Below are 55,310 nucleotides of genomic sequence, written 5' to 3' on the forward strand. Positions count from 1 at the left end.
AATTCGTGGCTTCCCATGTCCTGGAAGGCTTCCAGCACCTCAGCGAGTTCGGCTTCGACGAGCGTGAACTCGGAAGCGACGGCTACCCCGGCCAGGATGGCGACGACCTCGTCGAGGTCCGCTGGAGTCCACGTCGCCGCAAGGCAGTTGGACCGTGCCGACACCAGCGCGGCTCGCAGGTTCAGGCGAGCGGGAAACTCGGCTGCCAGCGCCTTCAGCTGGTCGACCGCCTCCGGAGTGCCGCGGCGGCTCAGCGTCCCGGGCAACGCCTCGCGCCAGTCCAGCGCCTCCATCTCGGGAGTCATGCTGTATACCCCGAGCGGTCGGCTGTTCCGGTCCTGAGGGAAGAGTGCGTCGAGCCACCGATAGAGCGCGCTCAGCCCCTCTTCATCGGCGTGTACCTCGACATGCCCACGCTCGGAGCGCCCGGCGCATTTCAGAGCGAGATCCCGGCTGAAGCGGTCCGATGCGTCGATCAGTTCCCTGAGACTGGTCCAGGCCTCGAAGCCGTCGACCCCAAACAGAACGCAGGCGACGAGCACCGGCAACTCGAGATCCACGGCTTCGCCGTCCCGCTCCACAGCCATGAGGGCGAACTCGGCCACAGACCGTGCAAGAGGGTTCTCAACAGTGAGAAGACCGGCGAGGAGACCGGACCACGTACGAACCAGCCCTGCCCGACCCTCGTCTCCCTTCTCGAATGCCTCTGCGGACACCGACCACACACCCGCCGGGCGCGTCGCGCGGAAGTCGGGCAGTAGGGCAGCGGACAGCGCCGCCAGGAAGTCTTCCCACATCTCGGTGACGACCGAGGACCAGGTCGCCTCGACTCGTTCCAGAACTAACGGTTATACGCCGCTGGCCAGTTGCACCCTGGCAGCCGTCCCGATCGCACGAGCAAGACCCTGGGGGTCATTGACGACCGCCCTCCGGAGCAGTAGCGCCCACGTCGTGGACGAGAGGACGTACCACGGGTCGGCGATCGCGCCCACCCAGGCACTCCACCGGTCTGGTTCGAGGTCGTCCAGCCGACCCGCGTCGTCGAGCAGCGACAGCGACAGGACGCCGGCCCAGGCGCGCTTGTCCTGCTTCTCCAGTCCCAGCCATTCATCGGCGTGGTCGTTCTCACGGCGCAGGAATTCCAGGGCGCAGCCGGGCAAGTCGGCGAGTTCCTCTGCGTTGAACATGGAGCATCCCGGCCAGTCGCTGATCTTGTCGTCGAAGCGGAGCTGTCCCTCTCCGGTGTTCGGATCGCACTGCAGGTTCCAGAGCAGAGTCCAGAAACTGTCGGTGTCATGCTGACGCGCCCTCTGGAGGCGCTCCCGCTGTTGTGCGATGAACTTCGCGCTCTCGGGCCAGGTTGCCGGGGAGGTGGCACGGTGGTTCCTGCGCCAGTTGTCAGCGAGATCACCACGGATCTCGATCGGCTCGTAGAGCCATCGCAGATACGGCCAGGCAGGATTGTCCTGGCTCTGGTAAGCGAGTTCGAAGTGTTCTTGGCTCCGCTGATCGAAGAGGATCTCCGCGAGCCGCGCATACGCGTCTGCCTGCTCGGTCTTCTCGGCGCAGTCAGCGGCGGTTTGCAGCGCCCAGGCGAAGTCACCTGAGTCGAGCAGGGTGTGCCGGTCGCCGTGCGATCCTTCGGGCTCCCCGAACAACGTGCGGTGGGACTGCCATTCGCGCACGATGAGCCACGCGAAATACCTCATGGCCTGTCCCGCCACAATTCCCCGGGCGAGCAGGGCGTCGGCGAGCTTGCGTCGCAGATCACGTACCTGGGCCGGCTCCAGCCCATCGGGCGTGACCGGGTTCAGCGCGTGGGGGAACTCCGCCTTCTCATGGCCCAGCATGCGAGCCGTCAGGATCCGGGCGATGTCGGGCAACAGCGACTCTGCACCCGGAATGCTCAACGCCCTGTCGACTGTGCCGGAAACAAGCCTGTCTTCCGCGAACCGCTTCCTATGACCGTCGGGTACCGCTGTCTGGTCCTCCACGTCCTGCGCCAGCCATGACACGATGCGGTGCACATCCTCCGCGGGGCACTTGGCGGGCATATCGGCGAGAAAGTACTCGTACGTCCCGTAGCGGTTGTCGCTCGGTGCCTCGCTCAGCGCGTCGAGCATCATCTTCGTGTCGAGGAAGCGAGGCCAGAGCAGGGACAGCAGAGCACCCCGGAGACTCAGGCCCGGATCTGTCTCCCTCCCCGGTCCGAGCGTGGCCAACACTTCCTTGAGGGCAGGTACGGCTACTGCCTCGTCGCCCGCGAAGGCGGCCCTGGCGGCGTCCGCACGGTTGTCGGCCGGCCACCGAGGATCTGCCGCCACCTTCAGAAGCAGCGGTGCAAGACCTGGCGACGGGCACTGCTTCGCCAATTGAATGGCCACTTGGGCCCGAGCCCGAATCTCCCAGACGCCGAAGTCCGCGGGGTCGAGGGCGAGAGCCGGAGCGAGTTGGCCGGCCAGACCGGAATGTCCGAGCGCCCAACGGGTCTGATGCCATCTGGCTTCGCCGAGTTCCACATCACCGGTCGGGCGTTGAAGCCTTCGGGTGTCTCTTTGCCCGGATGCAGATAGTGAACCTTCGTCGACACCACAACGTCACCGAGTCGGGCCTCTGGCTTCAGCCCACCCGCAACGCCGACGAACAGCAAAGCCTGCGGGCGCAGCCACTGGCGGACACGCTCAGCCATGACGGCCGACGTCAGATTGCCGGCTCCGATTCTTGAGATGGCTACGGTCCCCGCAACTCCAGGCAGCGCCCCGTGCACGAAGCGCGTGCCTTCCGGATGAACGAGGTCGACTGGTCGCGCAACAGCAGCAACACGGCCTGGAACTCAACTGGTAGTGCGGTGAGAACTACTACGTCTGCACTCGGCTCCACGTACCCTGCCCTTGGCCTCCGCCGACAATCTCACGCAACATTAGCGCGGACGGGTCATGCGCCGTAGGCCGAAAACCCGGCCTTCCAGTGCACCACCCCGTTCGCATTGGTCCTCGGATCCCGGAAGTACTCAGTACGTACTCCCACCACCGGTTCGTACCAGTAGTGGGAAACGCACCGGTACCCCACCAACCCGCTCACCGCTCACCGCTCACCGCTCACCGCTCACCGCTCACCGCTCACCGCTCACCGCTCACCGCTCACCGCTCACCGCTCACCGGCATGTCAGGTACTCCGGATATCTTTGTAGGTAACTGTCGGCACGAAGTCCCTGAAAAGTCCCTGACGTGACGCCAGTCGGACCTGCCCGAGCCAAATCCGCAGGTCACACTCGTGATCAAAAGCGGCCGACATGAGCGTCAAGTACAAGGAGACGGCCCGGGGCGGGCTCGCGGTGAACATCATCGAGTGCTGAGGGGGGCGAGCCCTGACCCAGGTGGGCGGGCGGCGTGCACAGTGTTGACCATGTGCCGCGAAGCCGCAGGTCAGGAGCCCCTTCCATGGGGACTTCCCGGGGTCCCGCGGAACAGGCTGCGGGACACAGGTCTCCTCGGGGGCAGGGTGCCTCAGGAGTGGAGGCGCCTCGCGGGTCGTGCCGCGTCAGTAGTAGTGGCGCATGATCTCGGTGGCCCAGTCGGGCTGGGTGGCGGTGCCGCCCTGGGGGCCGAACTCGCTCATGTAGGGCTTGATGTCGAGGACGGGGGTGCCGTCGACGGCGTCCAGGCCCTGGACGTACAGGTCGAGTCCGTCGGTGCGCAGCAGACGGCAGCGGGAGACCCCGATGCGGTTGGGGCGGTTCTTGCCGCGCTGGGCGAAGATGCCGATCAGGGGCCAGTCGCTGTTGCCGCGCGGGTGGCGGGCACCGGTCTCGATCTTCGCGACGGGGACGCGGTCGAAGTGGTAGACGATCTCCAGGTGGGAGAAGGCGTCCAGCCCGGCCAGCGCGTCCGCGCCGAACTGCTCGGCGTCCAGGCGGATGACGGCCTCGACCGTGCCCCAGTCGTCGTCCTTGACCTCCTGCCGACCGCCGACCACTCGGCCCACCGGAATCGAGACCACTTCGGCCAAGGCGCTCTTCTCGGACATCTGCCGTGCCTTTCATCGGAGTTCTTGTGTCACTCGGCGCCCGAGCGTACTTCAGGGGCGGTCGCGGAACCGGGCCGGAAGATCTCCCCGCGTCCACAACTCCCTTAGGCATGCGGCCAGTTGGTGGCGGTCACCGGCGGTTCCGTAGATCACGCCGAGCCGGCACCACTGACCACGGGACAGCGGGACGGCGGTGGTGCCGGCCGGGCCGACACCAGTCGCGGTCACCTCATCAGCCCACCGCTCGCTCCCGGGCTGTCGGATCCAGGACCGGCCTTCGGAGACGGGTCGTGGTCTCGGACATAGACGGTGACGCGCGCCCCGTTGACGGGGGTTGTTCCGTACTCGCGGAAGTGGCGCCGCAGGGTGCTTGTTTTCGCTTCCTCCTGCGGGCTGGTCGGCGAGTGCGCACCCGCCGGGTCGCGGACCGCGATGATCCGGTCGAATTCCAGCATGCGTGCCGCTATTTCCCGGGCGGGAAGCTCGACACCTGCAAGTGTGTTCGACGAAACGGGGTCCTGTGCCAGGGCGAGATCCGTCAGGAAACGGGTGTCCTCGGGGTAGGCCGCAGTCAAGATCCGGTGCCGGCCGGAGAGATAGAGCAGCCCGTCGCCGGGACGGCCTTCCCTGCGTACGGTGGCGCCGATGGCGGTGACGTCGTTGCTTCGGCTCTGGGGCGTCCTCAGCGAAAGGCTTGGCGGGACGAGCGCGGCCAGTACGGCAACCGCCGCGATCCACGCGTTGCCAGAAGACTGCTGCCGCCGGTGGAAGTAATCCATCCAGGCGCCCAGCAGCAAGGCGATTCCGATATTGCTGTAGAGCACATACCGGTCGACGAAAAGGGGCTTGACCAGCGAGGCGATCAGCAGCAGCAGACCCGGAAGCACAAGAATCGGCACAGCCAGCGCGGCAAGCGGCACGGGCCCCCTCACCCCCAGAGGCGCTCGGGCACACGCCACGCCCACCACCGCCACGACCAGGAGATAACGAAGCCGCACCGGCCCGCCGATCCAGGACACCTGTCCCGACTGCCCCGCACTGCGGATCGCCAGCGGCAACAGCCCGGCCACAACGCCCGCGGCGGCCACACTCCACGCCCTCAGCACCGCTCGTGGAGCACGGGAGACGATCAGTGTGACGCCGTGTGCAACCAGGGCGAGGACCGCGAACTCATGGAACAGACAGGCCAGCAGCATGGTGGAGCCATAGACCGCCCACCGCCACCGGACGCGATGCGGGACGCTGGCCACGAGCGCATAGGTGCCCCAGGTGACCAGGGCACAGACCATGGCATACGAGCGGCCTTCCTGCGCGTACTTCTGTACCTGGGGAAGGAGCGGAAACACCAGCCCGGCCAGCAGCCCGGCACGGGGTCCCGCCAGGCGTAGCGCCAGAAGCCCGACGCCGCTCGCCGCCACGGACATTGCCAGCACAGACGGCAGCCGCAACGTCAGCAGCCCTCCGCCGAAGAGGCCGAAGATCTCATGCATCACGGCGTAGTAGAGGGCGTGGACCAGATCAACATGCTGGGCGGTGAGCCATATCTGCGAAAGGTCGCGGTGCGCGAGCTGATAGGTGACGGACTCGTCCCCCCACATGGTGTTCTTCCTGCGGATACCCCAGAGCCCCAGAGCGATGGTCAGCGACAAGGGCGCGATCACGACAACGGCTTCGGCCGGGCTCGGTGATGGTCGACGGGCGGGTACGGGAGGGGAAACCGTCCTGGTCACGGCGGGGGCACGTTCATCAACGGACATCGGCGACAGGGCCTTTCAGCAGCGGCGAAGACACTCCGCCACGGTGCCCGGACCTCGTTGACCGGCTGCTGACCCAACCTGACCGGCCGATCAGGAAGGCGGGCCGGCGCTGTGCGAGGCTGCACCCCATGCGCATCCTGGTGGTCGAAGACGAGGTGGACCTTGCCCACACCCTGCACACCGGTCTGACCGCCGAGGGCTACAGCGTCGACCTCGCCCATGACGGCCGGCAGGGACTGTGGATGGCCCGGACCGGCGAATACGCCCTTGTCGTGCTGGACTTGATGCTGCCCGGACTCAACGGCTACAAGGTCTGCGCCCAACTGCGTCGGGAGGGCAACGCGACACCCATCCTGGTACTCACCGCCAAGGACGGGGACTGGGATCAGGCAGAGGCCCTGGACACGGGGGCCGATGACTACCTGGCCAAACCCTTCTCCTACATGGTGCTGGTCGCACGGCTGCGGGCCCTGGTCAGACGAGCCGCCACGGTCGCCCCGCCCGTCCTTGCCGTGGGCGACCTCTCGTTGGATGTCGCCGGCCGGGTCTGCCGCCGGGCCGGGGCCCGGGTGGAACTCACCCCCCGGGAGTTCGCCGTGCTGGAGCTGCTGGCCCGCCGGGCGGGCCAGGCGGTCTCCAAATCGGATCTGCTCTATCACGCGTGGCCCGACGATGCCCGGGATCCCAACCTGGTGGAGGCGCGCGTCAGCGCACTGCGCAAGAAGGTGGACTCCGCGTTCGGCCGACGGTCCCTGCAGACCGTACGAGGTACCGGCTACCGGCTGGTGGACGACCGTGAACGCGACTGAGCCGCGACGCCGCTGGTGGCCGCGTTCCGTACGAGCCCGCACGGCCCTGGCCGCCGCCTCGACCGCCGCCGTCATCCTGGTCGGCGTCGGCTGGTGGGTACACCGCGACGTCTACGGCCAGAGCACGCAGATCGCCGAGGAACAAGCCCAGGAACAGCTCTGGGCTCTCGTCGACCAGCTGAACGAGGGTGTGGTTCCCGTTCGCAGAAGCACCGTGCCGTACGAGGTCGTCGCGACCGGCCGGCGCTCCGCTGTCGCCTACGGCGGAGGCATGGGCGACTTCGCTCCCGGCACCCGCCATGTGCTGCCCGCCCCGTCGGACGCCAAGGAGTCCGGGGTCCTGACGATCCGTCCCATCCGCATACCGATGAGCCGCGACCACAACCCCACGGACAGATACCACATGGTCGGCGGGACCTACCTGGTCATGTCCGCCGATATCGGCGCCGATGAACTGAGCAGCGACAAAGTCGCCGCTCTGGGCGTCGCCGCCGACGCCAAGCTGCGGGCCTATGTGGTGGTGCTCCCGCACACGGCCGAGTCAATCACCAGGACCACCGACCTCCTGCTGCTGCGGGCCGGGCTCGTCAGCCTCGTACTGATCGCCGCGGTCGCCTACTTCGCCGTCCGAATCGCGCTGCGGCCGGTCGAAGCCATCCGCGTCCTCACCGCCTCGGTCACCGCGAGCGACCCCCGCGAACGCGTCACCGTCCCCGCCACGGGACACGAGATCACCGCCCTGGCCACCACCATCAACACCACCCTCCAACGCCTCGACAACGCCGCCGCCCAGCAACGCCGCTTCGTCGCGGACGCCGCCCACGAACTGCGCAGCCCCCTCACCACGCTGCTGGCCAGCCTGGAAGTCGCGCTCGCCTACCCGGAACGCACCGACTGGCCCGCCGCGGCGACTACCGCCGCACGACAGACCCGCCGCCTCCAGGCCCTCGCCGAAGACCTGCTGCTCCTCGCCCGTCTCGACACCCACACCCCCATGACCGGCCTCGACACCGTCGACCTGACAGCCCTCGCCTCCCGGCTGACCGAGCAATACCCCCTCACCGAACGACCGTTGACCCTGACCTGCGACAGCACCGCCCCCGCACACGCACGCGGAAACCCGGACGAGTACGAACGGCTGCTGCGCAACCTCATCGACAACGCCGCCCGCCACGCCGCACACCGCATCCAGATCACCGTCCGGAACCAGGACGCCTGGGTCGTCCTCTCGGTGCACGACGACGGACCGGGCGTGCCCACGGAGGACGCCGAGCGCGTCTTCGAACGCTTCGTCCGGCTCGACGACGCCCGCTCCCGCGACCACGGCGGCACCGGCCTGGGCCTCGCCATCGCCCGCGACCTGGCCCACCGCTACCGAGGCACCCTCACTCTCACCCCCCGGACCCTCGGAGCGTGCTTCCAGCTACGCCTTCCCCGAGCCCCCGCCCCGGCCGAGGAATGACGCGCCTCACCGCGGCAGCCCTTCGGAACCGGAGGACCACCAGACGTCCGCTGGCCCGAGGGCCGTCTGCACGGACACGGCAGAGTGGACGCGTGGGGCAACCGCCACCACGATGAGCGGTCCTGAACCGTACGGCGTCCAGGCTCCGGCAGTCGGGGGCTCGCCAGGTCGTTGCGGCGGAGTCCGGAACACCGGAGTCTGGGTGAAGGTGTCGTGTGGGAAGGGCGGGCGATGGCGGAGAACGAGGGCGGGGCGGACGCCGAACGGCTGCGGCTGGCGGAGGCCGACGCGGGTCGGGCCGCGTGGCGGCGCTGGGGGCCGTATCTCAGTGAACGGCAGTGGGGGACCGTCCGGGAGGACTACAGCCCCGGCGGTGACGCCTGGTCGTACTTCACCCATGACCAGGCCCGCTCCCGTGCGTACCGCTGGGGCGAGGACGGCATCGCGGGCGTCAGCGACGACAAGCAGCGGCTGTGCTTCGCGCTCGCCCTGTGGAACGGCCGCGACCCGATCCTCAAGGAGCGGATGTTCGGCCTGACCAACGCCGAGGGCAACCACGGCGAGGACGTCAAGGAGTACTACTTCCACCTCGACTCGACGCCCACCCACTCGTACATGAAGTACCTCTACAAGTACCCGCAGGGCGCGTATCCGTACGAGGACCTGGTGGCCGTCAACCAGGCCCGTGGGCGCCACGATCCCGAGTACGAACTCCTCGACACCGGCGTCTTCGACGAGAACCGCTACTTCGACGTGGTCGTCGAGTACGCCAAGGCCGGACCCGAGGACCTGCTCGTCGAGATCACCGCGCACAACCGCGGCCCCGACGAGGCGGTGCTGCACCTGCTGCCCACGCTGTGGTTCCGGCACACCTGGTCGTGGGCCGGCGGCACGGCCGTGCCGAGCCTGCGGCGGGTCCCGGGCGCGATCCGCGCCGACCACGAGGAACTCGGCACCCGGTGGCTGTGCTTCACCGGTGACGCGCAGACCCTGTTCACCGAGAACGACACCGACAACGAGCGGATCTTCGGCAGCCCGAACGCCGGCCCGTACGTCAAGGACGGCATCGGCCGGTACGTCGTCCAGGGCGAGACCGGTGCCGTCAACCCGGCGCAGACGGGGACGAAGGCCTCCGTACTCCAAGTCCTCACCGTGCCGGGCGGCGACAGCGCGACCGTCCGGCTGCGGCTGAGCGACACCCGGCCGGACGACCCGTGGGCGGAGTTCGAGCCGGTCCTGGAGGCACGACGGGCGGAGGCGGACGTCTTCTTCGAGGGCGTCGTCCCGGACGGTCTCGGCGAGGACGAACGCCGGGTGGTGCGGCAGGCGCTCGCGGGGATGCTGTGGAGCAAGCAGTACTACCACCTCGACGTCGAGCGCTGGCTCGCCGAACACGGCGTCGATCCGCTGGCCGCCGACCCGCGCGTGCGCAACAGCGGCTGGTTCCACATGGTCAACGACGAGATCATGTCGATGCCGGACACCTGGGAGTACCCGTGGTTCGCGGCCTGGGACCTCGCCTTCCACACCATCGCCCTGTCCATGGTCGACATCGGCTTCGCCAAGTCACAGCTGGAGCTGCTGCTGCGTCGTCTGTATCTGCATCCCAACGGCCAGATCCCGGCCTACGAATGGAATTTCGGCGACGTCAATCCCCCGGTGCACGCATGGGCCGTTCTCTTCGTCTACGAGCTGGAGAAGCACCGCACGGGCCGCGGGGACCGGGCCTTCCTGGAGAGCGCCTTCCAGAAGCTGACGAAGAACTTCACCTGGTGGCTGAACCGTAAGGACGTCGACGGCAACAACGTCTTCCAGGGCGGGTTCCTCGGCCTGGACAACATCGGGGTCTTCGACCGCAGTGCCCCGCTGCCCACCGGCGGCCACCTCGACCAGGCCGACGGCACCGCGTGGATGGCCCTGTACTGCCAGAACCTCCTGGAGATCGCCATCGAACTCGCCGAGGGCAACACCGTCTACGTGGAGCAGGCGCAGACCCTGTTCGAGCACTTCGCGTGGATCACGGTCGCCATGAACCGCATCGGCGACGACAACCAGAGTCTGTGGGACGAGGAGGACGGCTTCTTCTACGACGTCCTGCGGCTGCCCGACGGCACCGCGACCCGGCTGAAGGTGCGCTCCCTGGTAGGGCTGATCCCGCTCGCCGCGACCAGCGTGATCGGCGGATGGGCGGACCGGCGGTTCCCCGAACTCGCCGAGGAGGCGGCGGAGTTCGTACGCCGGCATCCGGCGGTCGAGGCGCTCGTGTCGTCCCGTCCTGTGCCCGGGGCCGACGCGGCCGGGCGTCATCTGTTCGCCCTGTTCGACGAGGACCGGCTGCGCCGCGTCCTGGCCCGGATGCTCGACGAGGAGGAGTTCCTGAGTCCGCACGGCATCCGCTCGCTGTCCCGCCACCACGCCGCGCATCCGTACACCTTCGAGGTGCACGGGGAGACCTACGGCGTCGGCTATCTGCCCGCCGAGTCCGACTCGGGCATGTTCGGAGGCAACTCCAACTGGCGCGGTCCCGTGTGGTTCCCGATCAACATCCTGCTCGTCCGCGCCCTGCTGAACCTGCACGCCTACCACGGTGCCGACTTCACCGTGGAGTGCCCCACCGGCTCCGGCCGGAGGATGAACCTCTACGAGGTGGCACAGGAGATCTCCGGCCGGCTCACCGGCGCCTTCCTGCGCGATGCCGAAGGCCGTCGCCCGGTGCACGGCGACCGTAAGGAATTCGCCACCGACCCCCACTGGCGCGACCTGATCCTGTTCTATGAGTACCTCCACGGGGACACCGGCGCGGGTCTCGGCGCCTCCCACCAGACCGGCTGGACCGGCCTGGTCGCCGTCACCGCCACCCTCTTCCGTCTCGTCGGCGCCGACGACTGGGGCGCGCTGCGTGAGGAGCCGCTGTCATGACCGTCGTCCACGAGATCAACACCCTGGTCTGGCTGGGTGAGCTGAGCGTGCGTCACGGGCGCCGGGTCACGCTCGGCGACGTTCCCGGATCGGCGTGGGACGAGGCCGTGCGACCGGGTGTCGACACCGTCTGGCTGATGGGCGTGTGGGAGCGCAGCCCGGCGGGACTGGGCATCGCCCTGCGCGACGAGAGGCTGCTCGCCTCGTTCCGCGAGGCGCTGCCCGACCTCGCCCGGGCGGACATCGCCGGATCCCCGTACTGCGTGCGGAACTACGTCGTCGACGCAGGTCTCGGCGGCCCCGAAGGGTTGGCCGCGGCACGGGCCGAACTCGCCGCGCGGGGAGTACGCCTGATCCTGGACTACGTCCCCAACCACGTGGCTCCCGATCACCCCTGGCTCGGCGAGCGCCCCGGCTGCCTGGTCCGGGGCACACCGGACGACCTGGCCCGCGCGCCCGAGGCCTATCTGGAGGCCGGCGGGCAGGTGTACGCCCGAGGCCGGGACCCGTACTTCGCGCCGTGGCCGGACGTGGTGCAGCTGAACGCGTTCAGCGAGGAACTGCGGGCGGCGGCGGTGGACACGCTGGTGGCCATCGGCGACCAGGCGGACGGGGTGCGCTGCGACATGGCGATGCTCCTCATGAACGACGTGTTCGCCAAGACCTGGGGGGACCGGCCGGGCCCGGTGCCGGCGGAGGACTTCTGGCCGTACGTGATCCCCCGGGTGCGGGCATGCCACCCCGGTCTCCTGTTCGTCGCGGAGGCGTACTGGGACCTCGAATGGCCCCTCCAGCAGCAGGGGTTCGACCACTGTTACGACAAACGGCTCTACGACCGACTGGTCCACGAGGACGCCGGATCCGTGCGCGCCCACCTCGGTGCCGACATCGCCTACCAGCGCAAGCTCGTCCGCTTCCTCGAGAACCACGACGAGCCCCGGGCCGCCGCCGTCCTGCCCGTCGAGCGGGAACGCGCGGCGGCCGTGGCCGTCGCCACGCTGCCGGGCGCGACGCTGTGGCACGAGGGCCAGTTCGAGGGACGGCGGGTACGGCTGCCCGTGTTCCTCTCACGCCGCCCGCGGGAACCGGCCGACGAGTCCCTGCGCGACTTCCACGACCGCCTGCTCGCCGCCGTGGCCCCCGTCCGCGAGGGTGACTGGCAGCTGCTGACCTGCACGGGCTGGCCGGACAACGACACCCATCGCGATCTGCTCGCCTGGTCCTGGACCAGGGGCCAGGAGCGGTACCTCGTCGTGATCAACTACTCCGACCGGCCCGCCCAGGGACGGATTCCACTGCCCTGGCCCGGTCTTCGCGGACGGTCGTGCGAACTGACCGGGCTGCTCGACGAGAGCACCTACGAACGGGACGGCGACGAACTGGCCGACCCGGGTCTGTTCGTCGCGCTCGACGCCTGGCACTGGCACCTGGTCTCACTGAGCCGGTAGCCGCCTGACCGCTCTGCCGGTCCGCCCTACTGCTCGGCCGTGCCGGGTTTCCCGCTGATGGACTCCTGATAGATGTCCGCGTAGGTGCGCGAATCCTTGACCAGGTCGTCGCAGAAGGCGGCGACGTCGTCGCCGATGAGTTCCAGGACTCCCTGGCCGGACGCGACGCCCTCTTCGAAGAAATCGACGATCCCTGGGAGCAGGGTCCCGTCGGACAGGCCGATCGGTCCGATCTTGAAGAAGTACTTCTGCATCTCCTTGTAGACGATCTGATAGTCCGCCGGGAGCGCCTTGACCCGCGCCAGGTGCGCCCGCCACTGCTTCTTGCCCTCGATGATGTCCTGGATGCTCACGTCAGCCTCCCAGCCGGCCCAGTTTCCTTGCGACGTTCCGGTTCAACTGCTCGCGCCAGCGGTCGCGATAGCCGCGAGCCCCCTCTCCGCCGGCCAGCGCCGCGCAGAAGCCCGCGACGTCGTCGCCCAGCACCTCGTGAGCGCTCTGCCCGTCCGCCGCCGTTTCCTCGAGCAGCCCCAGGGCGCCGTCGAGGATCGGCATCAGGTTGCGACCGGTGAAGTCCCCGTAGGGGAAGAGGTGGGCCTTGATCTGCTCCCACGCCGCCCGGTGGTCGGCCGGCAATGCCGCGGCCCGGACTTCGAACGCCTTCCATTCCCTGGTGAGGTCGCTGCCGGTAACGGTCTCCCAGAAGTTCATCGCCCGCCCTCCTTGAGCTTGTCGATCCGTGACGAGAGGTACTCCCATTTCGCCCAGAACTTCCCGAGCTCTTCGCGCCCCGCGTCGTTGAGTGCGTAGAACTTGCGCGGCGGCCCCATCCCGGACGGCCGTTTCGTCACCTGGACGAGCCCGTTCTTCTCCAGCCGCAGCAAGATGGTGTAGACCGTGCCCTCGATGACGTCGGCGAAGCCGAGTTCATTCAGCCGACGCGTGATGGCGTACCCGTAGGTCTCCTCCCTGCCGACGATCTCGAGCACGCAGCCCTCGAGGGTGCCCTTCAGCATCTCCGTCAGGTCGTCCACCACAGACCCTCCGTTCGATTCTGTCGGTACTACGTAGTACCGAGTACCACTATACGGTATCACCGAGTAGCCGGCGGGGGGGCGGCGCGCGAGGGGACCGACCCGTCCGCCGCCGCCGAACTGCGGTGCCCGGAGTTCCCCCTGGGGCTACCGCGCAGTAACCCCCTGCTTCTACGCTGCCGCCAACTCACCATCGAAACTAGGGAGTTGGGTCATGCGGATTCTCAGACGGCTGGCGGCGGTCGTCGCGGCCGGGGCGCTGTTCCTGGTGGTGCCCGGCACCGCGCACGCGGACACGGGTGCGACGAAGTTCTCCGGAACCACCGCCATCGGTACGCACAACGCGTACGAGAAGGACAAGTACACCTACTGGGCGCAGGCCTTGGACTCCGGGGCCTCCCTGCTGGAGCTGGACGTGTACGCGGACAGCCTCAGCAAGCGGTGGCGGGTCAGCCACAGCAACCCGCTCGGGAACGACAACAACTGCGAATACGCCGACACGCCCAGCGAGTTGTACAGCCAGAACCGGAACCAGGATCTGGGCAGCTGCCTCGACAACATGGCCGCCTGGGAGCAACTGCACCCGGACCACGCGCCCGTCGTCGTCAAGGTCGAGCTGAAGGTCGGGTTCAACAACAACGTGGGCCTCGGCCCCGACGAATTCGACACGCTCGTCTCGCAGAAGCTCGGCAGCAGCGTGTACAAGCCCGCCGACCTGCTCGGCTCCTCCTACTCCACGCTCGACGCGGCCGCCAGGGCCGACGCCTGGCCCACCCGGGACGCGCTCAAGGGCAAGTTCATCTTCGAGCTGATCCCGGGCACGGTGGAGCAGGCCAACCCGTTCGACCACTACTGGACGGACGAGGAGTACGGCGACCATCTGCGGGACCTGTACGCCGCCGGGCAGATCTCCGCGGCCCAGGCCTTCCCGGCCGTCCTGGGCGCCGAGAACGGTGACCCGCGCACCAGCCGGTACGACGCCGGTATCCGGCCCTGGTTCGTGTTCTTCGACGGCGACGCCGCGACCTACGTCAACAACGGCTACGACACGTCGTTCTACTCCACGAACCACTACATCCTGATCATGACGGACGCCTACAACGTCTCACCGGCGATCTCCTCGACCAGCCCGACGGACGCCGAGGTCGCGGCACGGCTCGCGCTGCTCGCGGCCGATCACGCCAGCATCATCACCTCGGACTGGTCGACCAAGTCGGCGGCCGTGCTCGGCGAGGTGGCCGCCCGGAGCTGACAAATCACGCTCCCACGTGGATCGCCGGTGTCGATCCGGGGAATACGGAATACGGAATACGCAGTTGCAATTCCCGGCCCCCACTCCTGTCCCTCTTCCCCACCACCGGTACCCAGGGAGTCCCCCCGCATGCTGCACGGAATCGACGTGAGCGCGTACCAGTCCTCCGCCTACGACACGGACGGCCTCTCCTTCGTCTTCATCAAGGCGACGGAGGGGCGTTCGTACGTCAATCCCAAGCTCGCCGCCCAGACCAAGACCGGCCGCGACGCCGGACTGGTCGTCGGCTACTACCACTTCCTCTGGCCCGGCAACCTCACCGCCCAGGCCGAGTACTTCGTCAAGCACGCCCCCGAGAAGGCGGGCGAGATCCTCGCCGTCGACTGGGAGACCACCGGCGAGGGCACCCATGCGAGCAACGCCGAGAAAGACAGTTTCATCCGCAAGGTGAAGGGGCTCCGGCCGAACAACCGAGTGATCCTCTATACGAACAGGAACTATTGGCTCACCGTGGATACAACCTCCTACGCGGGTGACGGGCTGTGGATCGCCGACTACGTCAGCGCCGGGCACCCGCGTATCAAGGCCAAGTGGCGTTTCCACCAGTACACCAGCGATCCGCACGACAAGAACGTGGCGGACTTCGCCGACAAGGCGGCGCTCAAGTCCTGGGCGAAGAAGGGGGATTGATCCGTCGCCCGCCACCCTCCGGCCCGGCGGCGGGTTTCGAGCCGCGGTCCTCGGGGCCACACTGTGAGTCGTGGTGACCAGCCCCGCCCCCTTCTGGGAGGCCCTCGACGCCGCCGACCGGACGGTGCTGCTGCGGGCGGCGACGCGGGTACCGCTCGCCGCCGACCGGCAGTTCCTCGCCCAGGGCGAGGGCTCCGACCATCTCGTCGTGCTGGTGCACGGCTGGGTCAAGGTCGTCGCCCAGTCGCACGCCGGCTACCGCGCCCTGCTCGCGCTGCGCGGCCCCGGCGAACTCCTCGGCGAGCAGGCCTCGGTGGAGAACGGCCGCCGTTCCGCCACGCTGGTCACGGCCACCGCCGCCGACCTGCTGCACCTGCCCGCCGACCGCTTCCACCTGCTGGCCCGGGCCCGCCCCGGCATCGCCGCCGCCTTCGAGCAGACGCTGGTACGACGGCTGCGCGAGGCCGACACCCAGCGCGCCGGCATCACCGAACCGGTCCCCGCCCGGCTCGCCGCGCTCCTCCTCGACCTGGTCGAACGCTGCGGCCTGCCGGAACCGGACGGCCCCGGCCGCCGTATAGCCCTCGCCCTCTCCCAGGACGACCTGGCGGGCCTCCTCCTCACCTCCCGGCGGACGGTGAGCCGCGTCCTGGAGCAATGGCGGTCCCGGGGCTGGATAGTGACGGGACGTCAGTGGCTGACGGTACGCGCGGTGGACCGGCTGAAGGAGCGGGCGTGCGACGGGTGACCGCCCCGGCGCCCGTCGCCGAATGCGGCACGGGCGGCGGAACCGGGCTCCCCAGATCGGTCCCGCCGCCGGCCACCCCCGTGGACCCGCCCGTGCCGGGAGCGTCCCCCGGTCTCGCTCTCGCACGTGACGGTTCCCCCGAGCCCACGGGGAGTCCGGGCGGCGCCGGGCGACCGGTACGGTGACCGGCCCCGGCACGGTGTGCCGTGTTCTGGATAGAACCTGCCGGCGGTGCTGTCTACGCCATGTGGCGCACAGCGCCCCGATCCCGGTAAGGGTGCACGGCGCCCCTGGTACGCCGGGGCCGGACGCGGCGCCACGCCCACGCCCACGCCACGCCACGCCACGCCACGCCACGCCACGCCACGCCACGCCACGGGCGAGCCTGCCGGGCAGAGCGCCGGAGCCGCCCTGCCCGCGGAAACCCGCCGCCGTCCCGCCGCGCTGTCCCCGGATGCCCTGCGGCCGCCCCGCCGCTCTATCCCCGGAAACCCTCCGGCCGTTCCGGAGAAGCCTCCGCCAGGGCCTTCCGTACGCCCTCGACGCCGGCCCGCAGGCCGTACACCGGGGTGCCCGGCTGCTGGCGCCAGGACTCGTCGATGCCGCCGTTGTCGACCGTGTCGAAGCCGAGTTCGTCGATCAGGGCGCGGACGACCCGCTTGGCCGCCTCGTCGTCGCCGGAGACCGGGACGGCCTGTCGGCCGGGGTCGCCGGCGGGGCGGTGACGGTCCAGGATGTCCTGGGCGAAGGTGCCGTTGAAGGCCTTGACCACGGGGTGCCCGATCTGCCGCTCGGTCCAGCGGCTCTCCGTGAGGCCCCGGTCCTCGATATCGTCGATACGGCCGTCCCGCTCCCGCGGGTAGTAGTTGCCGGTGTCGATCACGGCGACGTTCGCCGCCGCGCCGTCCAGCAGGTGCGCCGGCAGGTTCGGGACCGCCTTCACCGGGACCGTGACGACCACGACCTCGGCGCCGCGCGCGGCCTCTTCCGCCGGAACGGCCGTCGCTCCCGTCTCCTCGGCCAGTTCGCGGAGCGTCTCGGGGCCGCGCGAGTTCGCCACGGACACGTCGTGGCCGAGGGCGGTGAGCCGCCGGGTGAGATTGCCGCCGATGTTGCCCGCGCCGATGATGCCGATCTTCATGACACGCCCTTCGAGAGTCGATGCACCTGCGTACACACACTGCTGCGGGACATCAACCTCGGGCGCGCGTCCCCTGTTCCACGGCAACGCCGACCGGGTGAGATGCCGGTTCCGGCCCTCAGAGCCGTACGACGATCTTGCCCAGGTGGGCGTTGGACTCCATCAGACGGTGCGCGTCCCGGATGCGGTCCAGGCCCTCCAGCACCTCACCGACGACCGGGCGGAAGCCGCCGTCGGTGAGGCCCGCGTTGAGGAAGGCGGTGGAGCGGCGACGGCCCTCCGGGGTGGCGGTGAGGGTCTGGTTGGCGTACGTGTGGATGGTGAAGGGCCAGTTCCAGGGGATCTCGGCGGGCCGCCGGTCCAGCCAGCCGTAGACCACCAGGGAGCCGCCCGGCGCCAGTCCCTCCGCCAGCGGACGGAAGCCGGGCCCGCCGATCGCGTCGAACATCACCTCCGCGCCCCTGCCGCCGGTGAGCCGCCTGACCTCCTCGGCAACGGCCTGTGCCGTCGACTCCGCTGTGACGATCACCTCCGCCGCGCCCAGTTCCAGCAGCCGCTTCCGCTTGGCCTCGGTGCGGGTGGTGGCGATCGGGGTCGCGCCGATGCGGCGGGCGACCTGGATCGCGGCGGTGCCGACCCCGCTGGACGCCCCGGTGATCAGTACGTGGTCGCCGGGCCGCAGCCCCCCGGTCTCCAGCAGTCCGCCGTACGCCGTCGTGTACGTCAGCCAGGCCGCGGCGCCGGTGACCGGGTCCACGGTGGCGGGGCGCGGTACGACCGAGGCCGCGGGCAGCACCACCCGTTCCGCGTAGACGCCCTGCGCGCTCATCTCGATGCCGGGTCCGGTCGTCACCGGGTCGCCGACGGCGAGGTCGGTGACGCCCTCGCCGACCGCTTCGACGACCCCGGCGGCCTCGTAACCGAGCCGGGAGGCGGGCAGGGACGGCTGGTAGTAGTAAGTACCCGCCCGGAACAGGGCTTCCGCGCGGTTGAGGCCCAACGCCTCGACGCGTACGGCGACCTGGCCGGGGCCGGGGTCCGGGACGGGTACGTCCTCGACGGCCAGGACGTCGGGTCCGCCGAGTTCGTGGAAGAGCACGGTGCGTGCGGTGTTCGTCATGTGATCGACGCTAGGCGGCAGCCACGAGACGAACCATGTCCTGCTGACTCGCTTTCCTGTCCGTCCGTCTCGCCCGGCGCCCGTACGGCTACCGTTCGGGCATGGACGTACTGAGCGACGCGGTCGCCGCGATGCGCACCGGACGGCCGCACTCCTCCCGCCGGGACAAGCACGCGCCCTGGGGGATGCGGTTCGCGGCCTCGGAGGGCGCCGGGTTCCATGTGGTCCTTCGCGGGTCGGCCTGGCTCCTCCCTGCGACGGGCCGGCCGGTGGCGGTGGGACCGGGGGACGTGGTGTTCCTGGCCCACGGCCACGGGCACGCGCTGGCCAGCGGACCGGACGCACCGCTGGAGGACGTGCGGCCCGGCCCGGACGACCGCTGGCCCGAACCACCGCGCCCGGCCCGGGAGTCGGAACCGGACACGGTCCTGCTGTGCGGTGCCTACCGGCTGGACCGCTCCCGCTCCCACCGGCTGCTGTCGGAGCTGCCGGAGGTGGTCCACCTGCCCGCCCAGGTGGGCACCCACCGCTCGCTGCGGGCCGCGGTGGAACTGCTCGGCATGGAACTGGAGGACCGGCAGCCGGGCGCGGACGCGATCGTCACCTCACTGCTCGACACCCTGCTGCTCTACATCCTGCGGGCCTGGTGGCTTCGGGAGCGGGGCGCCGGCCAGGACCGGGGCTGGTCCGCCGCGCTGGCCGACCCCGCGGTCTCGGCGGCGCTGCGCGCCATCCACAGCGAGCCGGCGCGCCCCTGGACGGTGGCGGAGCTGGGCGCGCGGGGCGGCCTCTCCCGCGCGGCCTTCGCGCGCCGCTTCACCGCTCTGGTAGGTGAACCGCCGTCGGCCTATCTGACCTGGTGGCGGATGACCACGGCGGGCCGCATGCTGCGCGAGGACACCCTCCCGCTCCGGCAGGTGGCCGAACGCACCGGCTACACCTCGGAGTTCGCCTTCGCCAAGGCCTTCAAGCGGGAGTACGGCCTGGCACCGGGCCAGTACCGCAGGTCCGCCGGCCGACCCGCGAGCGGATCCGACGCGTCCGCCGACTCCACCCGGCCTACCGCCCAGCCGTAGTGACCCGCAGGGTTGTTGTCCCACAGGATGATGACGGCGCCTTCGCCGGGTGTGTCCGTGCGGACCCACGCCTGCTACGCGTCGCACCGGGTCTATGCGGCCCAGGCACGCTCCAGCAGGGCGCCGAAGGTGGCGGGCTCTCGCCCGATCAGCCCGGCGAGCGTCGGGTCGACGTCCATGAACTCGCCGTTGCGCGCCGCCGCGAAGATGCTCAGCATCAGGTCGGCGATCGGGGCGGGGGCGCCGTGCGCCAGGGCCTGCTCGTGGAAGGCGTCGTCGGGGACGACGGTGCGGGTGAAGGACCGTCCGGTGGCTTGGGACGCGATCTGGGCGATGGTGCCGAAGTCGAGCGCCGCCGGGCCGGTGAGCGGTGGGGTGGGCCCCTCGAAGCGGCCCTCCGCGGTGAGGATCGCGGCTGTGGCGTCGGCGAGGTCGTCGTGGCCGGTCCAGGCGACGGGGCCGTCGGCGGGGAGGGCGATGTCGCCGGTGTGGCGGGCGGACTCCAGGAACTGCAGGGCGCTGGCCGCGTAGAAGCCGTTGCGCAGCGCGGTCCAGGGCAGGCCGGTGGCGCGTAGCAGGTCCTCGGTCCGGGCGTGGTCGCGGCACGCCTGGAAGCGGGAGTCGTGGGCGGCGCCCATCTGGCTGGTGTAGAGGATGCGGCCGACGCCGGCCTTCACGGCGGCATCGATGGCGGTGCGATGGCCGGTGACGCACTCCTCGCCCGTGCGGTCGAGGGAGACGAGGAGCAGTTGCTCGGCCCCCTCGAAGGCATGCACGAGCGAGGCGGGATCGTCGAAGCTGCCCTGCCGGACACGGACGCCGCGGTCGGCGAGCTCCTGGGCCTTGCGGGGATCGCGGACGCTGACGCCGACACGGTCGGCGGGAACGTGTTCCAGGAGGCGTTCGACGGTACGACGGCCGAGCTTTCCGGTGGCTCCGGTCACGATGATCATGGGTTCCCCCAGCGCTGTTTCCAGTGGAATCACTTTGACGTTAACACCGGAATATCAGTGGAACCAAATCCTCGATATCATCGCTTCATGGCTACGCGCGACATCACCGACAGCCCCCGTCGCCGCATCGTGGAGGCGGCCGTCGAGCTACTGGAGAACGGCGGCCCGGACGCGGTGAGCACCCGCGCGGTCGCCGCCGCGGCCGGAATGCAGCCGCCGGCGATCTACCGCCTCTTCGGCGACAAGGAGGGGCTCCTCGAGGCCGTCGCGGAGCACGGCTACGCGCAGTTCCTGGAGAGCAAGCGCGCGCCGCTCGATCCCGCACCGCAGGACGCGGTGGAGGACCTGCGCCGCGGCTGGGACATGGTGGTGGAGTTCGGGATCTCCCGCCCCAACCTGTTCGCGGTGATGAACAGGGCCACCGGCCGGGGGGCGGACCTGGCACACCGCGCGGGCTTGGAGATCCTCCACGGCCGGGTGCGCCGGCTGGCAGCCGGGGGGTGGCTGCGGGTCGACGAGGAGCTGGCCGCCCAGATCATCCAGGCCACCGGCCGAGGCGCGGTCACCACCTGGCACTCCACCCCGGCGGAACGCCGCGATCCGGCGCTGCTGACCACCCTCCGCGAGGCCACGGTCGCCGCCATCACTCGCGCCGAACCGACGGTCCCCGCCGCGGAGACCGGCCCCGCCGCGGCGGCCCGCGCGCTACGCGCCGCTCTCCCCGACGATGCCGATGTCCTGAGCGACGCCGAGCAGCACCTGCTGCGCGAGTGGCTCACCCGCCTGGCGGCGGACGGTGGCGCTCCGCACGCCTGATCGCGCGCCATGAGCCCTCGTGGAGGTCAGGCCTTCCGAGGACAGATCGCTCGATGAAGCGGCGACCACCGAGAAGGGCCGCGGGCGCCCGCCCGGCTCCGGCCGGTTTCCCCGGTCCACAACGCCCGCCAACCTCGACCACGCCTCGACCGCCCACCGCTGACAACCCTCGTGGTCCACACGCCTGGCCCGCGAACGGATCCGTCAGCCCGACCCGCGGGTCAGGGCCTGGCGGCCGCCGGACCGTCCGCACCCGAGCCCGAGGCATGAGAGAGGGGGCCCGGATTCCGGGCCCCCCACACTCTTCGCTCCTGGCGCCTACTTGCTCAGGTGGGCCCAGAACTCGTCGAACGACAGGACCTTGTCGCCGTTCAGGTCGCGGCTGTTGATGATCGCCTGGGCGACCGTCTCGGTGACGTTCCAGTCGCCGCCCTGCGCGAGAGCGGTCTTGAACTCGACGGCGGTGATGAAACCGTCACCGTCCGCATCGATCCGCTGGAAGTGAATGCGCGCTTCTTCGATGTCCGCCACCGATCCGCCCCTTTTGTTCGTATTGCCTGTGCCGTGTCGGCGTACTGTCGCAGGTCAGATTAACGGTCCACGCGAGCCCGCAGAGCCGCGACCGCCCACGCGAACTCCTCCGCGTAGACGTTGAGGGGCTGGCCCTTCAGCACGGAGAGCAGTTCGCGGTAGCGGGCGAGCCGGTCGTTGAAGGCGGCGTCCAGCCGTTTCAGCACGGCGGCCGGGTCGGCGTCGCCCAGCAGCGCGCGCAGCACCTCGTCGGCCTCCGGCGCCTCGGGCGCGATGCCCCGCCGACGCGCCTCGCCCACCAGGTCGATGAGCCGTTTCATGAACCACAGGGAGGTCCCGGCGGGCACCTCTGGCCCCCGGTCGGCCGCGTTGAACTCGGTCGCCCTGCGCATCTCGGCCCGGAAGTCCGGGTCCTGGACCATCTCGGCCAGCTCCACCCACGCGTCGACCTGCTCGGGCGTCGGGTCCTCCGGCAGCTCCGCCACGGTGGCGAGCATCCGCTTGCGGATCTCCGGATCGACGGTGTCGAGCCCGTGCAGCGTCTCCTCGACGAACTCCTCCAGGATCCGCTTCCGCTCGGCCGCCGACAGCCGCGCCAGTTTGTTCATCAGGGTCGTCTCCTCCGCACTCGAATCGCGTCGCGCCACCGTCGACAGCACCGCCCGGGTCACCTTCAGCGAGCGGATCTGCGCGTCCAGCGCCGCCACGTGCGCCGCCGCGACCTCCGCCACGGTCTGCTCGCCGGAGAGCACCGCACGCACATGCGCGAGGCCGAGGCCCAGCTCGCGCAGGGTGCGGATCAGCTCCAGCCGGGCGAAGGACTCGGCGTCGTACAGCCGGTAGCCGCCCGCCGAGCGGCCCACCGGGGTGAGCACGCCCTCGTCGGACCAGTAGCGGATGGTGCGCACGGTCAGCCCGGTGGCGCGCGCCAGCTCGCCGATGGTGAAAAGTCCGGTGCTGTTGTCGATCACGTCTGCGAGTGTGGGCCTTCCAGTGGGTGGAGACTCAAGGAGCGGGCACGGCCATGGAGACCTTGCGGGACATTCTCGACGCGGCGGCCCACGGTGTCTTCCCACCGCCCGACGGCGGTACGACCGTGGTCCCGCAGCCGTCCGCCCGGGACGCGGGGGTGCTCTCCTTCACCGCGCACTCGGTCGTCTTCACCGACGAGGACCCGCGGTGGGTGTACGACACCCTGCGCGCGACCCCCTGCGATCCGCTGTGCGCGACCATGAACGCGCGTTTCCTGGTCTCCCTGATGGACCGCACGGGCCGCGAGCAGGAGACGATCGACGCGTTGCTGGTCGCGACCCCGCTCCCGGGCCGACCGGACCTCCCGCTGACCGAACTCACCGGCCCCGACCACTCCCGGGTCGCCTACGCCCGCGCCCGCCGTGACGAGGTGCGCGCCTGGGCGGCGGAGGGCGGGGTGGTCGTCCTGGGGCGCGGGGTCGCGGGACGCCTCGAGGTCTCGGTGGAGGTGGACGAGGGGGCACGGCGGCGGGGGCTGGGCCGGGCTCTGGTGACCGCCGCCCGGCAGCTGGCCGAGGAGCCCCTGTGGGCGCAGGTCGCCCCGGGGAACGTCCGCAGCGTCCGGGCGTTTGTGGCGGCCGGCTATCTGCCGGTCGGCGCCGAGGCACTGCTGCTCAGGGCGTGAGCCCCCGCCGTCCCCGGGCGGCCGACGGTCAGCGGCCGGCTGTCAGCCGTCAGCCGTCAGCCGTCAGCCGTCAGCCGTCAGCCGTCAGCGGAAGATGCCGGTGTGGCCGAGGGAGTAGCGACCCGGCTGCGGATAGACGGCGAGGCCGTGCGGGCCGCTGCCGACGTGGATGCGGGCCAGTTCCATGCCGGTGCGGGTGTCGATGGCGTACACCTCGGAGTTGTAACGGCCCGACAGCCACAGGACCTTGCCGTCCGCCGACACCCCGCCCATGTCCGGACTGCCGCCGCCCGGCAGCCGCCACTTCTTCGTCAGCCGGTTCTGGGCGAAGTCGAAGACGGAGATGGTGCCCTCGCCCCGGTTGGAGACGTACATCTCGCGGGAGTCCCGGCTGACGTAGAGGCCGTGGGCGCCCTTTCCGGTGGCCAGGAAGGCGGGCTTGGTGAAGCGGTCGCCGTCCAGGATCCACAGCCCGTCGGCCATCATGTCGGCGATGTAGAACAGCTTGCCGTCGGGCGAGACCTTGACGTCCTGCGGCATGGCGCCGTGGAACGGGAGTTTCTCCTGCCGGAGCACCTCCATCCGCTCGGTGTCCACCTTGAGCACCTCCCCGCTGAACTCGCAGGAGACGATGAAGTACCGGCCGTCCAGGGAGAAGTCGGCGTGGTTGACGCCGTAGCAGCTGACCGGGACGGTCTTGACCGTCTTCATGGTGTGCGCGTCCCGGAACACCAGCTGCCGGTCCGCGGAGGCCATCACGATCGCGTACCTGCCGTTGGGCGTGAAGTACAGGTTGTACGGGTCGTGCACGGCGACCGGCCGCCCGGCCCGGCCGGTCCGCGGGTCGATGGGGGTGAGGCTGTTGCCCAGGTCGTTGTTGACCCACAGGGTCTTCAGGTCCCAGGACGGCACGACGTGCTGGGGCTGGCGGCCGACCCGGATGGTCTCGGTCACCGTGTAGGTCTTCGGGTCGATGACGGAGACCGTGTCGGAGTTGGTGTTGGGGACGTAGATCCGGGACGGGAAGTCCTTGACGGCGGACGACAGGTGGCCGGGGCGGTCGGCGGCGTACACGTCGTTCGGGTCGAGGACCGGGGGCATGCCCGGCAGCACGTCGACGACCGGCTCCGCCTTCTTCGCCTGCGGCTGCACGGGAGCGGTGCTGTGGGCGGCCGGTGTCCCGGGGTCGGATCCGCCGCCGCACGCGGACAGCAGCGCCAGGGCGGCGAGGGCGGCGGACAGCCGGGCGGCTTTCGTGGTTCGCATCAGCTCAGCAGCTCCGTGGTGGTGACCGCGCGCAGTCCGCGGCGGTCGAGTTCTTGGAGTACGGCGGGAAGGGCGGCGGCCGTGTCCGGATACCCGAAGTGCATGCTCACCACCGAGCCGGCCGTGACCTCCGCGAGCACCTGGCGGGTGACGGCGGCCGCGCCGGGCCGGGTGTAGTCGAGCGAGTCGACGTCGTAGGACAGCACGTGCGGGTAGCCGGCCTCGGTGGCGAGCCGGGCGACGAGCGGCGAGGCGGTGGGTGCCCTGGAGGGGCGGAACCAGCTGCCGATCGACCCGGTGAGCCGTCTGAGGCGGTCCGCGCAGTCGGTGATCTCCGCGCGGGCGCCGGCCTCGGCCATGGCGTTGACGGAGATGTGCCGCTGGGTGTGGTTGCCGAGGTCGTGGCCGCCGTCGAGGATGCGGCGGGCCATGGCGGGGTGCGCGTCGAGCCAGCTGCCCACCGCGAGGACCGTGAGGTGGGCGCCGTGTTTCTCGGCGGTGGTGAGGAGCCGGGTGGCGAGGGTGGGGTCGCCCTGGCCGTGGAAGGTGAGCGCGACGGAGGCGCTCGTGCGGGGGCCGTGCGTGATCTGGAGCGGCTGTCCGGGGAAGGCACGGGGTGCGGGGGCGGGCGCGGCCGAGGTGGGGGTGGTCGATGCGAGGTTGGCGGCAGGGTGCGGGGGCGGTGCGTCGGTACCGGTGGTGCCGCAACCGGTGGCGAGTGTGCCTCCGGCGATGAGGCCGGCGCCTGCGCGGAGGACGTCGCGTCGGTTGGAGGTGGTCACCCGTCCTATTTAAGGGGGGTTGGGTAGGAAAATAGGTGATTGACCTGACAAGGGGCCCGTCAGGCGAGCCCTCACCGATCCGCCACCCGCATCTCGAACCACGTCGTCTTTCCTCGCGGCAGCAGATCGACGCCCCACCGGTCCGACAGCTTGTCCACCAGGAACAGGCCCCGCCCGCTGATGTCCAGCTCCTGAACCGGCATCAGACACGGCAGCCCCCGCGAGGGGTCCCGTACCTCCACCCGGATCCATCCCGGGCGGCGGCGCATCCGCAGCCCGAACACGCGAGCGCCGGTGTGCCGTACGGCGTTGCCCACGAGTTCGGAGACGAGTAAGACCGCGTCCTCCGTCATCTTGGGGCTGAGCCGCCACTGGCGCAGGACGACGACCTGGGCGAGCCGGCGGGCGGTCGCCGCGGACTCGGGGCGGGACGGCAGCGGAACCTCGGCTTCCGTCGGGTTGCCGAAGAGCTCGATCGCCTTGAGCGCCCGCTCGTCCTCGACCGCAGGCGACCACCGCGCCGCGGCCGCACGGCTGTGTCCCCGCGGCTGTTCGATGCCCTCCAGCCCCGCCATACCCCCATCATGGCCGCCCGGCGCGCCCTCCGGGGCCGTTCCGGAGGAATACGCCCCCGCGAAGCTCCCGCCCGACACCGGTCGAACGGCATATGCCATCGGCATTTCGGGGGCCCTGACAGCCCGTCCGACCTGCGGCGACCGCTCATCTCCGGGCAATCGACAGACTCCCTCGACAAGGCAGACTTAAGGGTGCCTTAAGGCTCCCATAAACCGCCCCATCGAGGGACCCTGGAATCAGACATCACGTCAATTGCAAGTGGTTCGGGGCTTTCCCAACCGGGCGAAGATCACAGGAACTTCGCCTTGCCCGGCCCCTCCTCCACGAAGCTGCGCATACCGCGCTCACGGTCCTCGGTCGCGAACAGCCCTGCGAACCAGTTCCGTTCGACGGCGAGACCCGTCTCCAGGTCGGTCTCGACGCCGGTGTCGATCGCCTCCTTAGCCGCCCGGAGCGCGATCGCGGGCCCCCGGGCGAGCCGGGCCGCCCAGGCGTGTGCCTCGGTGTAGACGTCGGCGGCGGGTACGACCCGGTCGACCAGGCCGATGGCGAGGGCTTCGTCCGCCTTGACCATACGGCCCGTGAAGATCAGGTCCTTGGCCTTGGAGGGCCCGACCAGACGGGGCAGCCGCTGCGTACCGCCGGCCCCCGGGATGAGACCGAGCAGAATCTCCGGCTGACCGAGCTTGGCGTTGTCGGCGGCGATCCGGTAGTCGGCACAGAGGGCGAGCTCGCAACCGCCGCCGAGGGCGTACCCGGTGACGGCGGCCACGACCGGCTTGGGAATCCGGGCGACGGCGCTGAAGGAGTCCTGGAGACCACGGGAACGCAGGATCATGGCCGCGTGGTCCATGTTCTGCATTTCCTTGATGTCGGCCCCGGCCGCGAAGACCTTCTCGCCGCCGTAGATGACGACGGCGCGAACGTCCTCGCGGCGGGTGGCCTCCTCCGCCAGTTCCTTGAGCCGGTCCTGGGTGGCGACGTCCAGGGCGTTCATCGGGGGCCGGTCGAGGCGGAGGGTCCCGACACCTTCGGCTACTTCGAGGGTCACGGTCATGAGGAGCAGGTTAGCGGGCGTTCACTTTCGGGTGTGGGCCCGGTGGGGCCGGTCGCGCCCACGCGGCGGTAGCCGCATGTCGATACGGCCCCGCGCCCCTTTCGGGGCGCGTCGACTCACGCGGTCCACTGCTTCCAGGACATGTTCCAGCCGTTGAGGCCGTTGTCCGGCGAAACCGTCTCGTCGTTCGAGTTCTTCACCGTCACCACGTCCCCGATGATCGAGTGGTCGTAGAACCAGGCGGCCGGCAGCCCCCGGTCACCCCCGCCCCGGATGTCCTGCAGCCCCACGCAGCCGTGGCTGGCGTTGTAGTTGCCGAAGGCGCCGCCACCCCAGTAGTTGCCGTGGATGAAGGTGCCGGACGTGGTCAGCCGCATCGCGTCCGGCACGTCCTTGATGTCGTACTCGCCGCCGTAGCCGACCGTCTCGCCGTTCATCCGGGTCACCCGCAGCTTCTCGCTGATGACCATCTGGCCGTTCCACGTGTCGTAACCCGGCTTGCCGGTCGTGACGGCGATGGTCTTCACGACCCTGCCGTCGTGCATGACCTTCATCGTGTGCTTCTTGGCGTCGACGACGGACACCTGGTTGCGGCCGATCGTGAACTTCACGGTCTTGGCCTGCTGGCCGTACACCCCGTCGCGGCCCTCGACGCCGTTGAGGTCGAGGGAGACGGAGACCTTCGTGCCGGACTTCCAGTAGTTCTCGGGGCGGAAGTCGAGGCGGTCGTTGCCGAACCAGTGACCCTGGACGTCGACCGCCGGCTCGGTCTTGACGGTGATCGCCTTCTCCACGGCGGCCGGGTCGGTGATGCCCCGGGTGAAACGTATGGAGAACGGCATCCCGACGCCGACCGTGGAGCCGTCCTCCGGCGTGAAGTAGCCGGTGAACGTGTTCTTCGGGGTGAGCGTGGTGAACGTGGAGTCCTCCGCCGACTCACGCCCCTCGGTGTCCTTCGCGACCGCGTGCACCGTGTACTTCGTGGAGTTGGCGAGGTGGCCGGCCGGCGTCCAGCTGGCGCCGCCCGCCGCGATCGCGCCGTCGACCTTGTTGCCCTTGGAGTCCTTGACCTCCACCTCGGTCAGCGTGCCCTTGGCCGCGCTGACCTTGAGCGCCCCGCTGGTGTCCACGTCGGTCGCCCCGGACTTGGGGCTGATGCTGACGGAGGCGACGGACTGCTTGCTCGCCTGCGTCGTGGAGTCCTTCGCCTTGCCGTCCCCGCTCCCCTTGTCGGCGGAGCCGCCGCCCCCGCACGCGGTGACTGCCATGAGCAGAACACCGGCCGCGACGGCCAGACCCCTTCTCCGAGCCTGGACCGCCGCCCCCGATATCGGCCGTACGTTCAAAGTCGTTCTCCCCTCCCAGGGCCTGGTCAGGCCCACCCCAGCGCGTTCCGCCCGCGCATTGGCGCATAGTAACCGGACGGTTTTGAGCTTGGTGTTGGGCGAATGTCACCGTTGCGTCGCAACTTCTGTCGCCGCGCACGGCGGCTTCCGCCCCGCACCGAACCGTCCCCCACCCGGTTACTTGACCGCGCCGCCCGCCTTCCACTCCTTCCAACCCATGTTCCATCCTCCGAGGCCATTGTCGGGAGCGACCGTTTTGTCGTTGCTGTGCACGACTTCGACCACGTCGCCGATGAGGGTGCGGTCGTAGAACCAGCCCGCGGGCGTGTCCGAGCTGCCGCCCTTCACATCGCGCAGGCCCACGCAGCCGTGGCTGACATTGACGCGGCCCGGGGCGTCCGGGGCCCAGTAGTTGCCGTGCAGGAAGGTGCCGGAGTCGGTGAGTTTGAGGGCGTGCGGGACGTCGGGGATGTCGTACTCGCCGCCGAAGCCGACCGTGCGGCTGTTCATGCGGGTCACCTCGTGCATCTCCATCACCACCATCTTCCCGTTGTAGGTGGTGTGGGCGGGCGCGCCCGCGGTGACCGGGACGGTGGCGAGCAGGTCGCCGTCACGGCGGACCTCCATCGTGTGCTGGGACGCGTCGACGAGGGAGACCTGGCTGCGGCCGACGGAGAAGGTGAATGTCTTGTGCTGGAGGCCGTAGACCCCGCGGGCCCCTTCGACGTCGCGGAGTTCGAGGCCGACGGTGACGACCGTGCCGGGCTGCCAGTAGTGCTCGGGGCGGAAGTCGAGACGGTTCCTGCCGAACCAGTGCGGACGGATCTCGACCGCGGGCCTGGCGGTGACCCGGACGGCGCGCTCGACGGCGGCCCGGTTCTCGATGTCGCGGCTGAAGGCGAGGGAGACGATCATCCCGGTGCCGACGGTGGCGCGGTTCTCGGGGGTGACGTACCCGATGAAGCGTTCGTCGGGGACCAGCGTGGTGAAGGTGGTGTGGCGGGCCGAGCGGCGGCCGCGGCCGTCCAGGGCGACCGCGTCGACCGTGTACTTGGCGGCGAGCGCGAGTGTGGGGTCGTCGGGCCGCCAGGTCGTGCCGTCCGCGGCGATGTGCCCGGGGACCGGGGAGTCCTGGGCGTCCTGGGACTTGACGACGCTGACGGATTCCAGGCGGCCGCTGGGCACCCGCACGGTCAGCCGTTCGCCGGGGCGTACGGCCTTGGTGCCGTCGTCCGGGGTGATGCGGATGACGTCCTCGGGGGCCGGGGGCGCGCCTCCGAGGACGTGGTCGATGCCGAGCCCGTCGGTGTCGTCCGAGGAGCAGCCGACGGCGCCCGCCAGCAGCGCCGCCCATGTCAGTACCGCGGCCAACGCGGCCCCCGCGCGCCGTGCGCGCCTGTGTGGATGCCTCACGTGGGACACAACGACCGGGCCCACCCCGGGGAAACGTGAGTGCGACGCCGGCACTGGGCAGAACAGAGGGAAGGACGACGAGCTGGGGAGCCGCCGCGCCCGTGCGAGAGCCGTCGCGGGCGTGTCCGTAGCGAGCCGCCGAGCGTGCCCGGGACCGGGAGTCCGGGCACGGTCGGCTGCCCGGACACGGATCTGGTGCGCCCCGGGGGTCGGCGAGCCGCGGAACGACAAAGGGGCCGACAGGTGACGAGCGCAGCCGAGCAGCAGGGGGCACGGGCGCGGGCCCCGAGGGCGGAGGCCCCCGCGGTGAACGGGACGGCCCTCCCCGTCCCGGCGGCCTGGCCGGGGTCTTCGACTCCGCTGGGCGCCCGGTTCCGGGTCGGCCCCGACGGGGTGGCCGGCACCAACTTCGCCCTGTGGGCGGCCGGGGCCGAGGCGGTCCGGCTCTGCCTCTTCGACGAGCGGGGCCGGGAGACGAGGATCCCGCTGACCGAACTGACGCACGAGATCTGGCACGGGTTCGTGCCGGGCGTGCTGCCGGGGCAGCGGTACGGCTACCGGGTCGACGGCCGCTGGGACCCGTGGACCGGCGCCCGCTGGAACCCGGCGAAGCTGCTGCTCGACCCGTACGCGCGGGCGGTGGACGGCGAGTTCGCGCTGCCGCCCGAGGTGTACGGGCATGTCCGGGACTGGCCGGACCAACAGGTCGCCGACACCGTCCGGGACGACCGGGACTCGGCGCCGTACGTCCCGAAGGGCGTGGTCGTCCACGATGACGACGACTGGTCCGACGACCACCGTCCGAAGACCCCGTGGGCGGACTCCGTCATCTACGAGCTGCATGTGCGCGGCTTCACCAGAATGCACCCGGGCATACCCGAGGAACTCCGCGGCACCTACGCGGGGCTGGCCCACCCGGCGGCCGTCGAGCACCTGGTGAACCTCGGTGTGACGGCCGTGGAACTGCTCCCCGTGCACCAGTTCGCGCACGAGGACCACCTGCTGAAGCGGGGCCTGAAGAACTACTGGGGCTACAACTCCATCGGCTACTTCGCCCCGCACGCGGCCTATGCCGCCTCCGGTACGACGGGACAGCAGGTCGGCGAGTTCAAGCGGATGGTGCGCGCGCTGCACGCGGCCGGCATCGAGGTCATCCTCGACGTGGTCTACAACCACACGGCCGAGGCCGACGAGCTGGGGCCGACGCTGTCCCTGAAGGGCATCGACAACCGGGGCTACTACCGGCTCCAGGACGACGCCCGGCACTTCGCCGACTACACCGGCTGCGGCAACACCCTGCACGTGGTCCGGCCGCATGTGCTGCGGCTGATCACGGACTCGCTGCGGTACTGGGTGACCGAGATGGGCGTGGACGGCTTCCGTTTCGACCTCGCGGCCGCGCTGGCCCGCTCGATGCACGACGTCGACATGCTCTCGCCCTTTCTCGCGGTGATCGCCCAGGACCCGGTGCTGCGCCGGGTGAAGCTGATCGCCGAACCGTGGGACGTGGGCTCCGGCGGCTACCAGGTGGGCGCCTTCCCGCCGCTGTGGACGGAGTGGAACGACCGCTACCGGGACGCCGTCCGGGACTTCTGGCGCGGCGCCCTCCCGGACGTCCACGACCTCGGCTACCGCCTCTCCGGCTCCAGCGACCTCTACGCCTGGGGCGGCCGGCGTCCCTACGCCTCCGTCAACTTCATCACCGCGCACGACGGTTACACCCTGCGCGACCTGGTGTCGTACCAGGCGAAGCACAACGAGGCCAACGGCGAGAACAACCGCGACGGCACCGGCGACAACCGCTCCTGGAACTGCGGGGCGGAGGGCGAGACGGCCGACGAGGGCGTACGGGCGCTGCGCAGGCGGCAGTTGCGGAACCTCCTGACGACGCTGCTGCTGTCGACGGGCGTTCCGATGCTGGTCGCCGGCGACGAGCTGGGCCGCACCCAGCGCGGCAACAACAACGCCTACTGCCAGGACAACGACATCAGCTGGCTGGACTGGGAGTTGCTGGACGACCCGGCCTGGCGGCCGCTGTTCGACCTCACCTCCCGGCTGATCCGGCTGCGCCACCGCCACCCGGTGCTGCGCCGCCGCTCCTTCTTCTCCGGCCGCGCCCACTCCGCGGACGGGCTGCGCGACCTGGCCTGGTTCACGGCGCACGGCGAGGAGATGACCGAGGGCGACTGGTACGCGCCCGCCGCCACCCTCGGCATGTATCTCTCCGGGCGGGACATCCCCGGCCGCGACGAGCGCGGGGCGCCGGTCCTGGACGACAGCTTCCTGACCGTCCTGCACGCCGGCGACCGCCCGGCGGAGTTCCTGCTGCCGGGCCCGCCGTGGGCGGAACGCTACGAGGTGCTCGTCGACACCTCGCGGGAGGAGCAGAGCGAGGCACCGGGCGTGGTGCACGAGGCCGGGACGGCGATCACGGTGCCCGCGCGGTCGGTGCTGCTGCTGCGGGTGGTCGGCTGAGGCGACGGCACAGCCGACCACACCAGCTCTCGGCGGCGCAGGGTCAGCGCTCCCGTGGTACGCCGCACAGGGCGAGCAGGTCATCCATCATGCTCTCGAACAGGGGCAGGTGATCGTCGAAGAGCGAGGCGAAGTGTCCATAGACGGCCATGCAGAGCAGTCCGTAGATCTGCCGCCAGCACGTGATCATCACCATGGCGACGCCGACTGGGTAGTCGTGCCCCATCAGCCGCCGGTAGGCCGCCACCTGAGCCCGAAGCCGGGGCTCCAGCTCGTCCTCCGACGGATACGGCAGGACGCCCCGACGCCACAGCTCTGCGAAGGTCTGTCCGAACAGGCCGCCCAACTCGCGCACCAGAACCTCGTCGACATGGCGCCCCGAGGCGACCAGCCGTGCGTAACCGGCGCCCATGAGCAGGTCGAACTCTCCGGGGTTGGCGACCGACCAGTCCAGCACCGCGCGGGTTGCCGCGTACAGCCGCCCGCCGAAGTCCTCCGGGTCTCGGGCGCCTGCCGCCTTCGCGACGATCACCACGAAATCACTTGTGACTGCTTCGTAGACGGCGAGGGTGAGGCCGGCCTTTCCTTCGAAGTAGCGATACAGCGCCGGTGGAGTGACGCCCACTTCCCTAGCGACCGCGGACAGGCTCAGGGCCTCTGCGCCCTGTGAAGCGATGAGTGCACGTGCGGCCGTGATCGCGTCGCGCTCCAGCTCGGCGCGCAGGCGCTCACGGCGTGTCAAGGACCGAGCGGGCTCTTCCTCGGCGGACGGTCGCACGGCCACTCCCACCCCTCTGGTGCTTCCTGCACGCAAATCGCTGTCTTGATCCGTCAGTTGACGGATCATACGACTTGCGGTGAGGCCATGTTACGTGGTTAATACTCTTCACTACGTTTCAGAGTGTCACACATCACCTCAGAGCCGCGAAGGGACAGCGGATGGCCATGAAGCGCGGGACGGGTCTGGCATCGCGACAGAGAGGAGACGGGCTCACCCCTCGCTCACCAGGACATGACCAGGCGGCGAGGGGTGCCCCTCGTCGGGTTCGATTAGCGGACGGCACGCATCAGCTGTGCGTCTGTTCGATGAGGCGGATGATGCAAGGGGGGTGCGCCCGATTGTTGTTCGGGAGCACCCAGAGGGAGCCGTCGCTGTCGCGCCCCACCACGCGTCCGCTCCCCTTCAGCGAGTCGGGCACATGGCCCTTGGCGGCTTTGTGCAGTTCGACGAGTGCTTCTTCCCGGGTCTTGTTCCCTCGCACCCTCCGTATGACTTTGACTTGCCGTTGGGGTGGCGCTCCCTCGGCCGGCACGGTCTCCTCAGCGGTGATCAACCACGTGGTCATCCACCTGTCTCCTTGTCACCATGGCGGCTGCCCGCTCCGTGCGCGGCTTCGCCGTTCGACGTTTCGCGAGAGGGGAAGGGCGGCGGCCGGAGCCCCCGCCCACCCGGTTCGGCGGTGCTCAGCCGCGACCGTCACAGGCCTTGCAGTCCCCGCTGCCTCGGCAGCTGTCACACTTCCACACGCCCCGGTAGCCGGAGCCGCCGCAGGTGGTGCACTTGCCGTCGCCCTTGCAGCGCTGGCACATGGTCATTCCTCTCGTGGTCGGAGTGAGCGTCTGGGAGCTGGATCGGGCACGTCAGTAGGAGCGGGCTCGATCCCAGCCCCGGGAGTTGTTCAGCGAGGTGGTGAAGTAGTAGTTGGGCGCCTTGTACTTGCCGTCGGGCAGGTAGGCACCGGTCAGGGCGGGGCTGTAACCGCGGAAGACCGCGAGCGACTTGGTGAGGCAGTTGTTGGTCAGCACGGCATAGCCGTTGGCCTTCATCCGGCGGTATGCCGTTTGGGCGGTCGCGAGATTGCCTTGGGCGGTGTTGATGCACCGGTAGTAGTCGTACCGAGCCTGGCTGATGCTGCCTCGCAGCTGTGTCCAGGTGCCGCCCTTGATCCAGCTGCCGTTCGTGGAACCCGCCGGGATGGACGCGGCGCCGTTGCGCCCCTCCGTCGCGCCCCAGATCCAGTGGCTGGAGTTCCCCGTGTCGCGGACGGCCCATGCCACGTGGCCGGCCCCGCGAGCCCCTTCCTTGTCCTGGAACAGGCAGACGCGGCCAGTCGATGCAGCGCTGGCCGGAATGGCGACAAGTGCAGGCGTCGCGGAACCGAGAAGCGCTGCCGCCAGGGCGGTCGGCGCAGCACAACGCATGCGCAGATTCATTCGAATCATGGTTTGTTCCTCTCTTGGTGACGGGTGAGCCGCGGAGTTCGGCAGCCGGTGGAGCACTGCCGGAATCGACCGTGCCCGGGAGATCCGCGAGAGGCCAGACGGGTCGGCGCGGTGCATGGTGCAGTGCAATGTGCACCGCTGTGACCAGGGGATCCACCGTCATGGTGCAATAAGAGAAGGGGTATTCGGGTGGGGAATTCACCGCCGACGTTCGAGAAGCTGGCCGAGGACTTCGCCGACGCTCTCGACGCCTGGGCCCAGGAGGTCAGACTCGCGCTCAACGGACGCCCGCAGAAGGTGCTCGTCCATGGGCTGCGCGTCAACCAGGGCAATGTCTCCAGGTGGCTCAGCGGCCGGGAGCAGATCTGGAAGGGGGGAGCCGCTCTCCCGGGGGCAGGGCTCACGCCGGGAGTCGTAAGGATCCTTGAGCTGCCGGATGCACGATCCGCCCGGCTGACGCGGTTGGCCGACCAAGTGGACCGGCTGCAGCAACAGTTGACAGCACACGGCCGTGACTGGCGGAAACGGGCCGGAGATCACCTCCAGAGCCTCGCCGGGGCAGCGCCTGGCACCGCCGCGACTCCGGACGCGGAGCCGGACAACCTCGTCCGGCCCGGCACTACCGACCGTCGATCGACCGTGCAGGACGGTCCGGGCCGGTCGCGCCGACGAGGCCGCGTTCCGAAACGGGCGAAGACCGCTTCCACCATTGTCGCCACGCTCGCGGTCGGCGGAGTGCTGGGAGCAGCGATCTGGAACAACGACAGTTCCGAAGGGGGCGCCACGTCGGCCGGAGAAAAGGCCGCCGGTCCGGAAAGCGGAGCCACAGCCACGCCCGGGACGCTGGAGAAGGGGGGCCTGGGTGAGGACAGCCGATGCAGTACCTCCTTCAAGGGGCCGGAAGCGGTCACCTGGCGGGTGTGCGCACTCGTGGAGGCGGAGCGGGTGTCCTTCGCCCTCAAGCTCACGAACCGGAGTCGGGCGGAATCCATTGTCGTGATCCGTCTGGAATACGCACGAGCCTCCGCATTCCACCCCTGCCCGAAGGCACCGAGCCCCCGTTCTCTCAGTGTTCCGGCGGGGAAAACGGTCATCACGGACACTGGGCAGTGCGCCCTGCCCCGGGAAAAGACACCCGCCGCCTATCAAGGCGTCGGCTGGGTGTTCGCCGTCAACACGAACACGGCCTCGTACGAGCTGTCCCCCACCGCGAACGTCTATCCGGACCGGGTCATCTGGAAGCCGGACCTGGTGGAGCAGTCGTCGGCGATGAGCGTGTCGCAAGCCGGGAGGGTCACCGTGTTGTGACCGGCCTTGTGCAAGGGGATCGAGCCGAGGACCACCAGCAGCGGGGTCGGGAACAGGAAGACCCAGAAGACGGCGCCGGGCTCGCGGCGGAACAGCCGGAACTCGGTGCGCGGGACGGGGTGTTCATGCTGCTTCCTCCTTCGTCAGGTCCAGGAACGCGCCGTCGAGGGTCTCGTCCACGACGCGGAGTTGATGGGCGGTGACGCGGCGCCCAGTCGAGCGGGCTCGGATAGAAGGAGGCGTACAGCTCGAGGGCCTCGCGGACGGTGAGCTTGGGCTGCAGCTCGCTCTGCTGGAGCTGGGCGCCGAGGACGCGGGCGACCTGCTGGTGTTCGGCGACGGGGTCGAGCCCGGTGACCCGGACGCGCCCGCCGTCGGGCACCCGCAGCCCCTCCACACACTCCACGGTGGTGGTCTTGCCGGCGCCGTTCGGCCCGAGGATCCCGAAGATCTCCCCTTCCTCGACGGCGAGGCTCACCCCGTCCACGACGGTCCGGCCGCCGTAGGACTTCCGCAGGTCTGTCACTTCGATGACGGATGGCATGGACCGAGGGTCCCGTCCGGGCCGGGTCCGCCACATCGGCCGCCCCGCTGGAAGCCGCATCAACCGATCGGCTGATGCGGCGGATCCGGTTGTACGACCCCCCGAACGTGCTGGTCGTAGGACCACCGACCGATTCCGGTCCGGCCAAAACTCGGTAGGCGTTGTCAGTGCCGATCCGTAGGCTCGCCCTGATGCCTCCGACACGTGCAACCACCAAGGACCGGTCAGCCGTCCGTACCCTGCTGCGCCTGTGGCCGTACGTACGGCCGGTGAGGGCGCGACTGTCCGTCGCCGTGTTCGTCGCGGTGGTCGCCTCCTGCACGGGGCTCGTCATCCCGCTCGTCCTCAAGTGGATGGTGGACGGTCCGGTGGCCGACCGCGACCCCGGCGGGGTCTGGCTCGGCGCGCTGTACCTGCTGCTGCTCGGGATCGCCGAAGCGCTGCTCTTCGGACTGCGGCGCTGGCTGGTGGCCCGACCTCTCTCGCACGTCGAGGCGGGGATGCGGGCAGACCTCTACGGCCATCTGCAGCGCCTGCCGGTCGCCTTCCACGACCGCTGGGCCTCCGGTCAGCTGCTCTCCCGGGCCACCACCGACCTGATGCTGCTCCGCATGTTTCTCGCCTTTCCGCTGACCTTCCTGCTCGTCAACGGGGTGACCATCCTCGTCGGCGTGATCATCATGCTGCTCCAGGACTGGTCGCTGGGCCTGGTCATCCTCGGCCCCACGATCCCCGTGATGTGGACGTGCGTGATCTTCGAGAACCGGTACGCGGCGGTGGCCCGGCTGGCCCAGGACCAGGTGGGTGACCTGACGACGGTGGTCGAGGAGAGCGTGCTCGGCATCCGCATCATCAAGGGGTTCGGCCGGCACCGCAGTCAGGCGCGCGCGTTCCGCGATCTGGTACGGACCCTGCGGGGCACGGAGGTGCGCAAGGCGCGGATGCTGGCGACGATCTGGGGCGTCATCGTGACCCTCCCGGAGGCGGCCATCGGGGCGGCGCTGCTGTGGGGGGCGATCCAGGTCGCCGAGGGCGAGCTGAGCACGGGGACGCTGGTGGCGTTCCTGTCGACGGCACTGGCACTGCGCTGGCCGGTGGAGTCGATCGGCTTCCTGCTGGCGATGAGTCAGGAAGCGGCCACGGCCACCGAGCGGTACTTCGAGGTACGGGACGCGGTGCGGGAGGACGCCGGTTCGCCTTCGACTGCGGTGCGGGAGGACGCCGGTTCGCCTTCGCCTGCGGGTGCGTCCGGGCTGGTCGCGCAGTTCCCCGCGCCCCTTACGGGGCGCTGCTCAGCCACGTCCGCTCCCAGAGCTACGTCGGTCGCACTGACCGCCGACGGCGGGAGAGCGCCCCGAAGGGGCGCGGGGAACTGCGCGACCAGCCCCGACGGCGCCGCACCCGACGACGAAACCCCCTCACCGGCCCCCGAACCCGACGGCATCCGCTTCGAGAACGTGCAGTTCCGCTACCCGGACGCCTCCCCCGACTCACCCCCCACCCTCACCCACATCGACCTGCACATCCGCCCCGGCGAGTCCATGGCCCTCGTCGGTGCCACCGGCAGCGGCAAGACCACCCTCACCGCCCTCATCCCCCGCCTGCACGAGGCGACCTCCGGACGGATCACCCTCGACGGCCGGGACATCACCGCCATGCCCCGCGAGGAACTCCGCGCCCTGGTCGCCGTGGCCTTCGAGGAGCCCACCCTCTTCTCCGCCTCCGTCGGCGAGAACGTGCTCATGGGAGCCGGCGAGGGCGCCGGGGAGCCGGAGCTGGTCCGCGCCCTCGCCGTCGCACAGGCGGACTTCGTGCACGCCCTCCCCCAGGGCACCGCCACCCAGGTCGGCGAGCAGGGCCTCAGCCTCTCCGGCGGCCAGCGCCAGCGCCTCGCGCTCGCGCGGGCGGTCGTCGGCCGGCCCCGCTTCCTCGTACTGGACGACCCGCTCTCCGCCCTGGACGTTCACACGGAGGCCGCCGTGGAGGCCGCCCTGCGCGACGTGCTCGCCGACACCACCGCCCTGATCGTCGCCCACCGCCCCTCCACCGTCCTGCTCGCCGACCGCGTCGCCCTGCTCTCCGACGGCCGTGTCACCGCCGTCGGCACCCACCAGGAACTGCTCGGCAGCAACGCCGAGTACGTCCGTCTGATGTCCGGGGAGGATCACCGCCGATGACCGCCGCCACCTCCCTGCCCGCCCCCGACGAGGACGACGAACTCCCCCGCCCGAAGCAGGCCGGCACAGCCGGTGCGGCCGACGCCTCCGGTGGCGACCCCTTCGACCGGGACGTCCTGCCCGTCCCGCCGGGCGCCACGGCCGCTCTCCTGCGCTCGCTCCTCGCGCCGATGAAGGCACGGGTCGCCGTGACCACGCTCCTCCTGCTGCTCCAGCAGGCGGCCGTGCAGGCGGGCCCGCTGCTGGTGGCGTACGCCATCGACCGTGCCGTACCGGCGTTCCGCCACCACGACCACGGCCCGCTGATCGCGGTGGCGGTCGGCTACGGCCTGAGCGCCCTGGTCTCCGGGGGCCTCCAGTACGCGTTCATCGAGGCCTCCGCGCGCGTGAACCAGGACGTGCTGCTCGACCTGCGCGGCCGTATCTTCCGCCACGCGCAAGCCCTCAGCGTCGACTTCCACGAGCGCTACACGTCCGGCCGGCTGATCTCCCGCTCCACCACGGACGTCGAGTCGCTGCGCGAGCTGCTCAGCGAGGGCCTCCAGGAACTGGTCACGGTCATCCTCTCCTTCCTCTACATCTCGGCGATGCTGCTCTGGCTGGATCTGGGCCTGGGCACGGTGGCCGTGGCCTCGTTCGTGCCGCTGTATCTGCTGGTGCGGCTGTACCAGCGGCGCGCGGTACGGGTGTACAAGGCGCGGTCCACGGCGATCGCGACGGTGATCGTGAAGTTCGTGGAGACGATGAACGGCATCCGCCCGGTGCGCGCGTTCCGCCGGGAGGCCGCCAACGACGCCGAGTTCGCGGTACTCAACCGCCGCCACGAACGCACCAACGGCGACGCGCTCCTCGAAATGGCGCGGTATGTCGTCGGCTCCCGGCTGGTCGCCAACACCTCGGTCGCGGTGATCGTGCTGTGGGGCGCCTACCGGGTGGCGTCCGGCTCGCTGGAGCTGGGCGTGCTGGCCGCCGCCGTCCTCTATCTGCGCCGGCTGTACGACCCCATCGACCGCCTCGGCATGTTCCTCAACTCCTACCAGTCGGCGGCCGCCTCGCTGGAGAAGATCGCGGGCCTGCTGGCCCAGACCCCGTCCGTGCCGGAGCCCTCGGTTCCCACGGAACTGCCACCCCTGGAGAGCGACCTGCCCGGCCGCGAGGTCGTCTTCGACGGCGTCCGCTTCGCCTACCGCACCGGCGGCGAGGTGCTGCCCCGCTTCGACCTCACCCTCCCGGCCGGCCAGACGGTCGCGGTGGTCGGCACCACCGGCGCCGGCAAGTCGACCCTCGCCAAACTGCTCGCCCGCTTCTACGACCCGACCGAGGGACGGGTCCTCCTGGACGGCGTGGACCTGCGCGAACTGACCGTGCCCGCACTGCGGCGCGGGGTGGTGATGGTCACCCAGGAGGCGTTCCTGTTCTCCGGCACGGTCGCCGAGAACATCGCCATCGGCCGGCCGGACGCCACCCGCGAGGAGATCGAGCAGGCGGCCAAGGCGATCGGCGCGCACGAGTTCATCGCGGCCCTGCCCGACGGCTACGACACGGACGTCCGCAAGCGCGGCGGGCGCATTTCGGCGGGGCAGCGCCAACTGGTCGCGTTCGCACGCGCCTTGCTCGCCGACCCGGCGGTGCTGATCCTCGACGAAGCGACCAGTTCCCTGGACGTCCCCGGTGAACGGGCCGTGCAACGGGCCATGTCGACGGTGCTGAAGGGCCGTACGGCCGTGGTGATCGCGCACCGGCTGTCCACCGTGGAGATCGCCGACCGGGTGCTGGTGATGGAGCACGGCCGCGTCGTCGAGGACGGCCGCCCGGCCGAACTCATCGCGGGCACCGGCCGGTTCGCGGATCTGCACCGGGCGTGGCGGGACAGTCTGGCCTAGCGAGAAGAACGGGGTTCGCAGGGTGATCGACGCGTACGAGGATCCGGGCACGCCCGACACACGCGGTGGCTGGTACTACCTGTGGTGGCTGGTGCACCGCCAGCCGGGCCGCTCGCTGGCCGGGGCGCTGCTGGGCAGTGTCTGGCTGATACTGATGGCCGGAACGCCGTACATGATGGCGCGGGCCGTGGACGACGGACTGGTGCCGGGGCGCATGACGGTGCTGGCCGGCTGGACGGCGGCGATCTTCGTCCTCGGTGCGGTCAACGCGTGGCTCAGCATCATGCGCCACCGCACGATGACCCGGGTGCGCATGGACGCGTACTTCCGGACGATCAAGGTGGTCGTCGGGCACGCGGTACGGCTCGGTGCCGCGCTGCCCCGGCGGGTGGGAGCCGGTGAGGTCGTCACGATCGGCGTCGGTGACGTGCACACCATCGCCCAGGCGCTGACCGTCGTCGGCCCCGGGGTGGGCGCGGTCGTCGTGTACGCGGTGGTGGCCGGCCTGCTGGTGTCGATCTCCCCCCTGCTGACCGGCGTGGTCCTGCTCGGGGTACCGGTGGTGGCGCTGCTCGCCGGCCCGCTGGCCCGGCGGCTCCAGGGCCAGGAGACCGAGTACCGGGAACGCCAGGGCGTCCTCACGGCCCGTATCGGCGACCTCGCGGGCGGCCTGCGCGTCCTCAACGGCCTGGGCGGCAAGGGCCTGTTCGCGGACGCCTTCCGCAAGGACTCACAGCACCTGCGCGTCCAGGGCTACCGGGTGGGCTCGGTGGCCAGCTGGGTCCAGGCCCTGGGCGTAGGTCTGCCCACGGTGTACCTGGCGGTGGTGACCTGGATCGCGGCCCGGATGGCCGCCCGCGGGGAGATCACGGTGGGCCAGCTGGTGTCGGTGTACGGCTATGTCGCGGTCCTGGTGGGCCCGGTGGCGTTCTTCCTGGACATGGGCTACCAGCTCAGCCGGGGCGTGGTGGCCGCACGCAGGGTGGTACGACTGCTGAACCTGGCCCCGGAACCGGACGAGGGCACGGAACAGGCCCCGGCCGACCCGTCCGTCCTGCGCGATCCGGACTCGGGGGTCCGGGTCCGCCCAGGCCGTCTGACGGCACTGGTGGGCGCGAGCTCGACGGAGACGACGGCGGTGATCGACCGCCTTGGCCGCTACACACGGTCGAACGTGACCTGGGGAGAGACCCGTCTGGACGCCGTCCCCCTACGGGAGGTCCGCTCCCGCATCCTGGTGGCCGACAACAACGCCGACTTCTTCGCAGGCTCGCTGAACGACGCGATCACCGAAGGCGGCAACGCCCCCTGCAGGGGCGCGGGGCTGCATCACATGTGCGGCTGCCGCCGCGCGAGCGCGACCAGCCCCCACACACCCGCCGACACATCTCAGGACGAAGGCCACAACGCGCCCCATAGGGGCGCGGGGCTGCATCGAATGTGCGGCTGCCGCCGCGCGAGCGCGACCAGCCACGGCGGCGCCGCAGCCGCCGACGCACCTCCCGCCGCACCCCCTGACGCGCAAACGGCCCAAGCCCTCCACGCAGCCGCAGCCACCGACATCCTGCAGGCCCTCCCGAACGGCCTCGACTCCCCCATCGACGCCCAGGCCCGCAACCTCTCCGGCGGCCAACGCCAACGCATCCGCCTGGCCCGCGCCCTCCTCACCGACCCCGAGGTCCTCCTCGCCGTGGAGCCCACCTCCGCCCTGGACGCCCACACCGAGGCCCTCGTGGCGGAGCGCCTGCGCACGGCCCGCGCCGGCCGCACCACCCTCCTCACCACCACCTCGCCCCTGATGCTGGCCCGCGCCGACGAGGTGATCTACCTGGTCGACGGCAAGATCGCGGCGACCGGCACGCACGAGGGCCTGCTGGAGTACGAGCCCGGCTACCGCGCCCTGGTGGCCCGGGACACGGAGGAGGAGGTCGTACGGTGACAACGAGTCAGCTTCCCGTCGCCGGACGCGCCGACGTACGCCGGGCCGTCCTCCGCCTGGTGCGGGCCGACCGCGGGGCCTTCTCCGCCGCCCTGCTGCTGAACGCGCTCGCCGCCGGCACCGGCCTGGTCGGCCCGTGGCTGGTGGGCCGGATCGTGGACGCGGTGCGGGCCGGCCGCGGTGTCGGCGCCGTGGACCGCCTCGCCCTGTGGATCCTGCTCTGTTCGCTCGCCCAGCTGCTGTTCGCCCGCTCCGCCCGCTACCTCGGCCACCGCTTCGGCGAACGGACCCTGGCCCGGGTCCGCGAGGAGTTCGTGGACCGGGCGCTCACGCTGCCCGCGTCGGTCGTGGAGCGGGCCGGCACCGGGGATCTGACCGCGCGCGGCACCTCCGACGTGAGCGCCGTCGGCACCACGCTGCGGGACATCGGACCCGAGCTGCTGGTCTGCTCGGTGCAGGCGCTGTTGGTGATGGCCGCGGTCTTCGCACTGGATCCGATGCTCGGCGCGTTCGGGGTGCTCGGGCTGACCCCGATCTGGTTCGCCCTGCGCTGGTATCTGCGCCGGGCCCGGGACGGCTATCTCGCGGAGGGGGCGACCACCTCCGGAGTCGCGGAGATCGTCACGGCGACGGTGGCGGGCGCGCGCACGGTGGAGGCGTTCCGGCTCCAGGAACGGCGGATCACGGCGAGCCGGGACGCGCTGGAGGCCAACCGGAAGACCCGCTTCTACACGCTGCGGCTGCGGACCGTGTTCTTCCCGGCGGTCGAGGTGTCGTACACCCTGCCGGTGGCCGGGGTGCTGCTGGTCGGCGGGCTGCTGCATGTCGGGGTCGGCGTGGTGGTGTCGGCGGCGCTGTATCTGAGGCAGTTCACGGAGCCATTGGACCAGATTCTGATGCGGGTGGAGCAACTCCAGTCCAGCGGTGCCTCGTTCGCCCGGGTGGAGGGGCTGGCGCAGGCTCCGCGGACGGAGGCGGACGGCGGGTCGGCGGCTCCGGCGGACGACCGGATCGATGTGCGCGGGGTGCGGTACGCCTACGAGCGCGGCGGCGAGGTGCTGCGCGGGGTGGATCTCACGGTGCGGCCCGGGGAGCGGCTCGCGGTGGTCGGGCCGTCCGGCGCCGGGAAGACGACGCTGAGCCGGCTGCTGGCGGGCGTCGACGCGCCGGGGTCGGGCACGGTGACCGTGGGCGGGGTGCCGATCGCCGGGCTGGAACCGGAGCTGCTGCGCCGTCAGGTCGTCCTGGTCACCCAGGAACACCATGTCTTCCTCGGCACGGTCCGGGACAACCTGCTGATCGCCGAACCCACCGCGAGCGACGCGGACCTGTGGACGGCGCTGACGACCGTGGGCGTCGACGGCTGGGTCCGCGGTCTCCCCGGCGGCCTCGACACCCTGCTGGGCGCGGGCGGTTGTGCCACGGACGGCTCCCAGGCGCAGCAACTCGCGCTCGCCAGGGTGGTGCTGGCGGACCCGCACACGCTGATCCTGGACGAGGCGACGGCGCTGCTGGACCCGGCGACCGCCCGGCACGCCGAGCGCGCGCTGGCCGCCGTCCTGGAGGGCCGTACGGTCATCGCCATCGCCCACCGGCTGCACACCGCGCACGACGCGGACCGGGTGGCCGTGATGGAGGACGGTCTGCTCGCCGAACTCGGCACCCACGAGGAGCTGGTGGCTGCGGGCGGGGCGTACGCGGCGCTGTGGGCGACCTGGCACGGCGACAAGGCCCCCTGAGCTCCGCTCACTTGCCGAACGATCCGCATACCGAACATGAACATCCGGTCAACGAACGATTTCCGGCCAAATTCCTGACGCGGTCCTGACAGATCGCGTTTTCTGGTGCCACTCTTCCCACGGCCGACTCACAGCAACCCCACAGATTCACCTCGTCGCTGCCGGGTCCGGCTCTGCACCGCGCACGTGGTTCCGCGTTCCGCCTGTTCCGCATGTTCTGCCCGGACGGCCCACCCGCCCTCCGGATCTCCCCTGGCCGTGTGATCCGCGGCCACGCAGAAGGAGTCAGTGTTGAGAAGCAGTTCCTCTCGCAGACGCACCCCCCACCGCACCGCAGTAGTGGCCCTCGCGGGCGTCACCGCCCTGATCGCCGCGGCCGTCCAGTCGGGCGCCGCCAGCGCCGCGCCCACCGCACCGAAGGCCGGCCGGATCAACCCCGCGCACGCCGCCGTCAAGCTCTCGCCCTCGCAGCGCGCGGAGCTGCTGCGTGACGCGAGCGCCGAGAAGGCCGCGACCGCCAAGGCGATAGGCCTCGGCACGCAGGAGAAGCTGGTCGTCAAGGACGTCGTGAAGGACGCCGACGGCACCGTCCACACCCGCTACGAGCGCACCTACGCGGGCCTCCCGGTCCTCGGCGGCGACCTGATCGTCGACACCGCCAAGTCGGGCGCCACCGAGCGTGTCGTCAAGGCGAACAACGCCACGCTCAAGGTCGCCGACCTCACCCCGGCCGTCAGCGCGGCGAGCGCCGAGAAGCAGGCCGTCTCCCGCGCCAAGTCCCTCGGCTCCACCAAGTCGGCGGCCGACGGCGCCCGCAAGGTCATCTGGGCCGGCTCGGGTACCCCCGTCCTCGCCTACGAGACGATCGTCGGCGGCTTCCAGGACGACGGCACCCCCAACCAGCTGCACGTGATCACCGACGCCGCCACCGGCAAGAAGCTCTTCGAGTACCAGGGCATCGAGAACGTCACGGGCACCGGCAACACCCAGTACAGCGGGACGGTGTCGCTGTCGACGACCCAGTCGGGCTCGACGTACAACCTGACCGACGGCGACCGCGGCGGCCACAAGACGTACAACCTGAACCACGGCACGTCGGGCACCGGCACGCTGTTCTCGCAGTCGAGCAACACCTGGGGCAACGGCACCACGTCGAACGCCGCCACCGCGGGCGCCGACGCGCACTACGGGGCCGCGGAGACCTGGGACTTCTACAAGAACACCTTCGGCCGCAGCGGCATCAAGAACAACGGCGTCGGCGCCTACTCCCGCGTCCACTACGGCAACTCGTACGTGAACGCGTTCTGGGACGACGGCTGCTTCTGCATGACGTACGGTGACGGCTCCGGCAACGCGGACCCGCTGACGGCGATCGACGTGGCCGGCCACGAGATGAGCCACGGCGTCACCTCGAACACGGCCGGTCTCAACTACACCGGTGAGTCGGGCGGGCTCAACGAGGCCACCTCGGACATCTTCGGCACCGGCGTCGAGTTCTACGCGGCCAACTCCTCCGACGTCGGTGACTACCTCATCGGCGAGAAGATCGACATCAACGGCGACGGCACCCCGCTGCGCTACATGGACAAGCCGAGCAAGGACGGCGGTTCGGCCGACTACTGGTCCTCGTCGGTCGGCGGCCTCGACGTGCACTACTCGTCCGGCGTGGCGAACCACTTCTTCTACCTGCTGAGCGAGGGCAGCGGCGCCAAGGTCATCAACGGCGTCAGCTACAACTCGCCCACGAAGGACGGCCTTCCGGTCACCGGCATCGGCCGGGACAAGGCGCTCCAGATCTGGTACCGCGCGCTCACCACCAAGTTCACCTCGACCACCAACTACGCGGCCGCCCGCACCGGCACCCTCGCGGCGGCGGGTGAGCTGTACGGCACCACCAGCACCGAGTACAAGGCGGTGCAGGACGCCTGGGCGGCCGTGGCGGTCGGCTCCCGCTCGGGCGGTGGCGGCGGTACGGGCACCTCGTACGAGAGCACCACACCGGTGTCGATCCCGGACAACGGGCCCGCGGTCACCTCGTCGATCACGGTCTCCGGCCGGACCGGGAACGCGCCGAGCAACCTCCAGGTAACGCCGAATATCAGCCACACCTGGCGTGGTGACCTGGTGATCGACCTCGTCGGTCCGTCCGGAACGTCCTACCGCCTGAAGGCCTTCAGCTCCTCCGACTCCGCGGACAACGTGACGGACACCTACACGGTGAACGCCTCGTCGGAATCGGCCAATGGAACCTGGAAGCTGAAGGTCCAGGACCAGGCCGCACAGGACGTCGGCACGATCAACAGCTGGAAGCTGACCTTCCCGTAAACCGCAGGACACGGACGTGGGCGACGGGCGCCGTCCGGGGGTTCGACTCCCCCCGGGCGGCGCCCGTTTTACATGTTCGCAATGTTCACCGAACACCTGCTTTTCGGCCAACATCACTTCAAGGTCCTGACATGTACGCGACCTTGATGTCACTCTTCCTTCACCCGTCGCACAGCACAGCAACTTCACAACCCCACAGCCGGGCCGGTAACCCCACATCGCCCCGGACTCCCCACATCCTGAAGGAGCTTGAGTGAGCCCCCTCTACGCGCGTCACAAGCGCACCACTCTGGCCATCGCCACCGCTGTCGCCGCCGGCGCCCTGCTCACCACGGGTATGACTGCGAACGCCACAGCCGCCGACAAGCAGCTGGCCGCCGCCCCCACCCTGCTCTCCAACTCCGCCCGCACCGCCCTCATCCAGAAGGCGCAGGCGGACGTCACCGAGACCGCGCAGCAGATAGGCCTCGGCGCCAAGGAGAAGCTGGTCGTCAAGGACGTCGTGAAGGACGCCGACGGCACCGTCCACACGCGCTACGAGCGCACCTACGCGGGCCTCCCGGTCCTCGGCGGCGACCTGGTCGTGCACACCTCCAAGGCCGGCAAGACCGAGGGCGTCACCAAGGCGACTAAGACGGCCATCAAGGTGGCCTCCCTCAAGCCGCAGATCAGCACCGCCAAGGCGGAGAAGTCGGCGCTCACCGTCGCCAAGTCGCTGGGCTCCAGCAAGTCGGCGGCCGACGGCGCCCGCAAGGTCATCTGGGCCGGCTCGGGTACCCCCGTCCTCGCCTACGAGACGATCGTCGGCGGCTTCCAGGACGACGGCACCCCCAACCAGCTGCACGTCATCACCGACGCCGCCACCGGCAAGAAGCTCTTCGAGTACCAGGGCATCGAGAACGCCACCGGCACCGGCAAGACCCTGTACTCGGGCACCGTCAGCCTCACCACCAGCCTGTCGGGCACGACGTACTCGCTGACCGACGCCTCGCGCGGCAGCCACAAGACGTACAACCTGAAGCACGGGACGTCCGGCACCGGCACCCTGTTCACCAACACCACCAACACGTGGGGCACCGGCACCGCCTCCAGCTCCACCACCGACGTGACCGCCGCCGCGGACGCCGCCTACGGCGCCCAGGAGACGTGGGACTTCTACAAGGACACGTTCGGCCGCAGCGGCATCAAGAACAACGGTGTCGGCGCCTACTCCCGCGTCCACTACGGCAGCTCGTACGTGAACGCGTTCTGGGACGACAGCTGCTTCTGCATGACCTACGGTGACGGCTCCAGCAACACCCACCCGCTGACCTCGCTGGACGTGGCCGGTCACGAGATGAGCCACGGTGTCACCTCCAACACCGCGGGTCTCAACTACTCGGGCGAGTCCGGCGGCCTCAACGAGGCCACCTCGGACATCTTCGGCACCGGCGTCGAGTTCTACGCGGCCAACTCCTCCGACGTCGGTGACTACCTCATCGGCGAGAAGATCAACATCAACGGCGACGGCACCCCGCTGCGCTACATGGACCAGCCCAGCAAGGACGGCGGCTCCGCCAACTACTGGTCCTCCTCGGTCGGCAACCTCGACGTGCACTACTCGTCGGGCGTCGCCAACCACTTCTTCTACCTGCTGTCCGAGGGCAGCGGCGCGAAGACGATCAACGGCGTGAGCTACAACTCGCCCACGTCCAACGGCTCCACGGTCACCGGCATCGGCCGGGCCAAGGCGCTGCAGATCTGGTACAAGGCCCTGACGACGTACTTCACGTCGACCACCAAGTACGCGGGCGCCCGCACCGGCACCCTGAGCGCGGCGGCTGCCCTCTACGGCTCCGGCTCCACCGAGTACAACGCGGTGGCGGCGGCCTGGTCGGCGGTCAACGTCAGCTGACACCGCACCGAGCGGTACTGGCGGGCCCCCGGGGAGAAGGCGTCCCGGGGGCCCGCCCTACGCTCTCTCCCATGTCCTTCACCTACGAGGCGGTCGGCGCCACTCGCGAGAACCTCGCCGCCTGCCCGCCGGGCTTCCACCCCTTGCACGTGCGCACGCGCATAGGCGAGGGCGAGGAAGTCTTCGACCGGGCCGCCGAGGCGGTCCTCACCTGGGAACTCCACCGCGCTCTCGGCGTCGGTATCGACGCCGACGCCGACCGCGCGGCCCCCGGCGTGGACGTCACCGTCACCCTCGCCGGCCTCATCAAGGCCCCCTGCCGGATCGTCTGGACGGCGGAGGAGTCCCGCCGGGCGGGCTGGGCCTACGGCACCCTCACCGGCCACCCGGAGTGCGGTGAGGAGGCCTTCCTGGTCACCCGCACCGGCGACGGCACGGTCTGGCTGACGGTCGCGGCCTTCAGCAAGGCCGCCAAGTGGTACACCCGCGCGGGCGGCGCGGCGACCCGGGGACTGCAGCACGCGTACGCCCGCCGCTGCGGGGCGGTGCTGCGGAGGCTGTGCGCGGATGCGGAGCCCGAGTTCTGACGGTCAGACCGGCATGGCCCGGGCGTGCTGGTCCCGCAGTACCGCCCAGGCCCGGTCCTGATCCGGACCGGGCATGGCGGGCGCCGGCTGTCCGGCGCGGTCGATGAGGACGAGCGCGGTCGCGATGAAGCCGAGGGACTGGGAGCGCAGGATTCCCTCACGCGTGCCGCTGAACCGGCCGACGGCCGCAGCGCAGAGCGCGCCGAAGGCCCGGAAGTCGACGAGGCAGACTCCGTCGACGGGGTCGGCGACACCTGAGGTGACACCGAAGACCTGAGCGAAGACCTCGGCGGTTCCCACGAATTCCTGGGCGACCTCGGTATTCGGGCACCAGATGTCGCGCCCCGGCATATCAGTCGCGTGAAACCGGAATCGCGTGTGCTGACTCACTCCGAGTCCATTCTGTGGGTTTCCCGCCGGAAGGGCCGCGTCATCAGGGCCAGCCGTTGTAGTGACCAGATGTCGTCCCGTTCGTCGAGGCTGAGCTCGCCGTTCCGGCGCAGCAGCCAGATCACCTCGTGCTGGAAGTGCAGAACCGCGTCGCCCTCGACGCGCTCCAGCAGACGCGCCACCAGCCCGACCATGTCGGTTTGCTGGAGGCCCACGTCCGCTCCTTTCCCCATACGGAAGGCCACGGAGACCGTGGGCGTGAAACCGAGTTCGGTGACGACAGGATCCCAGGGGGACAGCCGGTCCGATTCCAGCACCCGAACCCACAGGCCGCGAGAGGTGTAGAGAAACACCTCCTTGTCCAACAGCCGCTCGGCCGTGAACGACGCGTCGAACACGCCGATGTCCCTGCCGATTTCGGCAAGCCAGGTCGCGACCTCGACCGGCGACGACCCCGTCGCCACGTCAAGGTCAAAATCGATTGCCATACTGTTTGCTACCTTCGCGTCCTACGGATAGAAGTGGACCACGTTCCCGGCACGGTCAACGAACAGGACCTCTTTCAGGCCGCCAATAGGCCAGTCCTGAAACTGCTTCCGCAGCAATCCGACATCGACATCGAGCAATCCGACGCGCCAAGGGCAGGCAAAGCCCACCCTTGGCGCGTCGGATCCCGCGCGGTCAGCGCATCAGCACCCCGGCCCCCGTCACCGCCCCCTCCACAGGGACCACCACCAGTCCCAGCTCGGCGCCGGACGCCAGCAGTCGGTGGGCCGCGAGGATGCGGACCGTGTAGCCGTAGGGGCCCGTGCGGTCCAGGGAGAGGGGGCCCTCGTAGGTCCAGTGGCCCTCCAGGTCCGGGCCTCCCGTCGGTTTCAAGGGGACCGTCGTCGCGTCGGTGATGCGATCCTCCGGGTCGACCCGGCCGGAGACCGCCTGGACCTCCACGTCGTCCGGGGCGAGGTCGCCGAGGCGGACGCGGACGCGCAGGGCGAGGGTGGTGCCCAGTTCGGCGGTGGCCGTGGCGGTGGCCGCCTCGACGTGGTCCACCGAGACACCGTGCCAGGCCGCCCGCACCCTGCCCTTCCAGACGGACAGTTCGCGGGTCGCGTCGGAGGTCATGGACCGGTGGGCGTGGGCCGCCGGGGTGTAGAGGCGCTCCACGTACTCGCGGACCATGCGGCCCGCCAGCACCTTGGGACCGAGGAGGGTGAGGGTCTGGCGGACCATCTCGATCCAGCGGTCGGGCAGACCGGTCCGGCCGCGCTCGTAGAAGCGCGGGGTGACGCGTTGTTCGAGGAGGTCGTAGAGGGCGTCCGCCTCGATGTCGTCGCGACGCTCGGGGTCGGTGCCGGCGCCGTCCGCCGTCGGGATCGCCCAGCCGAAGTCCGGCTGGAACCACTCGTCCCACCAGCCGTCCAGGACCGAGAGGTTGAGGCCGCCGTTGAGCGCCGCCTTCATCCCGCTGGTCCCGCACGCCTCCAGCGGGCGCAGCGGGTTGTTCAGCCAGATGTCGCAGCCGGGCAGCAGCTTCTGCGCCATCGCCATGCCGTAGTCGGGCAGGAAGACGATCCGGTGCCGGACGCGCGGATCGTCGGTGAACCGGACCAGTTCCTGGACCAGCCGCTTGCCGCCGTCGTCCGCCGGGTGCGCCTTTCCGGCCACCACGACCTGGATCGGCCGCTCGGAGTGCAGCAGGAGGTCCATCAGCCGGTCGCGGTCGCGCAGCATGAGCGTGAGCCGCTTGTACGACGGGACGCGCCGGGCGAAACCGATGGTCAGGACGTCGGGGTCGAGGACGTGGTCGATCCAGCCCAGCTCGGCGGTACCCGCACCCCGTTGCCGCCAGGAGGCCCGCAGCCGCTCCCGCACCTCCAGCACCAGCTGCTCCCGCAGCGACCGGCGCAGCTCCCAGATCTCCTGGTCGGCGATCTCGGCGACCGCGTCCCAGCGTTCCGGGCCGCCCACGGTCAGCGCCTCCTCGGTCCGCCGATCGCCCAGCTGCCTCGCCCCCAGCCGCACCACCTCGGGCGCCACCCAGGTCGGGGCGTGCACCCCGTTCGTCACGGAGGTGATCGGCACCTCGTCGGCGTCGAATCCCGGCCACAGCCCGGAGAACATCTCCCGGCTGACGTTGCCGTGCAGCAGCGAGACCCCGTTGGCGCGCTGGGCGAGCCGCAGTCCCATCACGGCCATGTTGAAGAGGTTGGCTTCGCCGCCGGGGTAGGTCTCCATCCCCAGGCGCAGGATGTGCTCCACCCCGATCCCGGGCAGTTCGGCGTCGGGGCCGAAGTGGTGGGCGACCAGCTCCCGGTCGAAGCGGTCGATGCCGGCCGGGACGGGGGTGTGGGTGGTGAAGACGGTGCCGGCGCGCACCGCCTCCAGCGCGGAGTCGAAGTCCAGCCCCTGCGCGCACAGCTCGGCGATCCGCTCCAGACCCAGGAAGCCGGCGTGCCCCTCGTTGGTGTGGAAGACCTCCGGCTCGGGGTGGCCGGTCAGCCGGCAGTACGTCCGTACGGCGCGCACACCCCCTATCCCGAGCAGCATCTCCTGGAGCAGCCGGTGTTCGCTGCCGCCGCCGTAGAGCCGGTCGGTGACCCCGCGTTCGCCGAGGCCGTTCTCCTCCACGTCGGAGTCCAGCATCAGCAGCGGCACCCGGCCCACCTGGGCCAGCCAGATCCGGGCGCGCAGCAGCCGGCCGCCGGGCAGGGCGAGGGAGACGTGCGCCGGGGTGCCGTCGGCGTCCTTCAGCGGCACCACCGGCAGTTCGTTCGGGTCGAGGACGGGATAGTGCTCCTGCTGCCAGCCGTCCCGGGACAGGGTCTGCCGGAAGTACCCGTGCCGGTACAGGAGGCCGACGCCGATCAGCGGTACGCCGAGGTCGCTGGCCGACTTGAGGTGGTCGCCGGCCAGGATGCCGAGGCCGCCGGAGTACTGGGGCAGGGCGGCCGTGATGCCGAACTCGGGCGAGAAGTAGGCGACGGCGGACGGGAGTTCGGCGGCCTGCGGCCGGGACTGGTACCAGCGGTCGCCGGTCACGTAGTCGCTCAGGTCGTCGGCGGCCGCCGTCAGCCGGCGCAGGAACCGGCGGTCACCGGCCAGCTCGGCGAGCCGCGCCGGCGGCAGGCTGCCCAGCAGCCGCACCGGATCGCCCGCCGAGGCGGCCCAGCGCTCGGGGTCGACGGCCTGGAAGAGGTCACGGGTCTCGGTGTGCCAGGACCAGCGCAGATTTCGGGCCAGGTCGCTGAGGGGGCGGAGGGGGTCGGGGAGAACGGGACGGACGGTGAACCGACGGATCGCCTTCACATTCCACTCCACGCGTTCGTGGTGAGAGCCGTACGGCGGTGTGCGGCTCGGCGTTCCTCAGACGGTACCGGTGTCGAGGGGGCCGTTGTCGGAGCTCCGGCACCAGACCCCGGCTTCGTCCCCCGGTGGGCGGACCGAGACGCGTCACGCCTCCTTGTGGGACCCGGCGCCGCACGAGACGCTGCCCCCTTGAGCTGAGGAGGGGGAACTCACAGCCATGTCACGGACGATCAACCGGCGTGCGCGCCTGGCAGGGGGCTTGACCGCGGTCATCACGGCCGCGGTGCTGTCATCGGCCACCCTGCCCGCGCACGCCGTACCGGAGGGGACCGTGTTCGGCGCCGGCAGACCGGGCTCGGTCGGCGGAAGCTATCTGGTGACCCTGAAGGAGGGGATCAAGGGCGCGTCGGCGGCCGGGAGGGGCGTCGCGACCCGCTATGGGGCGAAAATAAGCCATACTTACGGCAGTGTGCTGAACGGATACGCCGTCCGGGCAAGCGCTGGACAGGCCCGGCGGCTCGCCGCGGACTCACGGATCGCCTCCGTCGTCCAGGACAGCCGGATACGGCTCGACCGCACCCAGACGAACCCGCCGTCCTGGGGCCTGGACCGCGTCGACCAGGCGGCTCTGCCGCTCGACAAGGCGTACACCTGGCCGACGTCGGGGGGCGCGGGCGTCACCGCCTACGTGATCGACACCGGCATCCGGATCGGCAACCGCGACTTCGGCGGCCGGGCGAGCTACGGCTGGGACTTCGTCGGGAACGACAGATCCGCCGGCGACGGCGACGGCCACGGGACACATGTCGCCGGCACGATCGCCGGGACCCGGTACGGCGTCGCCAAGAGGGCGAAGGTCGTCTCCGTACGGGTCATGGACGACACGGGGTCGGGCACCACCGCCCAGGTCATCGCCGGTATCGACTGGGTCACCGCACACGCCCGCAAGCCGGCGGTGGCCAACCTCAGCCTGGGCGGTGCGCACAACGCCCAGCTCGACGCCGCGGTACGCGACTCGATCAGGTCCGGGGTGACGTACACGGTCGCGGCCGGCAACGACGGCCGGCCGGCCGACCGTTACTCACCGGCCGACGTACCGCAGGCCCTCACGGTCGGCGCCACCGACCGCGCCGACGCCCGCGCGGGCTTCTCCAACTTCGGTGCAGCCGTCGACCTGTTCGCCCCGGGCGTGGCGATCACCTCGGACTCGTACACGAGCGACACCGGCAAGGCGACCTATTCGGGTACGTCGATGGCGTCACCGCACGTGGCGGGCGCCGCCGCGCTCTACCTCGCCGGTCGTCCGAGGGCCACCCCGGCCCAGGTCGCCGAGGCTCTGATTGCGGGGGCGGCGAGCGGGAAGGTGACCGGTGCGGGGCTCGGGTCACCCAACCGACTCCTCCGGGTGCCGAAATCGTAAAGCGTTTTCTCCCATGCGAACTCGCCACCGGCCCCGTTCGTACAGAACGGGGCCGGTCTTGTGCGTAGACATACGGCTGAGTAGTTAACAAAGTGCCGGATTGCCCACCCGAATAGGGTGGGAAGGCTCCTCCGGTACACCCCATGGACACAGCGCTGACACCCCGCACAGGTAGACCCTCAAGTACACCTTCGGATACAGCCGCAGGACCCGTCTCGCCACCATCCATCCGCCCACACCCACGTTGCCGCGGACAGGAGCGGTCATGCCCGCCACGCACCAGTCGTCAGCACCTCCGACACAGCGCACGTCACCTCGTGCCACACCCCCCGCGGACGAGGCCACCGCCGTCGGCCGCATACCCGTCCTCGACGTCCGTCCCCTGGTCCAGCAGGGGCGCCGGCCCGCCAAAGCGGTGACCGGGGAGTCGTTCGAGGTCACCGCCACCGTCTTCCGCGAGGGCCATGACGCCGTCGCCGCCAATGTCGTACTGAAGGACCCCAAGGGCCGCCCGGGTCCCTGGACCCCGATGCGGGAGCTGGCCCCCGGCACCGACCGCTGGGGCGCCACCGTCACCGCCGCCGGAAAACCGGGCCGTTGGACCTACCAGGTCGAGGCCTGGGGAGATCCGGTCACCACCTGGCGCCACCACGCCCAGATCAAGATCCCGGCGGGCATCGACACCGATCTGGTCCTGGAGGAGGGCGCACGGCTGTACGAACGGGCCGCCGCCGCTGTCCCGAAGTCCAGGAAGCGGGAGATCCTGCTGGCCGCCGCGGCCGCCCTGCGCGACGAGGAACGGCCCGCCCCCTGGCGCCTGGCCGCCGCCCTCACACCCGAGGTCGACAAGATCCTCCGCCGTTATCCGCTCAGGGAGTTGGTCACCTGCTCCGAGCCGTTGCCGCTGCTCGTCGAGCGGGAGCGGGCTCTGTACGGCTCCTGGTACGAGTTCTTCCCGCGCTCCGAGGGCACGGCCGAGCGGCCGCACGGCACGTTCCGGACAGCGGCCCGGCGGCTGCCCGCGATCGCGGAGATGGGCTTCGACGTCGTCTACCTCCCGCCCATCCACCCCATCGGGACCACCTTCCGCAAGGGCCCCAACAACACCCTGAGCGCCGGTCCCGAGGACGTGGGCGTGCCGTGGGCGATCGGTTCCCCGGAGGGCGGGCACGACGCCGTCCATCCGGACCTGGGGACCCTGGAGGACTTCCAGTGGTTCGT

45 protein-coding genes and 3 pseudogenes (1 of these 48 cut by a window edge) are annotated in these 55,310 nt (G+C 70.3%); 21 read left to right on the forward strand and 27 right to left on the reverse strand.

Annotated elements, in window-relative coordinates:
- From AB0D59_RS37035 to AB0D59_RS37055, 5 genes and pseudogenes are all read right to left on the reverse strand, one after another.
- Positions 1-797 carry the 5' portion of a hypothetical protein gene (locus AB0D59_RS37035; protein ID WP_362575062.1) on the reverse strand. It extends 238 nt beyond the left edge of the window, so the window shows 797 of its 1,035 coding nt (coding positions 1-797); it begins with the start codon at positions 795-797; its stop codon lies off the left edge, out of view.
- Positions 798-848: 51 nt separating this feature from the next.
- Positions 849-2,519, reverse strand: a complete 1,671-nt coding sequence (locus AB0D59_RS37040; RefSeq protein ID WP_362575064.1) for a hypothetical protein — start codon at positions 2,517-2,519, stop codon at positions 849-851.
- 68 nt (positions 2,520-2,587) lie between these two features.
- A pseudogene (locus AB0D59_RS37045) lies at positions 2,588-2,770 on the reverse strand (nucleosidase); the annotation flags it as partial.
- Between the two features lie 770 nt (positions 2,771-3,540).
- Positions 3,541-4,026 carry an SAM-dependent methyltransferase gene (locus AB0D59_RS37050; RefSeq protein WP_362575066.1) on the reverse strand — a complete coding sequence of 162 codons (486 nt, stop codon included), beginning with the start codon at positions 4,024-4,026 and terminating at the stop codon, positions 3,541-3,543.
- A gap of 224 nt (positions 4,027-4,250) precedes the next feature.
- Positions 4,251-5,675, reverse strand: a complete 1,425-nt coding sequence (locus AB0D59_RS37055) for a glycosyltransferase family 39 protein (protein WP_362575068.1) — start codon at positions 5,673-5,675, stop codon at positions 4,251-4,253.
- Between the two features lie 236 nt (positions 5,676-5,911).
- Here AB0D59_RS37055 and AB0D59_RS37060 point away from each other — a divergent pair, with 236 nt between their 5' ends.
- From AB0D59_RS37060 to AB0D59_RS37075, 4 genes are all read left to right on the forward strand, one after another.
- Positions 5,912-6,592: a response regulator transcription factor gene (locus AB0D59_RS37060; protein ID WP_362575070.1), complete on the forward strand. Its 681-nt coding sequence runs from the start codon at positions 5,912-5,914 to the stop codon at positions 6,590-6,592.
- The gene (locus AB0D59_RS37065) at positions 6,579-8,054 is read left to right on the forward strand and encodes a HAMP domain-containing sensor histidine kinase (protein ID WP_362575072.1); all 1,476 of its coding nucleotides are present in this window, start codon (positions 6,579-6,581) and stop codon (positions 8,052-8,054) included. Before AB0D59_RS37060 ends, AB0D59_RS37065 begins: the two co-directional genes overlap by 14 nt.
- Positions 8,055-8,285: 231 nt before the next feature.
- On the forward strand, positions 8,286-10,973 hold the full coding sequence (locus AB0D59_RS37070; RefSeq protein ID WP_362575074.1) for a glucosidase: 2,688 nt from the start codon (positions 8,286-8,288) through the stop codon (positions 10,971-10,973).
- Positions 10,970-12,421 (forward strand): alpha-amylase, encoded by a 1,452-nt coding sequence (locus AB0D59_RS37075; RefSeq protein ID WP_362575075.1) that lies wholly within the window; start codon positions 10,970-10,972, stop codon positions 12,419-12,421. The genes AB0D59_RS37070 and AB0D59_RS37075 overlap by 4 nt, the downstream gene beginning before the upstream one ends.
- Before the next feature lie 26 nt (positions 12,422-12,447).
- Here the strand turns inward: AB0D59_RS37075 and AB0D59_RS37080 are convergent, their stop codons facing one another.
- The 3 genes from AB0D59_RS37080 to AB0D59_RS37090 are packed head-to-tail and all read right to left on the reverse strand — an operon-like array spanning position 12,448 to position 13,455.
- Positions 12,448-12,774, reverse strand: coding sequence for a DUF1048 domain-containing protein (locus AB0D59_RS37080; protein ID WP_362575077.1), 327 nt, complete (start codon positions 12,772-12,774; stop codon positions 12,448-12,450).
- A gap of 1 nt (position 12,775) precedes the next feature.
- Positions 12,776-13,132: a DUF1048 domain-containing protein gene (locus tag AB0D59_RS37085; protein ID WP_362575079.1), complete on the reverse strand. Its 357-nt coding sequence runs from the start codon at positions 13,130-13,132 to the stop codon at positions 12,776-12,778.
- Positions 13,129-13,455: a PadR family transcriptional regulator gene (locus AB0D59_RS37090; protein WP_362575081.1), complete on the reverse strand. Its 327-nt coding sequence runs from the start codon at positions 13,453-13,455 to the stop codon at positions 13,129-13,131. The genes AB0D59_RS37085 and AB0D59_RS37090 overlap by 4 nt, the downstream gene beginning before the upstream one ends.
- 214 nt (positions 13,456-13,669) lie before the next feature.
- On the opposite strand from AB0D59_RS37090, the gene AB0D59_RS37095 reads away from it, so the two are divergent.
- The 3 genes from AB0D59_RS37095 (at position 13,670) to AB0D59_RS37105 (ending at position 16,145) form a co-directional block, all read left to right on the forward strand.
- A complete protein-coding gene (locus tag AB0D59_RS37095) occupies positions 13,670-14,707 on the forward strand; it encodes a phosphatidylinositol-specific phospholipase C domain-containing protein (RefSeq protein WP_362575083.1) in 1,038 nt (345 codons plus the stop codon).
- Positions 14,708-14,836: 129 nt separating this feature from the next.
- Entirely contained in the window at positions 14,837-15,397 is a 561-nt protein-coding gene (locus AB0D59_RS37100; protein WP_362575085.1) for a GH25 family lysozyme, read from the forward strand.
- A 70-nt stretch (positions 15,398-15,467) separates the two neighbouring features.
- On the forward strand, positions 15,468-16,145 hold the full coding sequence (locus tag AB0D59_RS37105) for a Crp/Fnr family transcriptional regulator (RefSeq protein WP_362575087.1): 678 nt from the start codon (positions 15,468-15,470) through the stop codon (positions 16,143-16,145).
- A gap of 478 nt (positions 16,146-16,623) precedes the next feature.
- Here AB0D59_RS37105 and AB0D59_RS37110 read toward each other — a convergent pair whose 3' ends face one another.
- The gene (locus AB0D59_RS37110) at positions 16,624-17,286 is read right to left on the reverse strand and encodes an NAD(P)-binding domain-containing protein (protein ID WP_362575089.1); all 663 of its coding nucleotides are present in this window, start codon (positions 17,284-17,286) and stop codon (positions 16,624-16,626) included.
- A gap of 118 nt (positions 17,287-17,404) precedes the next feature.
- Complete coding sequence (locus AB0D59_RS37115) at positions 17,405-18,406, reverse strand: zinc-dependent alcohol dehydrogenase family protein (protein ID WP_362575091.1); 1,002 nt, start codon at positions 18,404-18,406, stop codon at positions 17,405-17,407.
- A 101-nt stretch (positions 18,407-18,507) separates the two neighbouring features.
- Between AB0D59_RS37115 and AB0D59_RS37120 the strand changes: the two genes are divergently transcribed.
- Positions 18,508-19,482, forward strand: coding sequence for an AraC family transcriptional regulator (locus AB0D59_RS37120; RefSeq protein ID WP_362575092.1), 975 nt, complete (start codon positions 18,508-18,510; stop codon positions 19,480-19,482).
- A 92-nt stretch (positions 19,483-19,574) separates the two neighbouring features.
- On the opposite strand, the gene AB0D59_RS37125 is transcribed toward AB0D59_RS37120, so the two are convergent.
- Positions 19,575-20,435 (reverse strand): SDR family oxidoreductase, encoded by an 861-nt coding sequence (locus AB0D59_RS37125; RefSeq protein ID WP_362575093.1) that lies wholly within the window; start codon positions 20,433-20,435, stop codon positions 19,575-19,577.
- A gap of 87 nt (positions 20,436-20,522) precedes the next feature.
- On the opposite strand from AB0D59_RS37125, the gene AB0D59_RS37130 reads away from it, so the two are divergent.
- Entirely contained in the window at positions 20,523-21,251 is a 729-nt protein-coding gene (locus tag AB0D59_RS37130; protein WP_362575095.1) for a TetR/AcrR family transcriptional regulator, read from the forward strand.
- Positions 21,252-21,569: 318 nt separating this feature from the next.
- Here AB0D59_RS37130 and AB0D59_RS37135 read toward each other — a convergent pair whose 3' ends face one another.
- Both AB0D59_RS37135 and AB0D59_RS37140 read right to left on the reverse strand, forming a co-directional pair.
- On the reverse strand, positions 21,570-21,782 hold the full coding sequence (locus AB0D59_RS37135; RefSeq protein WP_362575097.1) for an EF-hand domain-containing protein: 213 nt from the start codon (positions 21,780-21,782) through the stop codon (positions 21,570-21,572).
- 59 nt (positions 21,783-21,841) lie between these two features.
- Entirely contained in the window at positions 21,842-22,753 is a 912-nt protein-coding gene (locus AB0D59_RS37140; protein WP_362575099.1) for a MerR family transcriptional regulator, read from the reverse strand.
- 53 nt (positions 22,754-22,806) lie between these two features.
- Between AB0D59_RS37140 and AB0D59_RS37145 the strand changes: the two genes are divergently transcribed.
- Entirely contained in the window at positions 22,807-23,439 is a 633-nt protein-coding gene (locus AB0D59_RS37145) for a GNAT family N-acetyltransferase (protein ID WP_362575101.1), read from the forward strand.
- Positions 23,440-23,523: 84 nt separating this feature from the next.
- Here the strand turns inward: AB0D59_RS37145 and AB0D59_RS37150 are convergent, their stop codons facing one another.
- The 6 genes from AB0D59_RS37150 to AB0D59_RS37175 all read right to left on the reverse strand — a co-directional run bounded on the left by AB0D59_RS37150 (position 23,524) and on the right by AB0D59_RS37175 (position 29,879).
- Positions 23,524-24,705 (reverse strand): hypothetical protein, encoded by a 1,182-nt coding sequence (locus AB0D59_RS37150; RefSeq protein ID WP_362575103.1) that lies wholly within the window; start codon positions 24,703-24,705, stop codon positions 23,524-23,526.
- Positions 24,705-25,487, reverse strand: a complete 783-nt coding sequence (locus AB0D59_RS37155; protein WP_362575104.1) for a polysaccharide deacetylase family protein — start codon at positions 25,485-25,487, stop codon at positions 24,705-24,707. Before AB0D59_RS37155 ends, AB0D59_RS37150 begins: the two co-directional genes overlap by 1 nt.
- 71 nt (positions 25,488-25,558) lie before the next feature.
- Positions 25,559-26,062 carry an ATP-binding protein gene (locus tag AB0D59_RS37160; RefSeq protein ID WP_362575106.1) on the reverse strand — a complete coding sequence of 168 codons (504 nt, stop codon included), beginning with the start codon at positions 26,060-26,062 and terminating at the stop codon, positions 25,559-25,561.
- Positions 26,063-26,352: 290 nt separating this feature from the next.
- The gene (locus tag AB0D59_RS37165; RefSeq protein ID WP_362575108.1) at positions 26,353-27,120 is read right to left on the reverse strand and encodes an enoyl-CoA hydratase-related protein; all 768 of its coding nucleotides are present in this window, start codon (positions 27,118-27,120) and stop codon (positions 26,353-26,355) included.
- A gap of 116 nt (positions 27,121-27,236) precedes the next feature.
- A complete protein-coding gene (locus tag AB0D59_RS37170) occupies positions 27,237-28,388 on the reverse strand; it encodes an Ig-like domain-containing protein (protein WP_362575110.1) in 1,152 nt (383 codons plus the stop codon).
- A 255-nt stretch (positions 28,389-28,643) separates the two neighbouring features.
- The gene (locus AB0D59_RS37175) at positions 28,644-29,879 is read right to left on the reverse strand and encodes an Ig-like domain-containing protein (RefSeq protein WP_362575112.1); all 1,236 of its coding nucleotides are present in this window, start codon (positions 29,877-29,879) and stop codon (positions 28,644-28,646) included.
- A 306-nt stretch (positions 29,880-30,185) separates the two neighbouring features.
- Here AB0D59_RS37175 and glgX point away from each other — a divergent pair, with 306 nt between their 5' ends.
- Complete coding sequence (glgX, locus tag AB0D59_RS37180; RefSeq protein WP_362575150.1) at positions 30,186-32,354, forward strand: glycogen debranching protein GlgX; 2,169 nt, start codon at positions 30,186-30,188, stop codon at positions 32,352-32,354.
- A gap of 43 nt (positions 32,355-32,397) precedes the next feature.
- On the opposite strand, the gene AB0D59_RS37185 is transcribed toward glgX, so the two are convergent.
- The 3 genes from AB0D59_RS37185 to AB0D59_RS37195 all read right to left on the reverse strand — a co-directional run bounded on the left by AB0D59_RS37185 (position 32,398) and on the right by AB0D59_RS37195 (position 34,412).
- Positions 32,398-33,201 (reverse strand): TetR/AcrR family transcriptional regulator, encoded by an 804-nt coding sequence (locus AB0D59_RS37185; RefSeq protein WP_362575114.1) that lies wholly within the window; start codon positions 33,199-33,201, stop codon positions 32,398-32,400.
- A gap of 220 nt (positions 33,202-33,421) precedes the next feature.
- Positions 33,422-33,700 carry a hypothetical protein gene (locus AB0D59_RS37190; protein ID WP_362575116.1) on the reverse strand — a complete coding sequence of 93 codons (279 nt, stop codon included), beginning with the start codon at positions 33,698-33,700 and terminating at the stop codon, positions 33,422-33,424.
- A 295-nt stretch (positions 33,701-33,995) separates the two neighbouring features.
- A complete protein-coding gene (locus AB0D59_RS37195; RefSeq protein ID WP_362575118.1) occupies positions 33,996-34,412 on the reverse strand; it encodes a hypothetical protein in 417 nt (138 codons plus the stop codon).
- A gap of 627 nt (positions 34,413-35,039) precedes the next feature.
- On the opposite strand from AB0D59_RS37195, the gene AB0D59_RS37200 reads away from it, so the two are divergent.
- Positions 35,040-35,885: a hypothetical protein gene (locus tag AB0D59_RS37200; protein ID WP_362575120.1), complete on the forward strand. Its 846-nt coding sequence runs from the start codon at positions 35,040-35,042 to the stop codon at positions 35,883-35,885.
- A gap of 14 nt (positions 35,886-35,899) precedes the next feature.
- On the opposite strand, the pseudogene AB0D59_RS37205 reads toward AB0D59_RS37200, so the two are convergent.
- Positions 35,900-35,980: pseudogene (locus AB0D59_RS37205) on the reverse strand (ABC transporter permease); the annotation flags it as partial.
- Positions 35,981-36,096: 116 nt separating this feature from the next.
- Positions 36,097-36,429, reverse strand: a pseudogene (locus AB0D59_RS37210) (ATP-binding cassette domain-containing protein); the annotation flags it as partial.
- 191 nt (positions 36,430-36,620) lie between these two features.
- Here AB0D59_RS37210 and AB0D59_RS37215 point away from each other — a divergent pair.
- The 7 genes from AB0D59_RS37215 (at position 36,621) to AB0D59_RS37245 (ending at position 48,973) form a co-directional block, all read left to right on the forward strand.
- On the forward strand, positions 36,621-38,606 hold the full coding sequence (locus tag AB0D59_RS37215; RefSeq protein ID WP_362575122.1) for an ABC transporter ATP-binding protein: 1,986 nt from the start codon (positions 36,621-36,623) through the stop codon (positions 38,604-38,606).
- Positions 38,603-40,489, forward strand: a complete 1,887-nt coding sequence (locus tag AB0D59_RS37220) for an ABC transporter ATP-binding protein (protein ID WP_362575124.1) — start codon at positions 38,603-38,605, stop codon at positions 40,487-40,489. The genes AB0D59_RS37215 and AB0D59_RS37220 overlap by 4 nt, the downstream gene beginning before the upstream one ends.
- A 22-nt stretch (positions 40,490-40,511) precedes the next feature.
- On the forward strand, positions 40,512-42,428 hold the full coding sequence (locus AB0D59_RS37225) for an ABC transporter ATP-binding protein (RefSeq protein ID WP_362575126.1): 1,917 nt from the start codon (positions 40,512-40,514) through the stop codon (positions 42,426-42,428).
- Complete coding sequence (locus AB0D59_RS37230) at positions 42,425-44,167, forward strand: ABC transporter ATP-binding protein (RefSeq protein WP_362575128.1); 1,743 nt, start codon at positions 42,425-42,427, stop codon at positions 44,165-44,167. Before AB0D59_RS37225 ends, AB0D59_RS37230 begins: the two co-directional genes overlap by 4 nt.
- Positions 44,168-44,458: 291 nt before the next feature.
- Positions 44,459-46,492 (forward strand): M4 family metallopeptidase, encoded by a 2,034-nt coding sequence (locus AB0D59_RS37235; RefSeq protein ID WP_362575130.1) that lies wholly within the window; start codon positions 44,459-44,461, stop codon positions 46,490-46,492.
- Positions 46,493-46,745: 253 nt separating this feature from the next.
- The gene (locus AB0D59_RS37240; protein WP_362575132.1) at positions 46,746-48,386 is read left to right on the forward strand and encodes a M4 family metallopeptidase; all 1,641 of its coding nucleotides are present in this window, start codon (positions 46,746-46,748) and stop codon (positions 48,384-48,386) included.
- A 71-nt stretch (positions 48,387-48,457) separates the two neighbouring features.
- On the forward strand, positions 48,458-48,973 hold the full coding sequence (locus AB0D59_RS37245) for a DUF1990 domain-containing protein (RefSeq protein ID WP_362575134.1): 516 nt from the start codon (positions 48,458-48,460) through the stop codon (positions 48,971-48,973).
- 3 nt (positions 48,974-48,976) lie between these two features.
- On the opposite strand, the gene AB0D59_RS37250 is transcribed toward AB0D59_RS37245, so the two are convergent.
- The 3 genes from AB0D59_RS37250 to glgP form a co-directional block, all read right to left on the reverse strand.
- On the reverse strand, positions 48,977-49,324 hold the full coding sequence (locus AB0D59_RS37250) for a DUF6086 family protein (RefSeq protein ID WP_362575136.1): 348 nt from the start codon (positions 49,322-49,324) through the stop codon (positions 48,977-48,979).
- Positions 49,325-49,359: 35 nt separating this feature from the next.
- Positions 49,360-49,851 carry a SitI3 family protein gene (locus AB0D59_RS37255; protein WP_362575138.1) on the reverse strand — a complete coding sequence of 164 codons (492 nt, stop codon included), beginning with the start codon at positions 49,849-49,851 and terminating at the stop codon, positions 49,360-49,362.
- Between the two features lie 193 nt (positions 49,852-50,044).
- Entirely contained in the window at positions 50,045-52,669 is a 2,625-nt protein-coding gene (gene glgP / locus AB0D59_RS37260) for an alpha-glucan family phosphorylase (protein WP_362575140.1), read from the reverse strand.
- A gap of 217 nt (positions 52,670-52,886) precedes the next feature.
- Between glgP and AB0D59_RS37265 the strand changes: the two genes are divergently transcribed.
- Entirely contained in the window at positions 52,887-54,089 is a 1,203-nt protein-coding gene (locus AB0D59_RS37265; RefSeq protein ID WP_362575142.1) for a S8 family peptidase, read from the forward strand.
- Between the two features lie 265 nt (positions 54,090-54,354).
- The coding region (locus tag AB0D59_RS37270) for a maltotransferase domain-containing protein (RefSeq protein ID WP_362575144.1) at positions 54,355-55,310 on the forward strand (956 nt) is incomplete at its 3' end.

It is taken from the genome of Streptomyces sp. NPDC048417, from assembly GCF_040651615.1.
Lineage (GTDB): Bacteria > Actinomycetota > Actinomycetes > Streptomycetales > Streptomycetaceae > Streptomyces.

Coding starts and splice junctions, on each gene's coding strand:
- AB0D59_RS37050 (WP_362575066.1), bottom strand. CDS start 4,026: ATGTCCGAGAAGAGCGCCTTGGCCGAAGTGGTCTCGATTCCGGTGGGC.
- AB0D59_RS37060 (WP_362575070.1), top strand. CDS start 5,912: ATGCGCATCCTGGTGGTCGAAGACGAGGTGGACCTTGCCCACACCCTG.
- AB0D59_RS37070 (WP_362575074.1), top strand. CDS start 8,286: ATGGCGGAGAACGAGGGCGGGGCGGACGCCGAACGGCTGCGGCTGGCG.
- AB0D59_RS37075 (WP_362575075.1), top strand. CDS start 10,970: ATGACCGTCGTCCACGAGATCAACACCCTGGTCTGGCTGGGTGAGCTG.
- AB0D59_RS37085 (WP_362575079.1), bottom strand. CDS start 13,132: ATGAACTTCTGGGAGACCGTTACCGGCAGCGACCTCACCAGGGAATGG.
- AB0D59_RS37095 (WP_362575083.1), top strand. CDS start 13,670: ATGCGGATTCTCAGACGGCTGGCGGCGGTCGTCGCGGCCGGGGCGCTG.
- AB0D59_RS37100 (WP_362575085.1), top strand. CDS start 14,837: ATGCTGCACGGAATCGACGTGAGCGCGTACCAGTCCTCCGCCTACGAC.
- AB0D59_RS37110 (WP_362575089.1), bottom strand. CDS start 17,286: ATGAAGATCGGCATCATCGGCGCGGGCAACATCGGCGGCAATCTCACC.
- AB0D59_RS37115 (WP_362575091.1), bottom strand. CDS start 18,406: ATGACGAACACCGCACGCACCGTGCTCTTCCACGAACTCGGCGGACCC.
- AB0D59_RS37120 (WP_362575092.1), top strand. CDS start 18,508: ATGGACGTACTGAGCGACGCGGTCGCCGCGATGCGCACCGGACGGCCG.
- AB0D59_RS37125 (WP_362575093.1), bottom strand. CDS start 20,435: ATGATCATCGTGACCGGAGCCACCGGAAAGCTCGGCCGTCGTACCGTC.
- AB0D59_RS37130 (WP_362575095.1), top strand. CDS start 20,523: ATGGCTACGCGCGACATCACCGACAGCCCCCGTCGCCGCATCGTGGAG.
- AB0D59_RS37145 (WP_362575101.1), top strand. CDS start 22,807: ATGGAGACCTTGCGGGACATTCTCGACGCGGCGGCCCACGGTGTCTTC.
- AB0D59_RS37150 (WP_362575103.1), bottom strand. CDS start 24,705: ATGCGAACCACGAAAGCCGCCCGGCTGTCCGCCGCCCTCGCCGCCCTG.
- AB0D59_RS37160 (WP_362575106.1), bottom strand. CDS start 26,062: ATGGCGGGGCTGGAGGGCATCGAACAGCCGCGGGGACACAGCCGTGCG.
- AB0D59_RS37165 (WP_362575108.1), bottom strand. CDS start 27,120: ATGACCGTGACCCTCGAAGTAGCCGAAGGTGTCGGGACCCTCCGCCTC.
- AB0D59_RS37170 (WP_362575110.1), bottom strand. CDS start 28,388: ATGGCAGTCACCGCGTGCGGGGGCGGCGGCTCCGCCGACAAGGGGAGC.
- AB0D59_RS37185 (WP_362575114.1), bottom strand. CDS start 33,201: ATGATCCGTCAACTGACGGATCAAGACAGCGATTTGCGTGCAGGAAGC.
- AB0D59_RS37190 (WP_362575116.1), bottom strand. CDS start 33,700: ATGACCACGTGGTTGATCACCGCTGAGGAGACCGTGCCGGCCGAGGGA.
- AB0D59_RS37215 (WP_362575122.1), top strand. CDS start 36,621: ATGCCTCCGACACGTGCAACCACCAAGGACCGGTCAGCCGTCCGTACC.
- AB0D59_RS37220 (WP_362575124.1), top strand. CDS start 38,603: ATGACCGCCGCCACCTCCCTGCCCGCCCCCGACGAGGACGACGAACTC.
- AB0D59_RS37245 (WP_362575134.1), top strand. CDS start 48,458: ATGTCCTTCACCTACGAGGCGGTCGGCGCCACTCGCGAGAACCTCGCC.
- AB0D59_RS37250 (WP_362575136.1), bottom strand. CDS start 49,324: ATGCCGGGGCGCGACATCTGGTGCCCGAATACCGAGGTCGCCCAGGAA.
- AB0D59_RS37255 (WP_362575138.1), bottom strand. CDS start 49,851: ATGGCAATCGATTTTGACCTTGACGTGGCGACGGGGTCGTCGCCGGTC.
- AB0D59_RS37265 (WP_362575142.1), top strand. CDS start 52,887: ATGTCACGGACGATCAACCGGCGTGCGCGCCTGGCAGGGGGCTTGACC.